Source organism: Campylobacter concisus (assembly GCF_002092855.1).
In the GTDB taxonomy this organism is placed as follows: domain Bacteria; phylum Campylobacterota; class Campylobacteria; order Campylobacterales; family Campylobacteraceae; genus Campylobacter_A; species Campylobacter_A concisus_AI.
Map to the genome: position 1 here is coordinate 1 of NZ_LVLC01000012.1, position 57671 is coordinate 57671.

57 protein-coding genes (1 of these 57 running past the window's edge) are annotated in these 57671 nt (G+C 38.7%); 17 read left to right on the plus strand and 40 right to left on the minus strand.

What is annotated here, in order from left to right; all coding sequences use genetic code 11:
* Positions 1-29: 29 nt before the first annotated feature.
* The 5 genes from A3223_RS04310 to mqnE are packed head-to-tail and all read right to left on the minus strand — an operon-like array spanning position 30 to position 4780.
* Positions 30-731, minus strand: coding sequence for a pilus assembly FimT family protein (locus tag A3223_RS04310; protein ID WP_084109290.1), 702 nt, complete (start codon positions 729-731; stop codon positions 30-32).
* Positions 732-1949, minus strand: coding sequence for a glycosyltransferase family 39 protein (locus A3223_RS04315; RefSeq protein WP_084109291.1), 1218 nt, complete (start codon positions 1947-1949; stop codon positions 732-734).
* A gap of 9 nt (positions 1950-1958) precedes the next feature.
* Positions 1959-2399, minus strand: a complete 441-nt coding sequence (locus A3223_RS04320; protein WP_084109292.1) for a phosphoribosyltransferase — start codon at positions 2397-2399, stop codon at positions 1959-1961.
* Between the two features lie 12 nt (positions 2400-2411).
* Positions 2412-3704: an NCS2 family permease gene (locus A3223_RS04325; protein ID WP_072594681.1), complete on the minus strand. Its 1293-nt coding sequence runs from the start codon at positions 3702-3704 to the stop codon at positions 2412-2414.
* A gap of 11 nt (positions 3705-3715) precedes the next feature.
* Positions 3716-4780 (minus strand): aminofutalosine synthase MqnE, encoded by a 1065-nt coding sequence (mqnE, locus tag A3223_RS04330; RefSeq protein ID WP_141081795.1) that lies wholly within the window; start codon positions 4778-4780, stop codon positions 3716-3718.
* A 110-nt stretch (positions 4781-4890) separates the two neighbouring features.
* On the opposite strand from mqnE, the gene A3223_RS04335 reads away from it, so the two are divergent.
* On the plus strand, positions 4891-7386 hold the full coding sequence (locus A3223_RS04335) for an HD domain-containing protein (protein WP_084109294.1): 2496 nt from the start codon (positions 4891-4893) through the stop codon (positions 7384-7386).
* Positions 7387-7389: 3 nt separating this feature from the next.
* Positions 7390-9201: a glutamine--fructose-6-phosphate transaminase (isomerizing) gene (gene glmS / locus A3223_RS04340; RefSeq protein WP_084109295.1), complete on the plus strand. Its 1812-nt coding sequence runs from the start codon at positions 7390-7392 to the stop codon at positions 9199-9201.
* A gap of 373 nt (positions 9202-9574) precedes the next feature.
* Here the strand turns inward: glmS and A3223_RS04345 are convergent, their stop codons facing one another.
* Positions 9575-10069 carry a hypothetical protein gene (locus tag A3223_RS04345; RefSeq protein WP_084109296.1) on the minus strand — a complete coding sequence of 165 codons (495 nt, stop codon included), beginning with the start codon at positions 10067-10069 and terminating at the stop codon, positions 9575-9577.
* An 11-nt stretch (positions 10070-10080) separates the two neighbouring features.
* Complete coding sequence (locus A3223_RS04350; protein ID WP_084109297.1) at positions 10081-11280, minus strand: 2,3,4,5-tetrahydropyridine-2,6-carboxylate N-succinyltransferase; 1200 nt, start codon at positions 11278-11280, stop codon at positions 10081-10083.
* A gap of 164 nt (positions 11281-11444) precedes the next feature.
* Between A3223_RS04350 and A3223_RS04355 the strand changes: the two genes are divergently transcribed.
* On the plus strand, positions 11445-12047 hold the full coding sequence (locus A3223_RS04355) for a YagU family protein (RefSeq protein WP_084109298.1): 603 nt from the start codon (positions 11445-11447) through the stop codon (positions 12045-12047).
* An 84-nt stretch (positions 12048-12131) separates the two neighbouring features.
* On the opposite strand, the gene A3223_RS04360 is transcribed toward A3223_RS04355, so the two are convergent.
* The 6 genes from A3223_RS04360 to thiC form a co-directional block, all read right to left on the minus strand.
* Positions 12132-12584 (minus strand): hypothetical protein, encoded by a 453-nt coding sequence (locus A3223_RS04360; protein WP_084109299.1) that lies wholly within the window; start codon positions 12582-12584, stop codon positions 12132-12134.
* A gap of 158 nt (positions 12585-12742) precedes the next feature.
* Entirely contained in the window at positions 12743-13432 is a 690-nt protein-coding gene (locus A3223_RS04365; protein WP_084109300.1) for a cytochrome-c oxidase, read from the minus strand.
* A 104-nt stretch (positions 13433-13536) separates the two neighbouring features.
* Positions 13537-14874: a PFL family protein gene (locus tag A3223_RS04370; protein ID WP_084109301.1), complete on the minus strand. Its 1338-nt coding sequence runs from the start codon at positions 14872-14874 to the stop codon at positions 13537-13539.
* Between the two features lie 9 nt (positions 14875-14883).
* Positions 14884-15150 (minus strand): ACT domain-containing protein, encoded by a 267-nt coding sequence (locus A3223_RS04375; protein WP_021091480.1) that lies wholly within the window; start codon positions 15148-15150, stop codon positions 14884-14886.
* A 137-nt stretch (positions 15151-15287) separates the two neighbouring features.
* Positions 15288-16388 carry an Mrp/NBP35 family ATP-binding protein gene (locus A3223_RS04380; RefSeq protein ID WP_084109302.1) on the minus strand — a complete coding sequence of 367 codons (1101 nt, stop codon included), beginning with the start codon at positions 16386-16388 and terminating at the stop codon, positions 15288-15290.
* Positions 16382-17680, minus strand: coding sequence for a phosphomethylpyrimidine synthase ThiC (gene thiC, locus A3223_RS04385; RefSeq protein WP_084109303.1), 1299 nt, complete (start codon positions 17678-17680; stop codon positions 16382-16384). The genes A3223_RS04380 and thiC overlap by 7 nt, the downstream gene beginning before the upstream one ends.
* Positions 17681-17828: 148 nt before the next feature.
* Between thiC and A3223_RS04390 the strand changes: the two genes are divergently transcribed.
* Genes A3223_RS04390 through A3223_RS04405 form a run of 4 tightly spaced genes read left to right on the plus strand, consistent with a single transcriptional unit; the run spans position 17829 to position 21469 of the window.
* Complete coding sequence (locus A3223_RS04390; protein ID WP_084109304.1) at positions 17829-18947, plus strand: bifunctional 2-C-methyl-D-erythritol 4-phosphate cytidylyltransferase/2-C-methyl-D-erythritol 2,4-cyclodiphosphate synthase; 1119 nt, start codon at positions 17829-17831, stop codon at positions 18945-18947.
* On the plus strand, positions 18944-19834 hold the full coding sequence (locus A3223_RS04395; RefSeq protein ID WP_084109305.1) for a response regulator: 891 nt from the start codon (positions 18944-18946) through the stop codon (positions 19832-19834). The genes A3223_RS04390 and A3223_RS04395 overlap by 4 nt, the downstream gene beginning before the upstream one ends.
* A complete protein-coding gene (locus tag A3223_RS04400) occupies positions 19812-20993 on the plus strand; it encodes a sulfate adenylyltransferase (protein ID WP_084109306.1) in 1182 nt (393 codons plus the stop codon). The genes A3223_RS04395 and A3223_RS04400 overlap by 23 nt, the downstream gene beginning before the upstream one ends.
* A gap of 8 nt (positions 20994-21001) precedes the next feature.
* Positions 21002-21469, plus strand: coding sequence for a phosphatidylglycerophosphatase A family protein (locus A3223_RS04405; RefSeq protein WP_084109307.1), 468 nt, complete (start codon positions 21002-21004; stop codon positions 21467-21469).
* Positions 21470-21522: 53 nt separating this feature from the next.
* Here A3223_RS04405 and A3223_RS04410 read toward each other — a convergent pair whose 3' ends face one another.
* From A3223_RS04410 to A3223_RS04420, 3 genes are read right to left on the minus strand one after another with little or no spacing between them, the layout of a single operon-like run.
* Positions 21523-21984, minus strand: a complete 462-nt coding sequence (locus A3223_RS04410; protein ID WP_084109308.1) for a response regulator — start codon at positions 21982-21984, stop codon at positions 21523-21525.
* A gap of 51 nt (positions 21985-22035) precedes the next feature.
* Positions 22036-22989, minus strand: a complete 954-nt coding sequence (gene hemH, locus A3223_RS04415) for a ferrochelatase (RefSeq protein WP_084109309.1) — start codon at positions 22987-22989, stop codon at positions 22036-22038.
* Positions 22989-23858 carry a Gfo/Idh/MocA family protein gene (locus A3223_RS04420; RefSeq protein ID WP_084109310.1) on the minus strand — a complete coding sequence of 290 codons (870 nt, stop codon included), beginning with the start codon at positions 23856-23858 and terminating at the stop codon, positions 22989-22991. The genes hemH and A3223_RS04420 overlap by 1 nt, the downstream gene beginning before the upstream one ends.
* Before the next feature lie 167 nt (positions 23859-24025).
* Here A3223_RS04420 and alaS point away from each other — a divergent pair, with 167 nt between their 5' ends.
* The 6 genes from alaS to A3223_RS04450 all read left to right on the plus strand — a co-directional run bounded on the left by alaS (position 24026) and on the right by A3223_RS04450 (position 30992).
* Positions 24026-26584, plus strand: coding sequence for an alanine--tRNA ligase (alaS, locus tag A3223_RS04425; protein ID WP_084109311.1), 2559 nt, complete (start codon positions 24026-24028; stop codon positions 26582-26584).
* Positions 26581-27081: a hypothetical protein gene (locus A3223_RS04430; protein ID WP_054196863.1), complete on the plus strand. Its 501-nt coding sequence runs from the start codon at positions 26581-26583 to the stop codon at positions 27079-27081. The genes alaS and A3223_RS04430 overlap by 4 nt, the downstream gene beginning before the upstream one ends.
* The gene (maf, locus tag A3223_RS04435; protein WP_084109312.1) at positions 27078-27620 is read left to right on the plus strand and encodes a septum formation inhibitor Maf; all 543 of its coding nucleotides are present in this window, start codon (positions 27078-27080) and stop codon (positions 27618-27620) included. The genes A3223_RS04430 and maf overlap by 4 nt, the downstream gene beginning before the upstream one ends.
* Positions 27617-29545: a transglycosylase domain-containing protein gene (locus A3223_RS04440; RefSeq protein ID WP_084109313.1), complete on the plus strand. Its 1929-nt coding sequence runs from the start codon at positions 27617-27619 to the stop codon at positions 29543-29545. Before maf ends, A3223_RS04440 begins: the two co-directional genes overlap by 4 nt.
* Before the next feature lie 9 nt (positions 29546-29554).
* Positions 29555-29842 carry a ComEA family DNA-binding protein gene (locus tag A3223_RS04445; protein ID WP_084109314.1) on the plus strand — a complete coding sequence of 96 codons (288 nt, stop codon included), beginning with the start codon at positions 29555-29557 and terminating at the stop codon, positions 29840-29842.
* 154 nt (positions 29843-29996) lie between these two features.
* Positions 29997-30992, plus strand: a complete 996-nt coding sequence (locus tag A3223_RS04450; protein WP_257639252.1) for a phosphoethanolamine transferase — start codon at positions 29997-29999, stop codon at positions 30990-30992.
* Positions 30993-31036: 44 nt separating this feature from the next.
* Here the strand turns inward: A3223_RS04450 and glyS are convergent, their stop codons facing one another.
* The 12 genes from glyS to A3223_RS04510 all read right to left on the minus strand — a co-directional run bounded on the left by glyS (position 31037) and on the right by A3223_RS04510 (position 41064).
* Positions 31037-33055 (minus strand): glycine--tRNA ligase subunit beta, encoded by a 2019-nt coding sequence (glyS, locus tag A3223_RS04455; RefSeq protein WP_084109315.1) that lies wholly within the window; start codon positions 33053-33055, stop codon positions 31037-31039.
* 152 nt (positions 33056-33207) lie between these two features.
* Positions 33208-34611, minus strand: coding sequence for an endonuclease/exonuclease/phosphatase family protein (locus A3223_RS04460; protein ID WP_084109316.1), 1404 nt, complete (start codon positions 34609-34611; stop codon positions 33208-33210).
* Positions 34608-35087: a tRNA (cytidine(34)-2'-O)-methyltransferase gene (locus A3223_RS04465; RefSeq protein WP_072594657.1), complete on the minus strand. Its 480-nt coding sequence runs from the start codon at positions 35085-35087 to the stop codon at positions 34608-34610. Before A3223_RS04465 ends, A3223_RS04460 begins: the two co-directional genes overlap by 4 nt.
* Positions 35088-35161: 74 nt before the next feature.
* A complete protein-coding gene (locus tag A3223_RS04470) occupies positions 35162-36349 on the minus strand; it encodes a CCA tRNA nucleotidyltransferase (protein WP_084109317.1) in 1188 nt (395 codons plus the stop codon).
* Entirely contained in the window at positions 36309-36725 is a 417-nt protein-coding gene (locus tag A3223_RS04475) for a CiaD-like domain-containing protein (protein ID WP_084109318.1), read from the minus strand. Before A3223_RS04475 ends, A3223_RS04470 begins: the two co-directional genes overlap by 41 nt.
* Positions 36722-36967 carry a hypothetical protein gene (locus A3223_RS04480; protein ID WP_021091490.1) on the minus strand — a complete coding sequence of 82 codons (246 nt, stop codon included), beginning with the start codon at positions 36965-36967 and terminating at the stop codon, positions 36722-36724. Before A3223_RS04480 ends, A3223_RS04475 begins: the two co-directional genes overlap by 4 nt.
* The gene (gene leuB, locus A3223_RS04485) at positions 36964-38031 is read right to left on the minus strand and encodes a 3-isopropylmalate dehydrogenase (RefSeq protein ID WP_084109319.1); all 1068 of its coding nucleotides are present in this window, start codon (positions 38029-38031) and stop codon (positions 36964-36966) included. The genes A3223_RS04480 and leuB overlap by 4 nt, the downstream gene beginning before the upstream one ends.
* Before the next feature lie 3 nt (positions 38032-38034).
* On the minus strand, positions 38035-38514 hold the full coding sequence (locus A3223_RS04490; protein ID WP_084109320.1) for a 3-isopropylmalate dehydratase small subunit: 480 nt from the start codon (positions 38512-38514) through the stop codon (positions 38035-38037).
* 124 nt (positions 38515-38638) lie between these two features.
* Positions 38639-38821: a YgaP family membrane protein gene (locus A3223_RS04495; protein WP_084109321.1), complete on the minus strand. Its 183-nt coding sequence runs from the start codon at positions 38819-38821 to the stop codon at positions 38639-38641.
* Between the two features lie 4 nt (positions 38822-38825).
* Positions 38826-38987 carry a YgaP family membrane protein gene (locus A3223_RS04500; RefSeq protein WP_021091464.1) on the minus strand — a complete coding sequence of 54 codons (162 nt, stop codon included), beginning with the start codon at positions 38985-38987 and terminating at the stop codon, positions 38826-38828.
* 10 nt (positions 38988-38997) lie between these two features.
* Entirely contained in the window at positions 38998-40335 is a 1338-nt protein-coding gene (locus A3223_RS04505) for an NAD(P)/FAD-dependent oxidoreductase (protein WP_084109322.1), read from the minus strand.
* Between the two features lie 84 nt (positions 40336-40419).
* Positions 40420-41064: a Crp/Fnr family transcriptional regulator gene (locus A3223_RS04510; RefSeq protein ID WP_084109323.1), complete on the minus strand. Its 645-nt coding sequence runs from the start codon at positions 41062-41064 to the stop codon at positions 40420-40422.
* Positions 41065-41147: 83 nt separating this feature from the next.
* On the opposite strand from A3223_RS04510, the gene A3223_RS04515 reads away from it, so the two are divergent.
* Positions 41148-42107, plus strand: a complete 960-nt coding sequence (locus A3223_RS04515) for an SLAC1 anion channel family protein (RefSeq protein WP_084109324.1) — start codon at positions 41148-41150, stop codon at positions 42105-42107.
* A gap of 20 nt (positions 42108-42127) precedes the next feature.
* On the opposite strand, the gene A3223_RS04520 is transcribed toward A3223_RS04515, so the two are convergent.
* From A3223_RS04520 to A3223_RS04545, 6 genes are all read right to left on the minus strand, one after another.
* Positions 42128-42979, minus strand: a complete 852-nt coding sequence (locus A3223_RS04520) for a hypothetical protein (protein ID WP_084109325.1) — start codon at positions 42977-42979, stop codon at positions 42128-42130.
* A 165-nt stretch (positions 42980-43144) separates the two neighbouring features.
* Positions 43145-44041, minus strand: coding sequence for a DUF4299 family protein (locus tag A3223_RS04525; protein WP_084109326.1), 897 nt, complete (start codon positions 44039-44041; stop codon positions 43145-43147).
* A gap of 10 nt (positions 44042-44051) precedes the next feature.
* The gene (locus tag A3223_RS04530; protein WP_084109327.1) at positions 44052-44651 is read right to left on the minus strand and encodes a LysE family translocator; all 600 of its coding nucleotides are present in this window, start codon (positions 44649-44651) and stop codon (positions 44052-44054) included.
* A gap of 107 nt (positions 44652-44758) precedes the next feature.
* On the minus strand, positions 44759-45805 hold the full coding sequence (locus A3223_RS04535) for a type II asparaginase (protein ID WP_084109328.1): 1047 nt from the start codon (positions 45803-45805) through the stop codon (positions 44759-44761).
* Positions 45806-45890: 85 nt separating this feature from the next.
* Entirely contained in the window at positions 45891-46226 is a 336-nt protein-coding gene (locus A3223_RS04540) for a branched-chain amino acid transporter permease (protein WP_084109329.1), read from the minus strand.
* The gene (locus A3223_RS04545) at positions 46223-46885 is read right to left on the minus strand and encodes an AzlC family ABC transporter permease (protein WP_084109653.1); all 663 of its coding nucleotides are present in this window, start codon (positions 46883-46885) and stop codon (positions 46223-46225) included. Before A3223_RS04545 ends, A3223_RS04540 begins: the two co-directional genes overlap by 4 nt.
* Before the next feature lie 103 nt (positions 46886-46988).
* Between A3223_RS04545 and A3223_RS04550 the strand changes: the two genes are divergently transcribed.
* On the plus strand, positions 46989-47432 hold the full coding sequence (locus tag A3223_RS04550) for a tetratricopeptide repeat protein (RefSeq protein WP_084109330.1): 444 nt from the start codon (positions 46989-46991) through the stop codon (positions 47430-47432).
* A 199-nt stretch (positions 47433-47631) separates the two neighbouring features.
* On the opposite strand, the gene flgG is transcribed toward A3223_RS04550, so the two are convergent.
* On the minus strand, positions 47632-48420 hold the full coding sequence (gene flgG, locus A3223_RS04560; protein ID WP_021091447.1) for a flagellar basal-body rod protein FlgG: 789 nt from the start codon (positions 48418-48420) through the stop codon (positions 47632-47634).
* Between the two features lie 15 nt (positions 48421-48435).
* Positions 48436-49245 (minus strand): flagellar hook-basal body protein, encoded by an 810-nt coding sequence (locus A3223_RS04565; RefSeq protein WP_084109331.1) that lies wholly within the window; start codon positions 49243-49245, stop codon positions 48436-48438.
* 189 nt (positions 49246-49434) lie between these two features.
* On the opposite strand from A3223_RS04565, the gene A3223_RS04570 reads away from it, so the two are divergent.
* On the plus strand, positions 49435-52374 hold the full coding sequence (locus tag A3223_RS04570; RefSeq protein ID WP_084109332.1) for a TonB-dependent receptor domain-containing protein: 2940 nt from the start codon (positions 49435-49437) through the stop codon (positions 52372-52374).
* Positions 52375-52526: 152 nt separating this feature from the next.
* Entirely contained in the window at positions 52527-54383 is a 1857-nt protein-coding gene (rpoD, locus tag A3223_RS04575; RefSeq protein ID WP_021091519.1) for an RNA polymerase sigma factor RpoD, read from the plus strand.
* Positions 54384-54658: 275 nt separating this feature from the next.
* Here rpoD and A3223_RS04580 read toward each other — a convergent pair whose 3' ends face one another.
* The 4 genes in view from A3223_RS04580 to A3223_RS04595 are tightly spaced (at most 19 nt apart) and all read right to left on the minus strand, a layout consistent with a single transcriptional unit that may run on beyond the window.
* Positions 54659-55177, minus strand: coding sequence for a flavodoxin family protein (locus tag A3223_RS04580; RefSeq protein WP_084109333.1), 519 nt, complete (start codon positions 55175-55177; stop codon positions 54659-54661).
* The gene (locus A3223_RS04585) at positions 55174-56391 is read right to left on the minus strand and encodes a radical SAM protein (protein WP_084109334.1); all 1218 of its coding nucleotides are present in this window, start codon (positions 56389-56391) and stop codon (positions 55174-55176) included. Before A3223_RS04585 ends, A3223_RS04580 begins: the two co-directional genes overlap by 4 nt.
* An 8-nt stretch (positions 56392-56399) precedes the next feature.
* A complete protein-coding gene (locus A3223_RS04590) occupies positions 56400-57209 on the minus strand; it encodes an ABC transporter substrate-binding protein (RefSeq protein WP_084109335.1) in 810 nt (269 codons plus the stop codon).
* A gap of 19 nt (positions 57210-57228) precedes the next feature.
* Positions 57229-57671 carry the 3' portion of an ABC transporter ATP-binding protein gene (locus A3223_RS04595; protein WP_084109336.1) on the minus strand. It continues 325 nt past the right edge of the window, so the window shows 443 of its 768 coding nt (coding positions 326-768); its start codon lies off the right edge, out of view; the stop codon is at positions 57229-57231.

The following is a 57671-nucleotide window of genomic DNA, read 5'->3' on the forward strand; positions in this document are numbered from 1 at the left end:
TATGTATTTTTATTATGGATTTATAGGGCTTAGTTTATATATGCGTATCCACTTCTTTTTTCTATATTTATAGAGGCTACATTATTATTTTTATCTGTTAAAACTATCTTACAATCACCTTTTAATAGTCTTGAATAAGGTCTTTTTGCTCCTTTATTGTTAGTAACACTTACCACTTTCATGGGCCTACCTAATTCGTCAAAATCAATGGTTTGCGTCTTACCTTTTCCACAACTACCAATAAATTTAACTGATTTTATGCCATATTTTTTCTCGATATTTAAATCTATATTAATTTTATTACAATAGGATTGAGGAATACCTCTCCAGCCCGCACTTAAGAATTTGTTTGATTTTTGTGTATCGATGGCAACCTCTTCTTTGGAATTTAAATTACCACTAAATTTATTACCACTACCTCTTTTATCATAAAAAATACTATATTTCCAAGATTTAACCCCAGGCTCATCTACAGAGCACTCTTGCAAACTAGTATCATTAATAGCTATCCCCCATCTCATTTTAAACCAAAATTTTTCATTTTCAGAATGTACAAATTTATCATCTTGCATGGCAAGGTGTTGGGCGTACCTTATATGCGTTAGCATCTGTGTAGCTGCCTCTCTGGCTCCGTTTATTTCTAGCCTTGGTATGATCATTGCTGCAAGTATGCCAACGGCAATGATTACAAAGATAAGCTCTATAACAGTAAAACCCTTGTTTTTATGCATCTACCTACCTCTTACATCAAAATTTGCGATTACTTTTCCCATTTTTTCTATGCAAAATTTTGATTTTCCATCTAGATCGGCGCTTACTAATAAATTTTTAGACTCATCTCTTACATCTATACCATAAAATTTAAGTCTTAATGCAAGCTTTTTATTGTCAGTGTATAAATCCTTAATTTCCGCTTCTTTTAATTTAGCTGCAAGCTCTTTTACAACATCAAATTTATATACAAAATGCTTTGTTGGGTTATCTAAAAATAGGTAAAAAATTTGATTAAATACGATCATCGACCAGTTTAAGGCTAAAAAAAGCATCACTAAGGTCGTGCAAATTTTATAGCCTTTTCTAAATTTTGGCAATCTTACGCGATACGAATTAAAAAAAATTCTTACCATAAGTGGCGTTGCGATCACGCAAAATGGTAAAAACTGCTCAAGTTCCAGCCTTTGGCGCACTGAGACTATCATACAAAAGCAAAATGAGCAAATGGCGATAAACCACAAAAGATCCTTCTTTTCCTTAACCCAAATTCTATAAATCGTATAGACAAAAAAGATGAAAATAAACGGCGAAAAAACAGCGGCAAAGATACCAAAAGTATCGATAAAGTGCCCACTTGGCCTACCATTTGTATCAAAACCAAAAAAGTAAAGCGTGAGTAAAAATAAAATAGCACTTAGCCAAGCAAGCGTAGGCCTTCTTTTGTAAAGTGCAAATATAAAAAATCCTACGTAAAATATCAAAAAATCGCCATCTATAAAAAAAGAAAGACAAAAAAATGCTACAAATAAAATTTTATTTTTAACATGAAAAAAGTATATACATAGGAGCGCCAGCATAACGCAAAGCCCAGCATTATTGACAATAAGAGCTGAAGCTAGCGTGCCAGGAAGCAAGATAAAAAGCAATACCGCAATAAGTCTGTCAAACTCTAATTTAATGTAAAATTTGCTTATCTTATACATTAAAACGACACTTATTACATGAAAAGCGATCATCAGAGATCTTAGAGCAATATCTGTTTGACCAAAAATTTGAACGCTTAAGTTTAAAACATGGCTAAGAAAATTTTGTTTGTTAAAAAAAATTTCAGCTTCACTATAACTTATACTAAGAGAATTTGCCGTATAAAGTAAAAATATACAATCAATCAAACATATCAAAAATACGCTAAAGGCGACGTGATGTCCAACAAATTCTCTAAATTTATCTAGCAAAAATTTTCCTTAAATATGTATATCCCAAAAAAACTCAATCCAATCGTGAGCCTCTTTTACCTTAAATTCTGGCAAAAGCAGAGCCTTCTCTTTATAAAAGACGGTCGCTATTTTTATATCTAAATTTGGATAACGCTTAAGCAGTTCCCTTTTTATCTCGACCATGCTCTCGCCACTATCGATGATGTCATCGACGAGCAAAATTTTAGTGTATTTGCTAAGATCTGGTATGTTAAAGATATTAATCGTATCAAGCTTGTTTGTATCTTCATAATGGATAGAATTTAAGGTAAATAAATTTCTATTATTAAGCGCAACAGCTAGCGAGTGGCCAAGCGTTAGACCACCTCTTGCCACAGCTAGTATCACCTCTGGATCAAACTCATCTTTTATCTGTTTTGCCATCTTTTTAGTATCAACAGCAAATTCATCGTAGCTATAAAATATCATCTTTCATCCTTATCAGTGCACTAAAAATACGATAAAACTAATGAGCGCTAGCACGACTACACCTAAATTTATATCGCTAAATTCTCTCTTTATGAGCTTAACTATGACGTATGACATAAAGCCAAATGCAAGGCCGTTTGTGATTGAGTAAGTAAGTGGTATGAGCACAACTATGAAAAATGTCGCAACCGCAATGGCTGGGTCTTTAAAATTTATACTAGCAAGCTCAGCAAACATAAGCACGCCAACCATCACAAGGATCGGATAAATGGCATTGCCAGGGATTGCTTTAAAAAGTGGCAACATAAAGAGCGTAAGTATAAACAAAAGTCCGCAAAATACAGCTGTTAGACCAGTCCTACCGCCCTCTTCTACGCCGCTAGCACTCTCTACAAACGATGTAGTCGTACTTACGCCTACAAGTGAGCCAGCTGCCGTAGCAATAGCGTCAGCTTCAAGAGTTTTTTCAAGTTTTACGACGCCATCTTTTTTGTTTTCATCAAAAATTCCAGCCCTCGTACCTACACCAGCTAGTGTGCCTATCGAGTCAAAAAGATCAGTCACAAAAAAGGTGATAACAACTGGCAGCAAGGCTAGACTAAGCGCGCCTTTTATATCAAGCTCTAAAAATATCGGAGAGATAGAGGCTGGAGTTGAGAAAATTTCTGTTGGATGAGGAGCGATGCCAAGCACCCAAGCTATCACTGAAGTAGCAAGCACAGCTAGGATAAACGCGCCCTTTATCTTCCACGCCCAAAAGCAAATAACTAAAAATAATCCCAAAACGCCAAGAAGTACGTTTGGATCTTTGAAATTTCCTATACCAACCAAAACTGCGTCGCTATTTACGATAAAGCCCATTTGCTGAAACGCGACAAAGCTGATAAAGGTACCTATGCCAGCGCTTATCGCTCTTCGTAGGTCAAGCGGGATGGATCTAATTATCCACATCCTAAAATTTGTAAAAGATAAGACGACAAATATCACGCCACTTAAGAAAACAACACCAAGAGCCGTTTGCCAAGGCACTTTCATACCTATGCAAAGGCCAAATGTAAAATAAGCATTAAGCCCCATACCAACGCTCATCGCAACTGGCGTGTTCGCCCAAAGACCATTTAATATCGTAGAAAATATGGTAATTAGCGCAGTTGCAGTGATTAGTGCCTCATAAGGCATGCCAGTTTTGCTCATAATGATCGCATTTACCGGCACGATATACATCATCGCCAAAAACGTCGTAAGTCCCGCTCCAAATTCCTGCTTCACACTCGTTTTGTTTTGTGCTAAGTCAAAAAATTTCACCCCAAGCTCCTTTAGTAAATTTTAAGTTCGTTATATAAGCTATCACGCTCAACCGGCGTAAAACCAGATGTTTTTATGAGATCGCAAAATGTCTTTAGCGTAACGCCGTTCGCGCTATTTGCGCCAGCTGCACTTTGGATGCTCTCTTTTTCTATCGTGCCATCAAGATCATCAGCGCCAAATTCCTGAGCGATCATCGCCAAATTTAGCGTCGAAGTAGCCCAGTAAGCTTTGATATGTGGGACATTATCAAGCACAAGACGTGAGATAGCCAGAGTCTTTAAAATTTCAGCTGATCCTAAAAATTTAACATCTTTTAGGTAGTTATTTTCTCTTTGATAAACTAGCGGTATAAATGCGTTAAAACCGCCAGTTTCGTCTTGCAAGTCCCTAATCCTTAACATGTGATCGATCCTGTTATCGCGGCTTTCTATGTGACCAAAAAGCATTGTTGCGTTGCTTTGTTTGCCGTGATCATGCCACATTTTATGGATTTTGAGCCAGTTTTCGCTACTTACTTTGCCTTTGCAAATTTTAGCCCTGACCTCTTCATCAAAAATTTCAGCCCCGCCGCCTGGCATGCTATCGACGCCGTATTCGAGCATCTTTTCTATCACCTCATCGTAGCTTAAGCCATAATGCCTTGATAAAAAGTCGATCTCAGCTGCCGTCATCGCCTTTACGTGAAGCTCTGGATGAGCTGCCTTTATCTTTTTAAAAATTTCTAAGTACCACTGCCAGCCACTTTTTGCGTTGTGAGCTGATACGATGTGTATCTCTTTTACGCCGTGACTTACGCTATCATCAACGATCTTTAAAATTTCTTCGTGGCTCATTAAGTATGGATTTGGATTTTTTCTGTGAGCCGAAAATGCACAAAATTTACAGATATCAGCACAGATATTTGTTGGGTTTATGTGGCGATTTACATTAAAAAAGACCTTGTTGCCGTGCAGTTTTCTGCGCTTTTTGTCGGCAAATTTAGCCAAGGTAAAAAGATCAAGCTCATAAAGTGAAAAAGCCTCTTGCTTGCTTAATCTCTCACCACTTTCTAGTTTTTGTAATAGATTCATTATCTTTATCGTCCTAAAGCTGAACTTAAGGCTTTATTATAGGCAAATAAAGCTTTGTTTTTGCAAAAATTATGTAACATTTGCCAAGATATTTTTAACAATGGAAACACTAAATGCTGGCCGATAAAAGTACCAAAAATAGCGATAATTATTCAAAGATCAAAGAGAAATTTCTTGATTTTAAGGCAAATTTACCAAAACATTTTCAAAAAAATCAGGGTAGAAATTTTGCAAATTTTTTAGCCAAAGAATATGATGATTTTATAAAATCTTATTTAAATGAAACTATGCGAGAATTTTTTGATGATTTTGTGCCGCAAAATGACAGCTTTGCCTTTAGTGTTTTAGCTACTGGAAAATACGCCCAAACCTTACTTAGCGCAAATAGTGAGCTTGAAATTTTACTAGTTTATAAAAATTTAAAAGGCTATAACATAAAGAATTTCTTAAAAGAATTTAGCGAAATTTTAAGTAGCTCTGGAATAAATTTTTATATAAAAAGCGTTGAGTTAGATGAAATTTTTACAAATTACAAAGACGATCTCAAATTTAAAAGCGAAACATCGCAAGTCCGATATATCTGTGGTTCAAAAAGTCTATACCGCCTAGTAAAAAGTGAGATCATAAAATTAAAAGAATTTGATAAAAAAGCCTTTTTAAACTACCATTTAAAGGCATTTTTGCCGTTTTCTAGCATCAGCTACCTAGCCCAAGAGCCAAATTTAAAAAGTGGCTTTGGCGGGATCGATGAAATTTACCGCTTAAACTGCATACTAAACTGCCTAGATAGCGATATTTCAGTTAGATCACAAGCCCTAAAAGTGATGAACGAAAAAGAGATCGCTAGCTTTAACCTAAATGTGGACTTTTTACTAAGCCTACTAACCACCTTAAATTTAACGCAAAATTCTGATACTTTTAGCGCTTCAAGCGTTGAGATCACGACAAATTTCATGCAGACAAAGTCTAAAAAGCTTCAAGATAACGAAAGCGTCATCAGCCAAAAGATGCTAAGTTCAATGAATAATATCGCCATTTATTCAAGGTTTATCGTCGCTTCTCTTTGCAGGCCATTTTTTAAAAGTGAGCTAAATTTTGATCAGAGAAAATTTGCAAGGCTAAAAAATGGCTTTTACGAGATAAATGGCGTTATTTACGTACCGCTTCATAAAAAGCCAGCTCTCATTGAAAATCTAATAACCAAGCTTTTGGAGCTAAAAGATGTGGATTATAAATTTGATATAAGCGCGATCTTTTACATCAAGCGAGCCATTATCACAAAAAGTGGCTTAGAGCGCGCTATCAGCGAGTTTAAGAAGATATTTTTAAGAAAAAATTCCTACGCAATTTTAAAGTCATTGCTTGATGCGCAAATGATACAAATTTTAATAAAACCAATGGAGCACATCAGTCAGCTAGCTCAGTACGATGGCTATCACGAATTTACGGTCGATGAGCATAGTATTTTAAGTGTAAAATTTCTTGAAAATATAAAAGATAAATTTATAAAAAATCTCTATACCGAGCTTTGCTTGGAGGGCAAGACGATGCTAAAGATCGTGACTTTAATGCACGACGTTGGCAAGGGGCTTGGCAAAGATCACGCAAATATCGGCGCTAATATCTTTAGAGCCTACGCAAACAAGCTAAATTTAAGCCAAAAGGCCGTAAATATCGGCGTCATCTTGATAAAATACCACACGCTAATGAGTAATGTCTCAAACAGAGAGGACATTTATTCCCAACGCGTTATATTTGCCTTCATCTCAAAGCTTGGCGACAAGCAGGTTTTAAAACTGCTTTACATCCTTAGCTACTGCGTGATAAATGCGACAAACGAGAGGCTCTATAACGCCTATACTGCAAAGCTTTTAAGAGAACTTTATGAAATTTCTCTTAGTGCATTTAACGATGAAAATTTACTAGATGAAGCGACAAGACGCGTAAAAAAAGAGCAGTCTGTAAAACGAAATAGCGAGTTTTTGGCGCTTGAACTAAGCTTGCAAGAGAAAATTTTTAAAATCACATCAAATCTTGTCTTTATAAAATATAGTGCGAGTGAGATCATAAATTTAAGCAAGGTCGCAGATAGCTTAGATGCGACAGAAATTTTTATAAATAACTCTAAAAATTTAAGCATTCAGATCTATACAAAAAAGAGTCTAAATTTAAGTGCCCTGCTCTATGAATTTGCTAAATTTGACCTTGCATACATGGAAATTTTTGAGCTATTTGAGAAAAAATTTTATATCAGGCTTGATTTTAACCAAAATGTTAAAAAAGAGGAGCTTGAAAATACTAAAAATTTAGCTCTAAAATCCCTAAATAGTGAGGTTTTAAAAGAGCCTTTGAAACCAAACATTAACAAAGATGAGATAAACTTCGAGCTAAATCACTCAAAAGATTACGCCAAACTTAGCATCAACGCAAAAGATCAGCGCGGACTAATGGCTTATGTGATGAGTGTTTTTGATAGGCTTCATTTTCAAGTCACGAGTGCTAGAATCCAAACGGTCAAAAATAGAACAAGAAATCTCTTTTTGATCGAGAAAAACGAGCGACTTGAGAGTAAAGGCGAAGAGATATTAAATTTATTAATAAGTGAGTAAAAAATGTGTGGAATCGTAGGATACATCGGAGATAAAGAGAAAAAAGAGGTCATTTTAAGCGGCCTAAAAGAGCTTGAGTATCGTGGATATGACAGCGCTGGCATGGCTGTGATGAGTGATGGCAAGATTGATTTTTTTAAGGCGGTCGGCAAGCTTGAAAATTTAGCCCTAAAGACAAAGGACTTCACATCAACTGGCTTTGGTGTGGCGATAGGCCACACACGCTGGGCGACGCACGGCAAACCAACCGAGATAAACGCTCACCCACACCTTGGCGAGCACTCATTTGTCGTTCACAATGGCATAATCGAAAACTACAAAGAGCTTAAAGATGAGCTTGAAGCAAAGGGCGTAAAATTTGTCAGCCAAACCGATACTGAGGTGATCGTGCACCTTTTTGAAGAAATTTTAAAAGAGAAAAAAGACCCATTTAAAGCTTATGAGGCAACTATCGCAAAGCTAAGAGGTGCATACGCGACGCTACTTATCACCAAAACTGCACCTGATAAGATATTTTTTGCAAAAGATGCCGCTCCTATGGCGATAGGAAAGAGCAATGAAAAAGAGCTATATTTTGCCTCATCAGATGCCCCACTTATCGGTAACGCAACTGAAGTTGCATATCTTGATGACAATAATTACGGCTACGTGAGCTTGGACGAGATCGCAGTCTTTAAACACGGCAAAAAGGCGAGCATAACATTTAACGCCTTGCCAAAAGATAAAAGTTATGCCCAAAAAGAGGGATATACATTTTTCATGGAGAAAGAAATTTACGAGCAAGGTGCGGTCGTATCTGAAACCATCATGGGCAGAGTCAAAAACCACAAAGTCACCCTTGAAAATTTAGACGATGAATATCTAAAAAGTATCGATGATGTCGTACTTTGTGCGTGCGGTACGAGCTACCATGCAGCGCTTGTTGCAAGCTACCTTTTTGAAAGGCTTGCTAAAGTTAGAACAAAGGTCGAAGTAGCAAGCGAATTTAGATATAGAAAGCCTTATCTAAACAAAAACTCACTCTTCATCGTCATCTCACAAAGTGGCGAGACAGCCGACACTCTTGAAGCACTTAGGATAGCTAAAGAGGCTGGGCTTAGAACGCTTGCGATTTGCAACGTCGATAACTCATCTATCGTTAGACTAGCTGACAATACGCTTCTAACTCGTGCTGGCATCGAAAAAGGTGTGGCAAGCACAAAGGCCTTTGCAACGCAGATCATCGTACTTTGGATGCTTGTGCTTCAAATGGCGGCAGCTAAAAATTCTATCAGCAAAAAAGAGCTTGATCACGAGATCAAAACGCTTCTTCACATCCCACAAATTTTAAATATCAATAACTCTCTTCAAGAGAAGCTTCACCGCCTAAGCAAGCATTATTTGCACGGTCATGGCTTCTTCTTTATCGGTAGAGATATCTTCTATCCGCTAGCATTAGAAGGCGCGTTAAAGCTTAAAGAAATCTCTTATCTTCATGCCGAGGGCTATCCATCAGGCGAGATGAAGCACGGACCTATCGCACTTGCGGACGAGAAGCTATTTACGATCGCTTTAATGCCTCAAAATTTGTTATACGAAAAGACAAAGAGCAATGTCGAAGAGCTTGCCGCAAGAGATGCTTACATACTAGCGATAAGCCCACTTGAGTTTGAACTAAGCGATGACTACGTAAAAACAAGCGTTCAAGATCACTATATGAGCGAATTTTTCGAGATGATGCTAGTGCTTCAGCTACTTGCACTTGAAATTTCCGTTAGACTTGGCAACAACGTCGATATGCCAAGGAATCTTGCAAAAAGCGTAACTGTCGAATAATTTAACTGGCCAGCAAACACTGGCTAGTTAAATTTTATTTGATATTTTGCATTAGATTTTATAAAATTCTGTTCTTGCAAGATCGCAGCCCGTCTAAAATTTATCTAGCCTTAGTTTAAAAATTTTATACTTTACTATGACAATAAAAAATGGTGGCATAGATATCATTTTTGATGTGACTAAAAAACTTAATGAGTTAAGTAAAAAGAATAAGGATATCGCACTGGAGTATTTTTAGATGATGTGCGATATTAAAAATCAAAAAGTAGATGTTGTCGATCTTGTTGGTATCTTCTCTTCTAAGGATAAAGGAGATATTTAACAAAAAGCCTTTATCTAGCCAACTGAACAAAAAATTTAAAGCTCAAAACTCTTAAAATTTATCTTTACCTAGTATCGTTGCCAGCTGTTCTTTTATTCTATCATCGAATTCACTAACACTTATGACACCTCTACTTTCACACATCTTGGCATCATTAACATCGCAGTAGTCACTAAGTGCGTTTTTGTATCCGCCTCTTATACAAGCCTCTCTGTCTTCTAAAAATCCAGCCCCACCAAGGATAAGCACGCCAAGATCAAAACCTATCTTAAATTTCGCACTCGCTGAGCTTTTAACCCAGCTTAAAAATATCTCATCGTATCTTAATCCAAGTGCTCCAACGCCATCTGGCACGACTAAGATATCCACACCATAAAGGCTTTCAGCATAAATTTCTGGATGAAGCCTGACGCCAAATTCATCGATTATCTCAGGCTTTAGTGCGTAAGTCTTGATATTAAAATTCTCAAATTTATGTAAAAAATCATAAATTTTGGCAAAGCTTAGTAGATTTAGCTTGTCAAACATCAAAATGCCAACTTTCATGCTAGCTCCTTTTAATGAAGTGCCTCATTTAGCTTGATCGCCCTTTTGCTCGCACTTGCAGTGATCTGGCCTGTTTGGCTATTTTGTCTAAAATGAAGTCCATTTAGCCCGCCAAGCTCAAGTGCCTTATAAATTTCAGCTTCAAATTTAAACTCTGGATTTAGCTTAGCTAACTTTTCGCGCTCGCTGGCAGAGATATAGACCTTTGTGCCCTCAAGCACTGCTATACCAGCATCTACGATGCAGTTATCACCAAGAGGCACGCCTGTGACTGAGTTTGCACCAAGCAAGCAGTGTTTGCCAATGCTTACAGGGTTCCCGTTTGTGCCACTTAGCACGCCAAGTATGCTAGCTCCGCCACCTACGTCGCTACCCTCGCCAACTACGACAGAGCTGCTGACTCTGCCTTCAACCATTACGCCACCAGTTGTACCTGCGTTAAAGTTGATGTAAGCAGCACCAGGCATAACGACTGTGCCAGGATACACGGCAGCGCCCATGCGAACCTTAGCTGAGTCTAAAATTCTCGTGTTATCAGCTGGGATGATATGGCTTAAAAATCTTGGGAATTTATCGACGCTAACGATCGCTGGATATTCGCCAAATATCTTTAGAGAAATTTCATTTTCTCTTAGCCATTCAAGCTCGATTGGTGTATTTTGGCTAGTCCATGCAACATTTGGTAACACACCAAAAGCTCCATCAAGCACGATCGTCCTAGGTGCGACCTTGCCAAGTGAGATCAAGTAAAGCTTGAGATAAACAGCCTCCACGCTAAGTGGTTTTGCATCATCAAACAAAAACACAAGCTTAAATTTATTCTCATTTAGTTCAAGATCGTCATCAAATGCCATTTTTACAGCATGCAAATTTTGTACATTTTTATGAGAGCTTATCTCTTTTTCAAAGACGCTAAAGAGCTTGCTAGCTTTTTTTACCACTTTTGGCGTAAGATCGGCTACAAATTCAGAGCCGTTAAAATCAACCTTAACATCACATTTTTGCAAGGCATAGATATAAGCAGCTGCGCTTAAAAAGCTCTCTTTGTAATTTACAACAGCGAATGTCGCTTGCAAAATTTTGTCTGTATTTTTTTGTCCGCGATCGATCCTAGCGATACCAAAAGCAAGCGGATCTTTGTAACCATCTTTTTTTCTAAATTCTTCAAAAAATTCCTTAAATTCATTTGCATCTTTAAACTCTTTAGACATCTATTCTCCTTTAAATTTTTTTCTTAGTCTAGCCAAAAATGGCTAAAAATTTTATGATTTTAAGTCCATTAAAATTTTTAAATATTTTTATATTTTTAATAATGATTAATCTTATCATAAAGTAAATTGCAATAAGATTTTGCAAATTTAAAGAAGGAGTTTAAATGTCAAATTTAGTAACAAAACCTAGATTTGCTCTGGCTGCGCTAATCGGCCTTATCGCTGGCGTTGTCTCAGCTTTTGTCAAATGGGGAGCGGAATTTCCACTTCCTCCAAGAAGTCCGATGGATATGTTTAACGCTGCTTGCGGACCAGAGAGTGCCATTAGAGCAGCCGATGCGATCGATTGCTCTAGAAATTTCTTAAATCCGCCTTATGTATTTTTAAGGGATTATTTGGGCGTAGCCGATCCAAATGCCGCTATTTACGAGTTTGCAGGGCATGCATTTAACTACGTAATGATGACACATATATTGTTTTCGATCGTTTTTGCGGTGGCTTATTGTGTTTTGGCTGAGAAATTTCCAAAGATTACAATATGGCAAGGCTTACTAGTTGGCGTTATCGTAAATATCGCTGTTCACGTGATCACACTACCTATTTTGGGGCTTACTCCACCACTTTGGACACTTCCTTGGTACGAGCATGTATCTGAATTTGTCGGCCACATGATATGGTTTTGGTCGATAGAGATCATCCGTCACGACCTAAGAGCTAGGATCACAAAAGAAAAAGATCCAAGTGATTATTGCTGCTGCAACGCATAAATGCAAATTTTTGCTGTTTTGGGCTAAAAACCTAAAACAGCAACTAAATTTATCTCACCGTTTAAAAGCAAAATTTATCCGCGTTTAGCACTCACTACTAAGCTCTAAATTTTCTAAACAAAGTGGCTTTTCACCTTCAAAAATCACCCCAATACCATAAGGCTCGCAGATATCAAGCGCACCCTCAGCAAATCTCATCAGCCACTGCTTATCGTGCGCATAAAAGGTGCATTGTGGCGAGCTAAAGGGCAGGTCGCAAACTGGTACATCTAGCGCTCTAAGCTCGTCCTTGCTCAAAAAGCACCCTCGCCTAAGCTCATCTCGTAAAAAAATAAGCGCCTCTTTTACGTACCAATCGATATCGCTGGCGATGCGCTCTGCTAGCAAAGTAGTCTCATCATCCACGTCTGCCCCATCTGTGCTAACAAGGCAAAATGGCACCTGATCAAAGATTTCACTTTTTAGCCACGTCTCCGCGTACCAAATAAAGCCATCATCTGTTGCAACTTTTTCAAGCTCGCCAAATTTCAAAGTCATTTTTTATTCTCATTTTTTGTGATTTTGCTACTCTTACGAAAAAAAGCGAAATTTAAGTAAATTTTTCGTGATTTAAAATAGAAATAGCTTGTAAATTTGCCCTTTTAGTATAAAGCAAAAGCTAAATTTACAAGCAAATTTTCAGTTTTTCTCGCTATTTAGAAGCAAAATTTCTCATCAGTGCCATTTTGCTTGCGCATAGCTTTAAAGTTAGCAAGATTATCTTTATCTAAAAAGTAATCTTTCTCTTTTTTATTGCGGGCTTCTAGCTTTTCTATGCCTTTTGCAAGGGCTGCTTTTCTATCTTCGTGAGGTGAGCTAAATTCTGGCGAGAACATCGCTTCATAAGCATTTTTCTTAGTCCATTCAAGCGCTTTATCAGCGATCTCTTGTTGCTTTTTGATATCGCAAAATGTATAAGGATTGACCACGTCGCCAACAAGCTTCATAAACGCCCCTATCGCGGCCACCACGTCAGTAAATTTCTCGCCCTCCATGTCTATAACACCTCTTAGCAAAATCGCGCGATTTTTTGCCGCATAAAACCAAAATACCGCATCATCGCGAAGTCCAAGATCGTATGCGCGAGCTGAAAGGACAAAAAGAGTTATCGGAGAGACCATTTGTGGGGCGTCTTGCACGATCTTTTCAGCCTTTTTAAAGTCCTCTTCTTTACCACTTTTTAAAAGCTCATCTATCTTGTCATAGACCTTGACGTACTCCACCTTGCCAGCATTTGCTGAGTAGTAAGGCGTGACGTAGATGTCGATACTTCTTACTTTACCATCATTTGCAAAGCCACATACCGCTCCAAAAAGTAGCGCCGTAAGCAGTGATAAAATTTTCATTTTAGTTCCTTGGTTTAAAATTTTTATTATTTTAACTAAAAGCAGTTGAAAAGATTAGGATAAATTTAAGAAAAAGTCCGCAAATTTAAAGCGGACTTCGAAGATTAGTTTTTAAAACTATGAATTGGAGCTGGAATTTGTCCGCCACGAGCGATGAAGTCGGCGCTTGAGGCTTTGTTTATCTTCATCACAGGTGCTCTTCCTAAAAGGCCGCCAAACTCGATCATATCGCCCTCACGGCCTAATGGTATGATACGAACGGCTGTTGTTTTTTGATTTATAACGCCGATAGCCGCCTCATCAGCGATCATCGCAGCTATGCTCTCGCTTGGTGTGTCAGCAGGTATAGCAATCATATCAAGACCAACCGAGCATATCGCGGTCATCGCTTCAAGCTTTTCTAAATTTAGCGATCCCGCGCGCACCGCAGCTATCATGCCTTCATCTTCTGAGACCGGGATAAATGCACCGCTTAAGCCGCCCACTTGATTGCACGCCATGACACCACCTTTTTTTACTGCGTCATTTAACAAAGCAAGTGCCGCAGTCGTTCCGTGCGTACCAACAGCCTCAAGCCCCATCTCTTCAAGCACACGAGCTACCGAGTCGCCCACAGCAGGCGTCGGAGCAAGAGAGAGATCGACGATACCAAATTTAACCCCAAGGCGCTCACTCGCCATCTGGCCAACTAGCTGGCCGATACGCGTGATCTTAAATGCCGTCTTTTTCACAGTCTCAGCTACCACGTCAAAGCTCTCGCCACGCACCTTTTCAAGGGCTCTTTTTACCACACCTGGGCCAGAAACGCCGACATTTATCACCACATCAGCCTCGCCCACGCCGTGAAATGCACCAGCCATGAAAGGATTATCTTCGACTGCGTTTGCAAAAACGACAAGCTTCGCGCACCCCATCTCCGAAGCTGCCGCTGTCTCTTTTATGATGCGTCCCATATCACGTACCGCGCTCATATTTATGCCAGTTTTCGTTGAGCCGACATTGACACTTGCACATACTTTTGAAGTCTGGGAAAGTGCTTGCGGGATAGAATGTATCAAAATTTCATCGCCCTTTTGATATCCCTTTTGAACTAAAGCTGAAAAACCACCTATAAAATCAATACCAACCTCAATAGCCGCTCTATCAAGCGTCTTTGCGATCATCACGTAGTCTTTTGCGTCCGTTGCGGCGCCGATTATCGAGATAGGCGTCACGCTTACTCTTTTATTGACGATTGGTATGCCTAGCTCAGCAGAAATTTCATTGCCCACTTTGACTAGGTCTTTGGCTTTAGTAGTGATTTTTGCGTAAATTTTGTCGTAAGCTTTGTTTATATCAGGATCGATGCAGTCAAGCAAACTAATGCCCATCGTGATCGTTCTGATATCAAAATTTTGCTCTTCGATCATCGAGATCGTTTCGGTTACGTTTTTGATGTCCATTGTTTTTCCTTAGATTGTATGCATCGCATCAAAGATAGCAGAACTTTGGATATTTATCTTTACTTTTAGGCTCTCTCCAAGCTCGTTAAGTTCTGCTCTTAAGGCCGTAAAGTCTTTATTTTCATCACTTGAAACCACCGCCATCATCGTAAAAAACTCATCTAAAATAGTCTGCGAGATATCATCTATGTTTAGCCCTAGCTCGCTAAGCTTTGCTGAGACGCCAGCAACGATGCCGACTCTATCTTTTCCGACTACAGTTACGATCGCTTTCATGTTTTCTCCTATTAAATTTAAATGATTGCATTTTGGCTCCAAAATTTAAGCCAAGCATTAAGCAAAGCTAGATTTTGGTAGCCAACTTTAAACGAACAAATTTTAAAATTTGCTCTAAATTTTATCTTTTGTAAATTTTACTTCGAGCAAGCACTCTTGCCGTCATTTACGGGCTGGATTGCTGAGTTATCAGCTCCGCCATCACTATTTATATTTTCTATCACTTCCCAAAGTCTAGCAGCCGCACTCTCGTAGCGTTTTGCAGTGACTGAGTTTGGCTCGTAAAAGCTAACTGGCTTACCATTATCGCCGCCCACACGAACAGCTGGCTCGATAGGGATTTCAGCTAAAATTTGTGTGTTGTAAGCTTTTGCTACCTCTTCAGTTGTACCTTTTCCAAAGATATCGTACTCTTTGCCATTATCTGGGCAGATGAAACCACTCATATTTTCGATTACACCAGCGATTGGGATGTGGAGCTTCTCAAACATATCAAGTGCACGCTTGCTATCGTCAAGCGCTACCACTTGTGGCGTTGTGACGCAGACACCTGCCGTTACCGGCACGCTTTGAGCTAGAGTTAGCTGCGCGTCGCCCGTTCCTGGAGGCATGTCGAGAAACAAGACATCAAGTTCGCTCCAAAGCACGTCTTTTAGCAGCTGCTCGATCGCTTTCATTATCATCGAGCCACGCCAGATGAGGCTCATGCCCTCTTCCATCAAAACGCCCATACTCATCATCTCAACTCCGTGGCTAAGTATCGGTTTTAGCTTGTTACCAACGACTTGTGGCTGGGTATTTACTTCGCCAAGCATTCTTGGGATATTTGGTCCGTAGATGTCAGCATCCAAAATTCCAACCTTTTTGCCTAGTTTTGCCATTGAGATGGCTAAATTTAGAGTTGTAGTTGATTTACCAACACCACCTTTACCTGAGCTTACCATTACGAAATTTTTAACTTGTGGTGCAATATTTTTACCACTTTGAGTGTTACTTTTCTCCTCAGGTATCTTTGGCTGGATCAAATTTAGCACATATTCATTTGAGCCCATGACACGTTTGATATCCGTTTTTAGCTCGTTTGCCACATCGGGATTTGAGCTAACGATCTCGACCTCGATTAAAATTTTATCGCCGATTTCTACATTTTTTACAAAGCCAAAGCTAACTATATCTTTTTCAAAACCAGGATATATAACACCTTTTAGCCTATTTAAGACCTCTTCTTTATTTAACATTTTTCTCCTTTTTCTAGATCTTTTGAAATTTTATATGCACAAAATTTTGGTCCGCACATCGAACAAAAATGAGCGCTCTTAAACGTGTCTTCTGGCAAGCTCTCATCGTGAAGCTCTCTAGCCTTTTTTGGATCAAAGCTAAGCTCAAACTGCTTGTTCCAATCAAATGCGTATCTTGCATCACTCATCGCATGATCTTTTTCGATAGCTCCAGCTTTGCCAAGCGCGACGTCTGCGGCATGAGCTGCTATCTTGTGAGCTACGATGCCCTCTCTTACGTCATTTTCATTTGGCAAGCCAAGGTGCTCTTTTTGCGTCACGTAGCAAAGCATGCTAGCACCGTGATATGCCGCCATCGTGCCACCAATCGCCGAGGTGATGTGATCGTATCCTGCACCTATGTCTGAGACAAGCGGTCCAAGCACGTAAAATGGGGCATCATGGCAGAGCTCTTGTTCGATTTTCATATTATACTCAATTTGATTTAATGGCACATGACCAGGGCCTTCTATCATCACTTGCACATCTTTTTCCCACGCACGAAGCGTAAGCTCTCCAAGCACCTTTAGCTCGCTAAGCTGTGCCTCGTCTGTTGCGTCATAAAGACATCCTGGACGAAGGCCGTCGCCAAGCGAGAGTGAGACATCGTGTTTAGCGCAAATTTCTAAAATTTCATCAAAAATTTCATAAAATGGATTTTGTCTATTTAGCTTTGACATGTAGCTTGCGCTTAAACTGCCACCGCGGCTTACTATGCCCATTTTACGCTTTTTAACAAGTGGCAAAAACTCACGCAAAAATCCAGCGTGTATCGTAAAGTAACTAACTCCTTGCTTCGCTTGCTTTTCAAGTATCTCTAAAATGAGTTCATTTGTGATATTGGTAACCTCTTTTGCCTCTTTTAAAATTTCATACATAGGTACTGTGCCAATTGGCACGCTTGAATACTCAATGATCGCACTTCTAATAGCGTCTAAATCGCCGTCCGTACTTAGATCCATAACCGTATCAGCGCCAAATTCTAGGCAGGTTTCAAGCTTTCTAAGTTCAGCACAAATGTCGCTGCTTAAGCTTGAGTTGCCGATATTTGCATTGACCTTTGTCTTTAGCTTTCTGCCTATGCCCATTGGTTTTAAATTTTTATGATTTATATTTGATGGGATGATGATGCTACCTTTTGCAACCTCATCCATCACCAAATTTTCACTAAGCCCTTCGATCCTTGCCACATAGCTCATCTCTTGCGTTATCTCGCCGCGCCTAGCATAATACATCTGCGTCTTATCTCTCATATAAGGCCTTTTTTGATTTTTAAAAACCTCATTTTAGTCCTTTTTTGATTTAAACTAACTAAATAAGCTTTTAAAAATTTACTTTTTTAAAAAGAAATTTTGAAGTTTTGAGATGTATAATTCTGTAACAATTTTCAAAGGAGTTATCTTGCTTGATATATCACTTATAATGCTTGGAGCAGGAAATTCTAGCCGTTTTGAGCTACCAGTAAAGAAGCAATGGCTTCGAATAGGAAGTGATCCACTTTGGCTATTTGCTACTAAAAATTTGAGTAACTTTTACACATTCAAAGAGATAATTGTCGTTAGCAAAGAGTGCAAATATATGTCAAAATTTGCTCCAAATTATAAATTTGTTGATGGCGGCGAAACCAGGCAAGATAGCCTAAAAAACGCACTTGAGCTAGTAAATAGCGAATTTGTCTTAGTTAGCGACATCGCTCGCCCTTGTATCTCAAGCGAACTTTTTCACAAGATTATAGAGGCAGCGAGTCAGGCTGATTGTGTAGTTCCAGCGCTAAAGATCGCAGACACTGCTTATCTTGGCGAAAATGTGGTTGATAGAGATAAGATAAAGCTTATCCAAACACCGCAACTCTCTCGCACAGCACTTCTTAAAAAAGCTCTTAGCAGCAGTGAAATTTACACAGATGATAGCTCAGCTATGAGAGCCATTGGCGCAAGCGTTTGGCAAATTTTAGGCGATGAGATGGCAAGAAAGATCACTTACAAAGAGGATCTTGCTAAAATTTCTGCTTTAAAAGAGCCAGAAATTGAAGTCTTTGTGGGAAACGGCTTTGACGTGCATGAGTTTGAAAAGGGTCGTCCTTTGGTTCTTTGTGGTGAGAAGATCGACTATGAGTTTGGGCTAAAAGCTCACAGCGATGGCGACGTGGCGCTTCATGCACTAACTGACGCTATCTTGGGAGCTGCTGGACTTGGCGATATAGGTGAGCTTTTTCCTGATACGGATGCTAAATTTAAAGATATTAGCTCCATTTACTTGCTTGAGGAAGCTTACAAAAGGGTGCAAAGCGTGGGCTTTGTGCTAACAAACGCTGATATTACGATAATGGCGCAAAAACCAAAAATTTCAAAGCTAAAGTCAAAAATGGAGGCAAATATCGCAAAAGCTCTAAAATTAAGCCAGAGCCGCATAAATGTAAAAGCGACTACTACTGAAGGGCTTGGCTTTGTTGGCAGATGCGAAGGGATCGCCGTAATGGCAAGTGCAAGCCTTAAATTTTACAACTGGAAGCAAATATGAAAATTTTAATAGTAGAAAATGAAATTTACCTAGCTGGCTCGATGGCTAGTAAACTAGCTGATTTTGGCTACGACTGCGAGATCGCTAAAAGCGTAAAAGAGGCATTGAAGTTTGAAAATTTTGATGTAGTGTTACTTTCTACCACACTTCCAGGACAGGATTTTTACCCTGTTATCGAAAAATTTAAAAGCTCTATCATCATTTTATTAATCGCTTATATCAATAGCGACACTGTGCTAAAACCGATCCAAGCAGGTGCGGTTGATTACATCCAAAAGCCATTTATGATAGAAGAGCTAGTTAGAAAGATAAAGCATTTTGAGGAATTTAGAAATTTCAAAAACGAGATCAAAAACTATGAAAGCTACGTAAATTACACTTTAAAAGAGTATGAAATTTCTAGCTTTGAGGCAAAAAAGATAAAATTTCCACTTCTTTTAAAATCAAGCAAAAGCGGATACAGCGATAAATTTATATTTAGCTACGTAAAAGCTTGCAAATTACCATTTTTATTTTTAGGCAAAGCCTGTTTCTCTGAGCTTGAAAAGGCACTAGCCAAAAATGGTGATGAGCTAATCTATATGACAAATTTAGAGGAGCTAAAACAAGAAGAAAAAGAGAAAATTTTAGAAATTTGCAAAAAGAAAAAGGTTGCGATCTCAACTAACGATTTTGCACAAAAAGCACCATTTGACGAGCTTGAGCTTTCAGGACGCGATAAAAATTTCAATATCGATGAGATCGTTACGATCGATGAATACATAAAATACATAATCGTTAATTATCAAGATAAATTCCCTGATACAGAACTTAGCAAGAAGCTTGGAATTTCTAGAAAATCACTTTGGGAAAAGAGAAAGAAATATGACGTCAGCAAGAAAAAATAGCGAAATTTCAATCAATACCGAAGTTTTTGGTGCTTTGGAGCTAATAAAAAATAAAATTCTCTCAGATTATGACTCGCTGATGGACGATGAACAGATAAAAGAGGTGAGCAAAAAAGGCTATTTTAATGGCGAGCCGATGCCGTATTCTTTTGGATTTGCTCCATTTGGCGAGCTAAATCAAAATATTGCTAGCAAGCTTGTTCCTGGACAAAAGGTAAATCTAAATCTTGATGGTAAGATCGTTGGACACATCAATGTTGCTAAGGTTTTTAAATTTGACGAGAGCATGAGAGCTAAAAATATATTTTTAGCAAACGAAGCCAGCAATGATAAAGAGCTAAATTTAGGCAAATACGGTATTAGTGGCGAATTTGAGCTTTATGATGAAAGTATGCAAATAAGCAAAAACGCACTAAATGATCTAATAAAAGAAGATGGCGCCAAAAAGATAACGGCTGTCTTTTTAACGGCCGATCCATTTAATAGAGCTCACGAGCGCCTTGTTAGAATGACTATTGACAAAGCTGATTTAGTAATCATTTTTTTAATACGAACACGCGAAGAAAAGCACGTTGATTACGAGATTAGAAAGCAAGTGCTAGATTATTTTATACAAAATTATTTACCGATAAAAAAGGTCTTTGTCTTTGCTCTAAAAAATACGACTCTTTTTAGCTCACATGCAAACCCAACACTTGAGTGCATCGCTGCTTCAAGATTTGGAGCAAATAAGCTAGTCATCGGACAAAACCACTCAGGAATTGGAATGTTTTTTGATCACAATGAAGCTCATACGATTCTTGATATTTATAAAAACGACCTAAATTTAGAGGTAATCGTACTGCCAGAGCTAGTTTATTGCAACAAATGCAAGACGCTAGTTAGCACTAAAAGTTGTCCGCACGGACAACATCATCAGATCAAATATCATCCAGATGTTATCAAAGAGCTGCTATTTAACGGCATTATGCCACCAGCCATTCTTGTGAGGCCAGAAATTTCTGCACTGGTTTTAAGCAAACTCTTTACAAATCGATTCAAAGACGTGCAAAAGCTTTGCGATGACCTTTTTGTAAATTCAGGGCTACTTGAAAACAAAACTGACCGCGATTTTTACGAAGAGCTTATGAAGCTTTATCAAACATCATCGATGACTTAAGGAAATTTATGCAAAAACTATTTTTAACATTTTTTGGATTTGGGCTTTTGCCAAAAGCACCTGGTACTTGGGGTTCTATCGCTGGTGCTGTGGTAGCTTATTTTGTGCTTTATTTTTTATCATCAACCACGCTTTTTCTAGCTAGTATTTTGCTATTTTTGGTAAGCATTAGCGTTATTGATGATTTTGAAAAAAAGGTAAATTCTCATGACGAAAGTTTTATCGTTATAGACGAAGTTGCTGGAGTTTGGCTTGCTATTGCCATTAGCGGAGCTACAATCTCTCAACTCATACTCTCGCTTGTGCTTTTTAGAGTGCTTGATATCAAAAAGCCTTCGATAATAGGCAGGATCGACCGCAATGTAAAAGGTGGCCTTGGCGTAATGGGCGATGATATGGTAGCTGGCTTTTTTGCTGGAATAATTAGCGCAATAATATACGGGGCTGCTATAAAATTTGGCATAACTTTGCCGTAAAAATATAGATTTTTGGCAAAGTTATATAGGTCTAAATATCTTTTATATAAATTTTAAGCAAGTCCTAGTTCGTTTAAAACAGAACTTAAATTAACCGAGCTACTATTCTTACTATTAAGATTTTTTTGCTTCTCTAGCAGAGCTTGATTAGCAAGTGCTACATTTAGCTCTTTGCGGTAATCACTTAAAATTTTATCCATTATTTTAAGCAGCTCATTTTTTTGATCCTGTGTTTTTGCGGGATCATCTATGCCTAGAAGTTCAGTTAGCTCCTTTTTCTTTTGGGCTATTTTCTCTTCTATCTTGTTAGAATTTAGCTCACTTATAAAACCAACTGCGCCAATTTCAGTAAGTCTTTTTTTAAACTGTTCAATCTTATCTGAAATTTTTGCATCGCTTGCGATCTTATCCATAGCAAGGCTTAAAATTTCATCAAAACTATTTTTTTTATCCTTAGTTTTGCTTGAGCCTGATTGCAATAAATAATCGATTATGTCGTTATTTTGTACCTTCATATATCTCCTTTTTTACTATATTGAGATATATTTTATAAGCAAGATTTATTCCTAAAAGTTAATCTCTTTGGCTGTTTTTGCTTTTTGTAAGATAAAACTAGCAAACTCATCACTAAAATTTGGGCACCAAACAACCTTATAAAAGCTAAAATTCAGCTCTTTTGCGATCTTTGCATATTCAATAACTAGCTCAAAAATGGTCTCAGAGTTATCAATACAAAAAGAGAGCGGATAGATAAGAGCCTTTTTACTCTTACACTTTGCTAAAATTTCATTTAATGAGGGCTCTAGCCATTTTACAGGCCCAAGACGCGACTGGTAGGCTAAATTTATCTCTTTGAAGTTTAATCCACTATCTTTTATCATTTTGCTTAAAATTTGCACATGCTTATTTATATGCTTTTCGTAGACATCACCTTTATCGATAATTTTTTGAGGCAACGAATGAGCCGAAAAGATAAGCTCCACATCGCTTACATCTATATTATTTATGGCTTCTTTTATATGTGAGATTATGATTTTGTTGTAAATTTCATCATCGTAAAATGGCCCACAAAGCAAAATTTTAGCCTTTATCTCTAGCTCATCTTTTGCTTTTTTAAAATCATCTAAACTCGAAGTTATCGTAGTTTGTGAATGATGAGGATAAAGTGGCAAAAGCACTATCTCATCAAAATTTTCGTATTTTTTAAGCACATCTTTTGCAAATGGTGAAGTATAGTTCATCGCAAAATCAACTGCATCAAACTCATTTTGTAAGCTTGAAATTTTATCGCAAAGCTTAGCCGTAAGCTCGCAAATAGGCGATTTGCCACCTATTTGTTCGTAGTTATGCTTAGCCGTTTTTAGCCTACCTTTTGTGATCATAAAAGCTACAAATTTTCTTAAAAATTTATTCTTTATACCCAAAATATACGGGTCGTTAAACATATTTTTTAGAAAAATTTCTACATCAGCAAGGCTATTTGCCCCACCCATATTCAAAAGCAAAAGTGCCTTTTTCATCAAAACAACTCCTTAATTTTTATCGCATCATCAATGCTTGAAAGCTCGCTACTTTCGCCGCTTTGACAAAGATCATAAAAGGCATCATATTGGGCTTTTATTTCATTGTTTAAAGGATCGGTTTTTAAATTCATCTGACCATTTTCATTTACTCTGTGAAGTTTGTAATCAATAAGATCACCAAAATAAACACCTTCTTTGGCATTTACTTCTATTTTAAAACGTTCTAATGAACCACAAAACGAATCGGTAATGCTCACCAAAATTTGATTTTTCATTTTAATGTTTATTCCAACATTGTCGCATATTTTGGTATTTGTTTTATTTGCCTGAGTATAAAAAAAGCTACAAATTTCACTATCTACTAAATTTTTCGCAAGGTCTATATCGCAAAGTGAAAGCTCATTTATAATATTTCCTTCGCAAAGTGGTCTAAAATGCGCAATTGAAATGCTATAAATTTCTTCTTCTTTTAAAAGTGCTTTTTTTAATGAAACGATGGTTGGATTAAAGCGCTCATCAATGCCAGTGCAAACTCTTACTTTATTTACCACTGAGGCATATTTTATCTCTTTTAGCTCGCTCACACTTTTAAATATCGGCCTTGAAATCAAGATATTTTGGCAATACTTTGCACACTGACAAAAGGCCTCTACGATCTCATGTTGAGGCAAACAAAGTACGACAGCTTGCGGTTGGGCAACTTCTATAAATTTTTTAAACTCATCAAAAAACGGAGCTCTGCAAGCATCATCTCTATTTTCTTTATCAAAAACTCCACAAACTTCAAATTTGTCAGAACGCCTCAGCTCCATATAGTGCCGCTTGCCAACTAGATTGTATCCAACAATGCCAATTCTGAGTTTCACTAAAGACCTTTTAGTTATAAATTTTTAGGCTATTTTAATTGCAAATCGCTTTTAAACAAATAAATTTATAAAATATATTAAGCAAAAATTAATTTTGTATTTTTTTATAAATTTACAAACGATTTTTAGCTAAAATCGAGCAAAATTTAAAACTAACGAGGATAAAAATGCAAAATTTAGATATAAGAAAGGCATATCTTGATTTTTTTAAATCAAAAGGTCACGAAGTAGTAGCTTCAGCACCACTCGTGCCAAACGATGCAACACTACTTTTCACAAACGCTGGAATGGTGCCATTTAAGAGCATTTTCACAGGCGAGGTGCCACGCCCAACACCACCTATTCGCACTAGCTGTCAGACCTGCATAAGAGCTGGCGGTAAGCACAACGATCTTGATAACGTCGGCTACACAGCGCGCCACCACACATTTTTTGAAATGCTAGGAAATTTTAGCTTTGGCGAATACTTCAAAAAAGAGGCGATCGCTTACGCTTGGGAATTTGTAACAGAAGTACTAAAACTACCAAAAGACAAACTTTATGTAACCGTTCATGAAAGCGACGATGAAGCATTTGAAATTTGGAGCACTCACATCGCAAAAGAGAGAATTTACCGCTTTGGCGATCACGATAACTTCTGGCAAATGGGAGATACTGGACCATGTGGTCCTTGTAGTGAAATTTTTTACGATCAAGGTGCTGAGCACTTTAACACACCTGAAGACTACATGGGTGGCGATGGAGATAGGTTTTTAGAGATCTGGAACCTTGTTTTCATGCAGTATGAAAGAAGCGCGGATGGCAAACTAAGCCCACTACCAAAACCAAGCATCGATACTGGCATGGGGCTTGAGCGCGTTACTGCTATCTTACAAGGTAAATTTAGCAACTACGACAGCACACTTTTTATGCCACTCATCAACGAAGTGGCAAAGCTTTGCGGCAAGCCATACGTCTATGAAAGTGGCGCTAGCTACCGCGTCATAAGCGATCACATCCGCTCGGTCACATTTTTGCTAGCTCAAGGTACGACATTTGACAAAGAAGGCCGTGGCTACGTGCTTCGCCGTATCTTACGCCGTGCGATCCGCCATGGATACTTGCTAGGCATAAAAGAGCCATTTATGTATAAGCTTGTCGATAAAGTTTGCGAGCTTATGGGCGAGCACTACACCTATTTAAATGAGAAAAAAGCGGCTGTAAAAGAGCAGATCAAGCTTGAAGAAGAGAGATTTTTGGCGACAATCGCGAGTGGCTTAGAACTATTTGAGAGCGAGCTTAAAAATACAAAAGAAATTTTTAGCGGAGAGGCTGCGTTTAAGCTTTATGACACATTTGGCTTTCCACTTGATCTAACAGCTGATATGCTTAGAGAAAAGGGCTTAAAAGTCGATGAGGCAAGGTTTGATGAGCTTATGAGCGAGCAAAAAGCACGTGCAAAAGCTGCTTGGAAAGGCAGTGGCGATAAGAGTGCAAAGGGCGATTTTAAAGAGCTACTTGAGAAATTTGGCGAGAATAAATTTATAGGCTACGAAGAGCTTAAAAGCAAAAGTAAAATTCTAGCCCTGCTTGATGAAGAATTTAAAAATGTAGATAGTTTAGACGCTGGCAAAGAGGGCTGGGTGATGTTTGACATCACTCCCTTTTACGCTCAAGGTGGCGGTCAGTGCGGTGATAGCGGTAAGATAGTAGGCAAAGCAAATGTGCTTGATACGCAAAAATTTCATGGACTAAATTTATCTTTAGTAAAAACTAGCGCGGCGCTAAAAGTTGGCGATGAAGTAGAGCTTGAAGTTGGCAGTGATAGAGCCCAGATCGCGCGTCACCACAGCGCCACACACTTGCTTCATGCAGCCCTTATAAACGTGCTTGGCACGCATATCGCTCAAGCTGGCTCAAGTGTAGAAGCGGATAAGTTAAGGTTTGACTTCTCTCATCCAAAGGCGCTTACTAGCGAAGAAATTTCAAAGGTCGAAAACCTTGTAAATGAGTGGATCTTAAGCGGTGCAAATGCAAAAACGCAGGTTATGGAGCTTGAAGAGGCTAAAAAAAGCGGAGCTATCGCGCTATTTAACGAAAAATATGCCGACAAAGTAAGAGTTGTGAGCTTTGGCGACGTCAGCAAAGAGCTTTGTGGTGGCACACATGTAAAAAATATAGATGAGATAGGATCATTTTTCATCATAAAAGAGAGTGGCGTAAGTGCTGGCGTTAGGCGTATCGAGGCTGTTTGCTCAAGAGCTGCGCTAAATTTAGCAAAGTCATTTAGAGCTGAGCTTGACGAGCTAAAAGATGAGTTAAAAAGCACCGAGCCATTAAATGCGATCAAAAAGCTAAAAAATGAACTAAGAGTTTTAAAAGATAAACTAAAAAATGCTAAAAATTCTCATGAGCTAGTCTATTTAGATATAAATAAAACCAAACTTTGCGTTACAAGCGTAGATGGTGGAGATATAAAAACTTTGATAGATGAGTTTAAAAACGAGCATGAAAGTGCTGCCATTTTGCTAATCCAAGCTGATGAGAGTGGCAAAATTTCTCTTGCAGCTGGAGTTAAAAATGCTCCACTAAAAGCTGGTGCTTGGGTAAAATTTGCAGCGCAAATCCTAGGTGGCAATGGCGGTGGCAAAGATGACTTTGCAACAGCCGGTGGCAAAGATGCATCAATGATAGAAGATGCGATAAAAGACTCACTTGAGTACGCAAGGCAAGCCTTAGAAAAATGAGTCATTACGATATAGCTTTTATAAAATTTGACCAAGTAGTACTATTTTTGCATGTATGCTTTGTAGCTCTTTTTGTGGGGCTACAAGCCGGTCTTGTGCTTGTTGGAAGTTACTTTATAAAAAATAAATTTGAAGACAAGGAACGCTATCACATCTTACTTCACATTATAAGACGCTTTGGCATTGCAATTTTCATACTAATCCTTTGCGTGATAGCGACAAGCATAGTTATAATTTTTGGATTTTATGATGCAAATTTGACAAATCCTATGGCAAGTGCGATGGTGGCAACAAAATGCGCAATAGAACTATTTTTGCTATTAAATTTAAGTTATATATTTTATAGATACAAAAAGGCCTTAAAAGCACTAAGATCGCATGAAATGATCGAGCTAAATGAGAGTTTGATCGTTATAATTTATTACTTCACACCGCTAAATTTATTAGCTTCTCTAGCAGCTATTTATCTTGGTATAAGCTATAAGGTATTTTTATGATAACACTTGCTTCAAGCTCGCCAACAAGGGCAAATTTATTAAAAGAAGCTGGTATAAATTTCACTCAAATTTCTTTCCAGTTTGACGAGAGCAAGATAGAAAAAAATGTAAAGCCTGAAATTTATGTCCAAAACGTCGTAAAAGCTAAAAAAGAGCAATTTTTAAAAGAAAATATAGGTCTTAAAAATTTACTCTTTGCAGATAGCTGTGTGGCGTGTGGGGATAAAATTTTAGGTAAAGCAAAGGACGAAAAAGAAGCGATTGCCATGCTAAATTTACAAAGTGGCAACGAATGCAGCGTCTATACGGCGATGATATTTTTAGGCGAATTTGAGCTTATAAACGTGAGCAAGACCACATATAAATTTGCTAAATTTAGCGAGCAAGATTTAAAAAGCTACCTAGAAAGTGGCGAGTGGCGAGGTAAGGCTGGAGCCATGACGATAGAAAATTTTAATAAAAAATACATCATCTCCCAGCACGGCGAAACTAGCACGGCCATGGGACTAAATTTAAAAATATTAAAGGCATTTTTATGAAATATATCTTGGCATTTATCTTTATAGTTGCCATTTCACTTGGCGGAGCATTTTTATATTTTTACTCACAAGTTAGATTTGATGCTTACGCTATTATTGATTATAAACCAAAGCTTACAACGCAAATTTTTGATAGAAACAACGAACTCATCGCAAATATCTTTGAAGAAAATAGAATTTACGTAAAATATAACGACATCCCACCACGTGTCATCGAAGCACTCGTAGCTATCGAAGATACGAGCTACTTTGAGCATGGCGGCATAAACGTAGAAGCTATGGCAAGGGCTGCCATAAAAGATATTAAAGCTAGAAAGCTAGTAGAGGGAGCTTCAACACTAACACAACAACTCATTAAAAATTTGGCTCTAAGCCGTGAGAAGAAATTTACAAGAAAGATAAAAGAGATCGTGCTTGCCATGAAGCTTGAAAGCGAGCTTAGCAAAGAAGATATCATCGAAAGATACCTAAATCACGTCTATTTTGGACATGGCTACTACGGCATAAAAACAGCAGCTGAGGGATATTTTAGAAAAGAGCTAAATGAGCTAAGCATAAAAGAAGTTGCCATGCTAGTTGGCTTGCCAAAAGCTCCAAGTACCTATGATCCTACAAAGCACCTTGACTTGTCGCTTAGCCGTGCAAATAGAGTGCTTGAGAGAATGTATAGCATTGGCTGGATAAATGAGGACGAGTACCGCAAGGGTGTGCTTGAAGAGCCAGCAGTCTTTGACGATACACTCACAAGAAATAAAGCCCCTTACGTAGTCGATGAGATAATAAAAGAGGCCTCAAAGAAATTTGACGATATAAAAACTGGTGGTTATAAGATACAAAGCACAGTTGATCTAAATGTTCAAAAGATCGCTCAAGAAGCTCTAGTTTATGGCTACAATGAAATTTTAAAGCGCGATAAAAAAGCAAATGCAGAAATCCTAAATGGAGCTATAGTAGTCACTCATCCACAAAGTGGTCAAATTTTGGCACTAATTGGTGGTATTGACTATGCAAAAAGCAGCTATAACCGCGCCACTCAAAGCAAGCGCCAGCCAGGATCTAGCTTTAAGCCGTTTATCTATCAAATAGCACTTGATAGCGGTTACTCAGTCGTTTCTCAAGTGGCTGATATCGCTAGGACATTTGACATGGGAAATGGCAAAGAGTGGACGCCAAAGAATTATAGTGGTGGCTTTCAAGGATATATCACTATAAAATCAGCCATAACCCAGTCACGTAACCTCGCAACCATAAATTTGCTAAACGATCTTGGTCTTAGCTCGGTTCGTAAACAGCTTACGGATATGGGCTTTAACGATATCCCAGAAAATTTATCTATCGCACTTGGAAGTTTTGGGATTTCGCCACTTGACTTTGCGAAATTTTACTCGATGTTTCCAAACGATGGCGAAGTGGTCGAGCCTACGCTCATTAAACACATAGAAAACAGCTTTGGTGCGTCGATGGACTATGAGCCACAAAGAAAGCAAGTGCTAAAACCAGAACAAGCATTTTTGATGACGACACTTCTTCAAAATGTCGTAAATAACGGCACTGGACGCAATGCAAAAGTAAATGGCATCCAGATCGCTGGCAAAACCGGCACGACAAATAACAACATTGATGCTTGGTTTTGCGGCTACTCGCCTGATATCGAAGCGATAATATGGTACGGAAATGATGACAACAGCCCTATGAAAAAGATTGAGGGTGGTGGTAGAACAGCCGCACCTGTGTTTAAGAAATTTATGGAAGGCTACATTAAGCTTTATCCTACTTTAAGACGCGCATTTGAGCAGCCAGATGGTGTTTATAAAGGCTATTATGGAGGTAGCGACGAATACTACACAAACGACTCGCCACTACCTCAAAATACGCCTGCAAATGACATCATACAAGATCAAGAAAACGATGGATTATTATTTTAGGAAGATAAGATGAAGATTAAAATTTTACTTTGCTTGGTAGTTGCAAGCATTGCATATGGCGCTAATCTAAATACAGCCAGCAAAAACGAGTTAATGGAGCTTGGGCTAAGTAAAGGCCAAGCGTTAAACATTATAAAATACAGAAAAGCCCATAAATTTAAAAGCATCGATGAGCTTGAAAAAGTCCAAGGTATTGGTTTTAACGATATGCAAAAAGTTAAAGAAAAACTTAGCATAAAAGAGAATGCGAAAGTCAAAAAATCTGAAGCAAAAAACTCCAAAGGCAAGAAAAAATAATCTTATTTTTTATTTGAAATTTCTAGCCATTTACATTTGAGTCCTATTATTATGGCTTTTTATAAAATAATCCACTCTTTTTCTATACTCTTTTTCTTATATTTGCAATTATTTTTATCTTATTTTTAGAGAACATTCGAATTTAAGAACCGCATTGCTCCCATACTATCCCATCTACTCAGCTATAAAGCTAGTAAAATCGATTACACAAAAACCACTACCTTTTACTTATGTAGCAGATGATGCGGCACTAGCTGATGATAAAAAGAAAATTTTAGTTTTGATAGTTGGCGAGACGCAAAGAAGTAGAAACTACTCACTAAATGGCTACCCCAAAAATGATACGAATAAATTTACAAAGCAAAAAGATGTGGTAAGTTTTACAAATTTCTACTCATGTGGAACAGCCACAGAGACTAGTGTGCCTTGCTTATTTTCAGACTTAAAGCGAAAAAATTTTAGCAACCGTGAAGCAAAAGCTCGTGAAAATTTAGTTGATATCATCAATAAACTTGGTATAAAAACATACTTTTTTGGCAACAATAGCGGCGGTTGCAAGGGCGTTTGTGACAATCTTGATCAAAATCATACTTCAGATCATAGAGCAGAAGGCTTTGATGAAGTGATATTTGATGAGGCCAAAAAGGTCATCGAAGATGCAAATTCCACCACCTTTATCGTGCTACATCTGCAAGGCTCGCATGGCCCTATCTACTACAAAGGCTACCCAAGCAAATTTAAAGAATTTACCCCAACTTGCGATACTGCCGAGCTAAATAAATGCACGCCAGATGAGATAGCAAATACCTACGACAACACCATTTTATATGAGGACTATCTACAAAGCGAGCTAATAAACGCCCTTGAAGCAAGAAAAGATAAATTTGAGGTTACCATGTTCTTTTTCTCAGATCACGGAGAGAGCCTAGGTGAAAACGGTATATATTTACATGGTCTACCTTACTCCATCGCTCCAGATGAACAAAAACACATCCCAGCCATCATCTTTTCAAGCGATAGCGAACTTTTAAAAAGGCTAAAAACTAGAAAAGATGAGAGCCTTTCGCATGATTTTATCTTTAGCTCTGTTCTTGGATATTTTGGGGTAAAAACTAAGGCTTACGAGCCAGAATTCGATATTTTTAGGTAGTAAATTTAAAGCCAGCCTAGGCAAAGCCTAAAGCTGGCGTAAATTTAAAAGCTGATCTCTTTTATATCAGCTACTTTTAGTATCTCGCTATAAATTTGACCGATTATTGCGACGCGGTTATTTCGCACTTTCTCGTTTTCAACGTTTATCATAACCTTGTCAAAAAACTCATCTATCTGCGGTTTTAGAGCAAATAGCGCCTTTAGCCTTGGCTCATACGCTAGGCTCTTATCAACTGCTCTAAATGCGTCATTTAGGGATTTTTCAGCATCTACCTCAAAGAGGTTCTCATCGACCTTGCTAAATTTATCATCTTTTATAATGTTTGCAAGGCGCTTAAATGTTGAGAAATTCTCTCTAAAATTTGGCTCGCTAGAAATTTTAGCAAGTGCCTCTATCATCTTTGTTAGCTCCAAGATGTCCTTTTCGCCGCTTTTTATGCACGCTTTTACGATAGAAGCATTTGCATTAAAAAAGGTGTAGAGCCTATCAAGGATGAAATTTATAAGCACTTCAACGTCAAATTTCTTATAATCTTTTGCGATATCTTCTAAAATTTCTTTTACGTTAAATTTCAAATTATGTGCCAAAACGATCTTTATCACGCCATTTGCCGCACGTCTTAGAGCGTATGGATCTTTGGTGCCGCTTGGGATTTTACCGATACTAAAGAGCCCCATTAACGTATCAAGCTTATTTGAAAGCGCCACAACCGAGCTAAAGACCTTGCTTGGGCACTCCGCCTCCTCGCCGTCTGGCAGATACTGCTCTTTTATAGCTAAAACGACGTCTTCATCCTCGTTTTTAGCCTTTGCATAGTAAGCACCCATGATACCTTGAAGCTCGGTAAACTCATAAACCATCTGAGTTGTAAGATCAGCCTTGCTTAACATCACAGCTCGCTCCAGCTTAGTCGCGTACTCGCCAGCTTCTTTTTTGAGTAGCTCGTCATAGTTGCTAGCAAGCTTTTTAGCCACTTGTAGCTCTCTAAGCTCTTTTTCGTAGATACTTCCAAGCTCTTTTAGATAAGTTATATTTTTTAGTTTTTCTGGGCCAAATTCGTGCGCTAGGTCGCTTTGCCAAAAGAACATCGCATCACTTAGCCTTGCTCTTAGCACTTTTTCGTTGCCCTTGATGATGAGCGAGTAATCTTTTGTGATGGCGTTACTTACGACTACAAAGCCATTTGCGAGCTTACCATCTTTAAAGACTGGGAAGTAGCGCTGATTTTCTTTCATGGAAGTGATGATGACCTCGCTTGGCACCTCCAAAAATTCCTCTTCAAACGAGCCAAGAAGTGCTGTCGGATACTCAGTGATCGCCACGACTTCAGCTAACAAGTCTTTATCGATTTCGATCTTTAGCCCGCTTTTTTGGCTAATTTTTTCAAACTCAACAAGAATTATTTTTTCTCTCTCGCCTGCTTCAAGCACGACACCACGGCTCTTTGAGCCTTCAAAATACTCTTTTATGTTTGAAATTTTTATCTTGTCATAGCTAATGCTTCTATGTGGATAGGTTGAATCACCGCTCTCTACGCCAAATTTATTAAATTTTATGACTTCATCGCCAAGTAAACACAAAAACGATCTTATCGGGCGGATAAACTCGAACTCTCCGTTGCCCCAGCGCATAGACTTGCCAAAGTTAAGACTCTTTAAAAACTCCTCAACCATCTCGCCCATTATCCTAGCAATCGGCTCACCTTTTACCTCTTTTTCGTAGTAAAGCACATCTTTGCCGTCTATCTCTTTAAATTTAAGCTCACTTTCATCTATACCGCATTTATTTGCAAAGCTAAGCGCAGCCTTTGTGAACGCTCCGTCTTTTAGTGCTACTTGCTTTGGCGCACCAATAAAGCTAGCCACGCTGTCAGGCTGAGATTGTGGAAATTTCTCATGAAAAAAGACTAAGCGACGCGGCGTATAATAAAATTTAAAAGGGCTTACAAGATTATATTTTTCAAGTACAGCCTGCCATTTAGCATTGATATTTGGCAGCTCCCTTAAAAACGGTATCGCTGGAAGCTCCTCAACTCCAATTTCTAATAATAACTCTTTCATATTTCACTCTTTTTATTAAAATTTTCTCTTTTTTCTCTTACCATTTTTCTTGCTCTCTCCTTCTCCTGTGACTGCAAAATGACGCCTCTTATCATAAAAATAAGAAATAAAACAAACGCCGTAATCATAAAAATATCTAAAATTTGCACTCTCTACTCCACAGCGATTTGGTTTTCTCTCTTGTAAATTTTAACTCTCGCGTTTTCAAAACTATACTCGCCATCTTTTAGCTTTTTCTTACTATAAACCCTGATCTTACCGTATGGTGTATGCAGGTAGCCTCTCTCTAGTCTGCCCGAAATTTTAGCAAAGACATCGCCACTTCTAGCTTCACTTAGTTGCGATGCATCTAGTAAATTTTCACTAATATCTTTTGTGCCATGCTCATTTATGATCTCATAAGAGCTGACTTCAAGCGCATCTTTATAAATTTTCATTCGCCTTACTAAAATATCTAGCTCTTCGCCTACAGTAACGCTATTTTTAGGATCATAAACATAAATTCCGCGGTGATTTTTCGAGATAATAAAGCCATACTTATCTTTTAAGATAACAACCACTTTTTCAATCACGACTGGCACTGCCTCTGGGTGATCAAAAAGCGTATCTATATCGGCCGTCTTATAGTTTTGCTCGCTTGTTTTTTTGTTGGCATTGTTTTCATCTTTTTTAAAAATTTTACTTACAAATCCTTTTTTCACTGGACTTGGATCAGTTGAAATTTTAAACTTTAATGCAAAGTGATCCGAGTAAAGGTCACTCTTTGCAAAGCCTTTTTCATCGACTGCAAAGCTTGGTTTAAAAACTTCAAAACTACCACCAACATAGCTTAGATCGCCATTTTCCATAAAGCTAGGTGAAAGCAAAACATGATCGATCGCTCTTTTTTTGCCATGCACTGCGTGAGAATATCTATCTTTTGGCTCAAGCTCTTTATAAAGATCATAAAAATTTCTCGTTGCAATGATGTCATTTAGGATGGATTTTTGACCAAAGGGCGAGTTAAAATCACCCAAAATAATCGCATTTTTCTCTTTGCCTAGAGCCGTTCTTAACGTTTTTTCAGCCTTTTTTTGCATATTTATGCCATTTTTATAAGTTGGAAAGTGATTTACAAATATGCTAAATTTCTTGCCTTCCTTCTCAAAAACAACCTTTAAAATATTTCTTGTCTTTACGTTTGGAACTTTAAAAATTTCACTACCACTTGGCTGCAACTTTGAAATAAGCCCAAGCCCAACAGGCGAGTTTTTCTCCTTTGTAAAGCTTACAAATTTATACTTGCTATCACTCACCAGAGCTTTTAAAACTTGCTCATTTTCAATCTCTTGAAGTGCGATAATGTCAGTATTTAGTGCATTTATGACTTGTCTTGTTCTTTGTAGTTTTGAATCAGCCGCCTCACAGTCCCACTTTGATACGCCTACTTTAAAATCAAGATACTCACTACCATCATCTTTGCAATCAAATAAATTTTGCACATTATAAGTTGCGATGCTAATTTCACTCGCAAATGCCACTAAAATGGTAAAAACCAAAGCAAAAACTACTCTCAAATCTCACTCCTAAAGTCAAATTCAGTGATATTTTGCCTGATCGCCTCATAAGCGATAATACCAGCACTCATAGCTAAATTTAAGCTCCTGCCCTCTTTTCCCATTGGTATGGTTATGGCATTTTTAAAATTTATATCCATAAATTCTCTTGGCAGCCCAGTACTCTCGCCACCAAAAAATATAAAATCTCCCGGTTTAAACCTAGCCTCGTAGTAAAGCCTATTTGTCTTTGTGGTAGCGAAGAAAAATCTATCCTTGTGGCTTAAGTTTGCTTCTAAAAATTCTTCCAAACTATCCCAAATTTTTGGATTTAAAATTTTCCAGTAGTCAAGCCCTGCTCGTCTAACAGCCTTTTCACTCAGATCAAAGACCGTTGGCTTAACGATATGTAGCTTTAAATTTGCATTAACGCACATTCTACCGATAGCTCCAGTATTTTGCGGTATCTGAGGATGGACTAGGACTATGTTAAACATAAGCTTTCTTTGCCTTAAAAAGTGTTATAAACTAGCCTATTTTAGCCAAAATGGGCTTTTAAGAGTTTTAAAGACTAATCTTTTCTAGGCTTACGCTCGCTTAGATATTTTGAAATTTTAAGCTCTTGCCTACGTTTTATCTCTTTTGCAATCTCTTCGTTTTTAAAACCAGCTGATAAAATCTCTGCCACATCGACTTTCGTGTCAAATTTCATCTCATAAATTCCAAGCTTCTTGGCACGCTCTATTCGCTCTTTATTATAAGCTCCAAGCCATGATTTTATGGGCATATTTAGGGCAATTTGCATTAGCTCTTTATCGCTTGGCATGTCCTTAAAATAAGGCTGCTTTAAGATAGAAAAGTAGCTCTTTGACAGACGCATTTTCTCTAAAATTTCATTTGCGTCAAGCTCAAATTTGCCAAACAAAAGATACAAAAATAGCCTCTCATCATCCACAAATTCTCTAGCACTCTTAAGATCGCTTAAAAATCCATCGTCCATAGAAATTTGCATACCAAAAATTTCTTTAAAAAGTCCAAGCTCAAAAAGATAGTAAGCTCCTTTTTCTAGATACTTTGCGCGAAAGAATTTAATAAGCTCAGTATTTATCCTATCTCTGCTTAGATGCTCTAAACTAAGGCTTTTCATAAGAGCTAGCGTCTCATCAGCTATGCTAAAATCAATCCTCGCGCTAAACTGCACACCACGAAGTATCCTTAGTGGATCTTCTTTAAATTTTTCACTATCAATGTGCCTTAATATCTTGTTTGCTAAATCTTGCTTTCCACCGTAAAAGTCTAAAATTTCTCCATTAAAGATATTCATCATCATGGCATTTATCGTAAAATCTCGCCTAAGGCTCGCTATTTTGGGATCGTTAATATAGCTTACTGCAAAGTCTTTGTGCAAATTTCCAGTTTTGCTCTCGCTTCTTGGAAGCCCAATGTCGTAGTTTTTGTATTTGTAGATGAAGTAGCTTTTACCAACACCGCTAGCGCCTATGCTAGCCATTAGCTCATTAAATTTTAAAGGCTCGATGTCATAAACTTCGATGTCATAATCATAAATTTCTCGCCCCAAGAACGCATCTCTCACGCAGCCACCAACTAGATAGACACGTGAAGTAAATGGAGCAAATAGCGATCTAAAAAAATCTAGCTCGCTATTTTTATAAATTTCATTTTTGATTTTTATCTCATTTTTTGAGCCGTCTAATGGCTTATTTTGAGAGATTTTGGAGTCTATTTTCGATATTTGCAAGGGTAAATTCTAAAAATTTTGTAGTTAGCTCAAGCCTTGAAGCAAGATTTTGTTCACTAGTTTGTTTAAGCCCTTCAAAAAGCACTTCTATGCGCTCAGCAAGGTTTGCTAAGAAAATTTTCTCTTCGCTCACCTCTCTACTTTTTGTTATACTTGCTGGCTCGTCTTTTACCTCAAACACTTGCTCATTTTGTAAATTTGCCTCAACTTTTAGCTCGTTATTTAGTGCATTTTCATTAGACTCTATAGCCAAAAGCTCTTTTTTTAAATTCTCTCGCTCGAGCTCTTCTTGCTTTTTGTTTTGCAGTGCTTCTATTTTCTCAAGCTCGGCACTAACCTCACTGATTGCCATTCTAGCGATATCATCAAGCTTCATAATCTTATCAACCACCTTTTAAATTCATTTATCTCTTCATCACTTTTCATCGCTATAAAAAACTCTTTCATCTGCTCGTTTTTTATCGCTCGCTCTTTGCGAAGTCCGCTCAGGCGGTTTATCGCGCTAAGGGCATCTTTGTTTGATGGATCTTGTTTTAAAATATTTTTATAAATTTCAAGTGCATCATCTTTTAGCCCCTGAGCTTCGTAGATCAGTGCTTCAGTGATTGTGTTTTTCATTTTTTGATAAATCCTGCGATAACATCGCCTATCTCGCTAGTTGAGCAAATTTCAACTGCGTTAAAAGCAGCGATATCTTTTGTTCTATAACCTTTTGCAAGTGCCTCTTTCACAGCATTTTCTATCGCATCTGCGGCGTCATTTTCACTAAATGCGTATCTTAGCATCATTGCTGCACTTAAAATTGTTGCGATTGGGTTTGCTATGCATTGCCCTGCGATGTCTGGAGCTGAGCCGTGTATTGGCTCATAAATTCCCACTTTGCCACCCATACTAGCGCTTGGCAAAAGTCCTATCGAGCCACAAACCATACTCGCTTCATCACTTAAAATGTCGCCGAATAAATTTTCAGTAAGTATAACGTCAAAATTTGCTGGGGCTCTTACTAGCTGCATCGCTGCATTATCCACATACATAAAGCTAAGCTCTACTTCAGGGTAATTTTTAGCCACTTCGCTAGTCACCTCACGCCAAAGCTGACTTGTCTCAAGCACATTTGCCTTATCGACCATGCAGACCTTTTTCTTGCGAAGCATTGCTGTTTCAAAGGCGATCTTTGCGATGCGCTCTATCTCCATTTTAGAATAAACCATCGTATTAAACGCTCTATCTTCGCCTTTTTCACGTGGCTGCCCAAAATAAAGTCCGCCCGTTAGCTCACGAACCACGACAAAATCAACGCCTCTTAAAACCTCTGGCTTTAGTGTGCTAGCATCCACTAGCTCATCAAAAACGATGGCTGGGCGTAAATTTGCATAAGCTTCAAGCTCTTTTCTAATCTTTAAAAGTCCGCTCTCTGGCCTTAGATGTCTTGGCAAACTATCCCACTTCTCGCCGCCGATCGCTCCAAAAAGCACAGCATCAGAGCTTAGAGCAGAACTAAGCGTCTCATCTGGCAAAGGCACACCAAATACATCATAAGCTGCACCGCCCATAAGCTTATAGTCGTACTCGAATTTCATACCAAACTCAGCACTTACTACATCTAGAATTTTTATCGCTTCGTCGATTATTTCAGGACCGATACCATCGCCCTTTATAACACAAATTTTATATTCTCTCATTATTTAATCCAACTTTACTTTTGCGTATTCTATAAGTCCGCCAGCGTTTAAAAGCTCTTGCATAAACGGCGGTATAGGGCTAAATTTATACTCTTTGCCGCTGGTTAAATTTACGATCGCGCCGTTATCTACGTCTATTTTTAGTTCGTCGCCCTCGTTTATCTCGTCCGTTTCTTTGATTTCCAGTATCAAAAGTCCCGTATTAAAGCTATTTCTATAAAAAATTCTCGCATAGCTTTTAGCTATCACCGCGCCTATACCGGCAGCTTTAAGCGCGATAGGAGCATGCTCGCGAGAGCTACCGCAGCCGAAATTTTCGCCCGCTACGATAATGTCGCCCTTATCTATCTTGACGCTAAAATTAGGATCGGCATCCTCCATTATATGTTTTGCTAAGATATTTTCGTCGGAAGTATTTAAGTATCTGGCGGCGATAATTATATCGGTATCGATATTGTCGCCGAATTTCCAAACTTTATTCATCGTTTCGCCTTTTTTAAATTTTCGAGATTTTAGCCAAAAGTAGCTAAATAATTCATCAAACGGCGAATAAAATTTACGGTCTAAGCGGCTAAAGGGCAAGGCAAAGGGCGTTTAACACCCCCTTTTATTTTTTTAAATTTAAAGAACACCTGCCTAAGAATTTACACGCAGGGCAAAAACCCGTAACGCCGACGATAATCGGGATTAACCCGATTAACGCCCAGTAGCTCTCGTAAAAATACCAAACCGCTACCGTAAAAATCAGCCCCAGTACGACCCTAATAATTCTACTTTTCGCGCTTACCATATTTTTACCTTTTCTTAAAAATTTTATAAAGCGGGCAGTAACCGTAATATCCCGTTAAAAGCGGAATTAGCCCGACCGTCCACAACCAGCAGTCGCAAATAAATCCGAAAATAAAAAACCAAATCGCCGCTATAATCAAACGTATAGTTTTATCTAAAACGCTCATTTTATCTCCTTTAAGCTAAAGCTTTTAGCATTCCGTTCATAACCATAGGTTTAAATCCATAAATTTTAACCAGCCAACTCATATAGCTCTCTCTGGTAGCGCCGAAGCACTCTAACGTCGGAGCCGTTCCCTCCCAGTCGAACTCTACCATTATAGCCTTGCCGTATTTGGTGATAAAAGGGCAAGCCGTATATCCGGTAAATTTCTCGCTAGGTTCTCGTCCTTTTATCGTATCGGCTAAATTTTTAGCTAAGATCGGATACATTTTCCTAACGCTAGCCCCCGTTTTGCCGGACGCAAATCCGCAAATATCGCCGATACCGAATATATTTTTAAATTTTGTACTTTGCAGGCTGTATTTATCGACGGCTAGGAAATTTAGCTTGTCGCCCTCTTTAGTTAGGCCGGCGCGAGCTAAAATTTCGCTTCCTTTTTGCTTAGGCGGTAAGTGAAGCCAGTCGTATTTTACGTCGATTAGCTCGGACGCGATTTTATCTTCGCCGTTTTGCCTATACGCCGTCCAAAACTCGAAAGTAGCGGTATTTGAGCTTTTATCGACGGCTACGATTTGGTGGCGAAGATTAAATTTTATCTTTCTTTTTATCATTATTTGAGTCATCGCCGCGGCATAAGTCGGATCGCCGAAAAGCTTGCCGCCGCCGACGTAAAGATTAACGCTGCCTTTATCGCGGTTGCCGGCCAACCTCAGCCTATCTTCGCTCATGCAAGTTACTTTTTTATTTGCGCCGCTGCATTTCATCGGGGTTTTTTGATCGCAAAATACAGCCGCGCCGCCGTTTTGAGAGAATTTTTTCATCAGCTCGTTGCTTTTTACGGCGCCTTGTAGAGTATAGACGGAGGATATGTTACCGCTCGTATCGTTAATATCCTCTAAGCTCAGCCCCTTAACGGCTTCAAAGTCGTATTCCACGCCGCTTGCTACGATTAGATAATCATACCCCAGCTCGCTCCCGTCGTCTAGGACGAGTAGATTGGCTTCGGGCTTTATCTCCGATACGTTTTTGCGTATCCACTCGGCTCCTTGCGGGATATAATCCGCTTTTTCGTAAACGACGTCGCTAGCTTCGTAAATTCCGACGGCGATTAGCGTAAAGCCCGGCTGGTAGTGAAATTTCTCGTCTTTATCCACGAGAATTACCTTGGCGCTAGGCATATCTCTTCTAAGTTTAGCCGCCAACGCGATACCGCTAAGTCCCGCACCCATTATGACGATTTTAGAATTTATATCGTCGTTTTCGCCGCCCGTTGCCGAACAACCGCTCATACTCGCGGCTAGTCCAGCGGCCCCCATTAGCTTTAAAGCGTCTCTTCTTTGCAGTCCTTTCATAAATTCTCCTTTAAAACGAGTTTATGAAATGCTACATAAAAAAGGCCGCCCTATCCGTAACAATGTTACCTTAAAACGAGAATTTTAAGAAACTAGCCTTATTTCGCCGCGGCTTTGCGTTATTTGCCCGCTTCTCTCAAGCTCTTTTAGCACCCTAGATACCGCTTCTCTAGCGCTTCCTAGATGATTCGCCAGCTCTTCGTGAGTTATTTTTATAAAATTTTCGTTTAGATTTTCGATGCTTTGGGATAAAAAATTCATAATCCGCGCCGAAAGCGGCGAAAACAAAGCCTGCTCCATAACGTTTATGGTTCTGGCAAACCGATCGGCTACGATTTTTAGAGTAAAATTTAAAATGCTCGGATATTTTTCTTTAAGAGGTTTGTAAATTCGCGCCGGAATAACGATGATCTCGCTATCTTGCTCGATTTCTACGCTTACTTTATTTTCTAGCGAATTTATAGAACACGTATCGCACAGCACGCAACTCTCGTCTTTAGTTAGTCTAAATATCGTTATTTCCTTTGCGCTAGACGACACGAACGCTCTTAAAACGCCTTTTAGTATAAGGATAAATCCGAAGCAATCGTTTCCGGAGTAAAATATATCGCTCTTCTTTACGGTTTTTAAATACGCGTTGGCAAAGATCGCATTTAGATCCTCGCTTGCTAGATCGAAATTATTCGTAAACCTCTCGCGCAAAATTTCTTTTAACTCTTCGCTTAGCATTTTGCCCTTTCGTGACTTCGTTACAAAAATTTAACCTTATTATAGGTAATATTGCATAAAAATTTAATACGAAAAGAAAAACAATGCACGACGTTAAGAAAAACGACTCGCAAAGCAAAATAAAATCGCTGCCGATTATGCTTTTTGCCGGTACTATGGGGCTTGGAGGGCTTTGCGCGGCTTATAAGAAATTAAGCGAGATATTTGATTTACCGGGCGAGATATTCTCGGCGCTTAGAGCGCTAGACTGCACGGTATTTTGCCTACTTTCGGCGTTTTACCTCTTTAAGCTTTTAAAATTTAAAGAAGAGGTAAAGGCCGAATTTTCGCACCCTATAAGGATAAATTTTTTCGGCGGATTCATCATCTCGCTTTTTCTTTTAGCTCTAGCCTACAAAGACGCGCCGCGACTATACTACTCGCTTTTTTACGCGGCTTTAGGCTTGCAAACGATTTTTACGCTTTACGTAATTTCTTTTTGGATCGACGAAAAATTCGATATCGCGACGCTAAATCCGGCATGGTTTATCCCCGTAGTGGGCAACTTGCTAATCCCGATCATAGCCGAAAAATCTCAAGCGATCTGGTATTATTTTAGTTTGGGGCTATTTTTCTGGATTATTTTATTCGCCGTTATATTTTATAGGTTAGTTTTTTGCGATAAGCTAGCCGACAAATTCGTCCCGACGCTAGTCATTACGCTAGCGCCGCCGGCTATGGCGTTTTTGGGATACGTAAAATTAACTGAGCAATTCGACGCTTTTGCGGCAATACTGCTTAATATAAACGTATTTTTCGCGGCACTTATACTTTTTTCGTATAAAAGATTTATTAAACTCAAATTCGCCCTATCGTGGTGGGCTTTTACTTTCCCGACGGCCGCTAGCTCCATAGCGTTTTTAAAAGCTTACGAAATTACGCAAAGCGATTTTTACTTAGTTTTAGGAGTCGGCGCTTTTGCGGCTCTAGTCGCTTCGATTTTGATAGTCGGATTTTTAACGGTTAAATCTATAATAAACGGCGAAATTTTTTCGGAAAAATAACCTTAGCTCAAAAATTCACTTTAGTAGTATTCGTAGCTGATTTCTAGCTTTTTATATAGGCCGATTTCCGTTATGTCGCCGTTTTCGTAGTATTTGTCCGCGGGCTTAAATTTGACCGAGTTTTTACGCGTCAAATTTCCACGCTCGTCCCTCGTTATGTCTTTAAACTGCAAGATTTGCCAGATTTTTGCCTCAGAGCCGAAGTAATTCACCGACGTATACTCCATCTCGTCGCCGTTTGCGGCGTAGTAATAAACCCATTTTGAGTTTGGGGCTTGCGTGATTTTTTCGTATTCGCCGTTTGGCTTGCGCTCGAAGCTTATCACTATGGCGTGCCGCGGCTCCATATTATTTTCTATCCGCGTTAAAACGCCCTTTTCGTCGTAGACGTAGCTATCGTCCGTCACTAGCGTCCCGCCCGAATACGCCGCCCTAGCGATCATTTTGCCGTCCTTGCCGTAAGTGGTTTTCTCCGTGCGGGGGTAAAATTTATCCTCCACATGCTGCTCTTTGGCCGTTGCGACTAAATTTTCGCCGTCAAATTCGTATTCGTAGAGATAAACGGCGCTGTCTTGATATTTTTTGCGGATTAGCCCGTCTTTGCCGTATTCAAACAAAACCGAGCTGTTTGGTACGCCGTTTATGTGCTCGGTTTCTTGCAGTATATAGCCGTTTTCGTTAAACTCCGTCCGCTTCACGCGCGTATTTTCTAGCGCGCCCGAGCCGTCCATAGAGTATTCGTACTCCGTAGCCGTCATGCTTTTGACCTCGCCTTTTAGATCCTTTTTGCTCCAGTCGCTTTGCGGTAAAACGGCCGAGTTTAGATAGCAGACCGCCGATGCCGCCGCTAAAATAGTTTTTAAAATTTTCATTTTTATCCTTTTTTAAATCACGCAAAGCCTAGATTAGTTTAGGCTAAATTTCGCCTAATTTAGCCTAAAAAGCGACAATACCGATAAAATCCCAGCTTTTATAAGTTTAAATTTATAAGCAAGCCTGAGGCAATTTTCATTTCCTTGCGGTTTATTAACTTAAACCTAAGCTTCATTTGCCTTTTTAAAAATTTCTCTCATCTCTTCTTCGCTAAGCGGCTCAACCAGTATATTTGCGGCGTCTATGAAGCGATATTTTTCTTTTGGCAGATTTGCCATAAAAGCGCCATATTCGCATTCACCAAGCACGTGCGCGTCCCTATCGTCTACGCCGACGACTAGCGTAAGTATCCAGCGCGAGATCTTGCGCTCTCCTAGAACCTCTTGCGCCTGCCACGAAGGAGAGGGAGCGTAAGGCAAGATAGTCGGTAAATTTTCACTAAGCGTATACGCGCCAAAAATTTCATTCCCGTTTTTATCTTCGTATAAATTCTCTCTTGCACTATAAGCGTCAAGATACTGCACCTGCCTCATCATCTCATCAAATTTAGCCACAGGGCTGGCACTTGCAAAAATTTCATCTATCATAACCGCGTCAAACGCCACGTCGCGCTCCACGCCATAGATATAAAGCGTTTGATTTTCCTCTTTTGCGTCCTTTAGAGCTTCAAGTCCACACATTATGTCAGCTTCATAATCAAATTTTAAAATTTGCTTTTCATCGTAAATTTCCTCGCTGTCGCACTCTATTGGTGAGCCGGTTTGGGCTGAGAGCTTTGAGAGTAGCTCAAGCGCGATCCGCCAGTCGCCAACGCCGCTTGGAGTGCAGACTCGAACGATATATTTTCCATCTTTATAGTTTAGCTCAAAGCCGCGAGCGCTCTTTTGCCATACGCCAGCAATCATCACGTTTTCGTTTAGCGAAAGCTCGCTCGGCTCGTCGTTTTGACCATTAAAAAAGCAAAATCCCTCTATAACCTCTGAAATTTCACGCTCGCTTAGCGCCTTTTCATATCCGCCGAAAAGTTTCTTTTTGTTTTTTACCTTAAATGTTACGCTCATAAATTCTCCTTTATCTAAATAATAAAAGTACGCCGATCGTGCAAACGATAATGGCGGTGCAAATTTCAAGTAGCCTTAGGTGCGTTTGTAAAAATTCCTTTAGCATAGCTCCGCCAAGCGCGTAGATATTTAGCGAGCAAAACTCTATGAAAATGAGCGTTGCCGCGATCGCGCACATACGAGTTAGGCTAAAGGGATCGTCTTTGTCCAAAAATGTAGGCAGTAAAGCCGAGAAAAATATCCACGCCTTTGGGTTTGAGACGCTGACAACCAGGCCATTTATAAACATCTGCTTTTTGCTTGGGAAATTTGAGACGCTTGTTATGCTAAGCTCGCCCTTGCCAAAAAGAAGCATCGCACCAAGATAGAGCATATAAAGCCCTGCGATGATATTTAGCACCTTAAATGCGTACTCAAAATGATGCAGCACTGCGCCCACGCCAAGCATACAGCTAAACGAGATAAACGTGATCGCTAAAAGCTGTCCAGCCATTACAAAAAACGAGTGCTTATAGCCAAAGCTCATGCCAACGCTCATAGCGTAGGTCATGTTGATGCCTGGCATTAGCGAGATAGGAGCAAGCGTGACGAAAAAGAGTAAGAAGTCCATAAAAAGCCTTGAAATTTAGCTAACAAATATAAAAATTTAATCCATAAATCAGATCCAGCGATCAAATTTATAGCTTAAATTTAAAAGGCGGACCAAGCCGCCTCTTTTTAGTGAGTTAAGAAATACTCTTGAATTTTAGCTTTGTCGCTTGTTTTTGTAAGAGCAAGCATCAAAAGCACCCTAGCTTTTTGAGCGTTTAGGTTGTCGCTTGTTAAAAAGCCGTATTTTGCGTCATCAACTTCGCCATTCATAGTTGTCTCGCCGCTTCCCACACGTGAGTCACGAACTACCACTACGCCAGCTTTTGAAGCCTCGCCAAGTGCGTCAAGTACGCTAAAGTAAGGGTTGCCGTTGCCAAGACCAGCGCTAACGATACCTTTTGCGCCGTTTTTAACAGCCACATTTACAAAGTCAGGGTTGTCATTTGCGTGAGAGTAGATGATATCAACCTTTGGAAGCTCTTTTACGCCAGTTAGATCAAAAGCTGAGCTTGCTGTGTGTTTTCTGATCGGATTCATATAGTATTTTACGTTGCCGTAAAAGACTGTGCCTATTTTGCCGCTGTTTGGTGATTTAAATGTATCAACGCCTGTAGTGTTAGTTTTTGTCACCTCACGAGCCGCGTGAATTTCATCATTCATAGTAACCACAACGCCCTTACCTACGCTATCTTTGCTAATAGCTACGTTTACAGCGTTAAATAAATTTAGTGGGCCATCTGCACTTAGTGAGCCACTATTTCTCATCGCACCTACAAGTACAACTGGCTTGTCGCTTTTAACAACTAAATTTAGAAAGTAAGCTGTCTCCTCCATAGTGTCTGTGCCGTGAGTAACGACGATACCATCAGCTTTGCCGCTGTTTAGAAGCTCATTTATTCTATTTGCAAGCTTTAGCCAAACTTCATTGTTCATATCCTGTGAGCCGATATTTGAAATTTGCTCACCTTTTATGGTAGCGATCTTGTTGATATCTGGCACGGCTGCGATTAGTTTATCGACCGTAACAGTTCCAGAAGTATAGCTAGAGTCAAGCGAACCTGAGCCGCTTCCTGCTATCGTTCCACCAGTGGCTAGAATGTAGATGGTTGGCTTAGCAACTGCTAAAGTAGCACCTAAAATCATGAGTAACACCGCCTTAAAGATTAAACGCATTTTAGCTCCTTTGCATTAAAATTTGCAAAGTCATTATAATGCCATTTATTTAAAAAAATTATTAACTTCTAAATTTTATATTTATTTAAAAAATTCTTATCAAAAGCATGTAAATTCCAGTCGAAACGACTATGCTAAGAAGGGTATTTTTAAATTTTAAATGCATCAAAATAGCTATAAAAACTGCTGCTATCTCGCTTAAGCCATAAGGAAACTCGCTAAACTTAGTATCTTTTAGCCCGTAGCATACCAAAACGACCATTATCATCATACCCATGTGTTTCTCAATGGCGTCTAAATAAGGGTTTGGCTTATAGTTTCTTAACGCATAAAACGGCGTCGCACGTGTGATAAAAGTTGCGATTGCACTTACAACAACCGCCAAAAATAACACCATCTCGCTTGAGCTTACACTTATCAAATTTTATCCTTAAACAAAATCAAAAATATAAAACAAAGCGCCATCGAGCCAACAAGCACAAATTTAGCTGGAAATAGGCTCACTCCAAGCACACCAAAAAAGATCGCCACAAAGAGCACGCGGTAATTTTTATCATTTTTAAACATCTCGATGACGACCACTATAAAAAGCGAGGTCAAACTAAACTCAAGCCCCTTTGTATCGGCCTTGATAAAGTCGCCAAGTATCGCTCCAAGCAGCGTTCCAGCCGCCCAGTAAGACCAAGAAAGTACATTTAGCCATGTAAAGACAAAACTTCGCTCACTTGCGTCCTTTAGCCCTAAATTTTTAAATATCGCAAAAGTCTCATCTGTTAGCAACGAAATATTCAAAAGCCTAAATTTGATCCCACTATACTCTTTTAAAAGTGAAATTCCATAAAAAGTATGGCGCAAATTTACAAGGTAGCTCACGATAAAGACCTCAATATAGCTCGTGCCAACGCTAAAAAGCGAGAGCATCATAAACTGTGCTGCTCCGCCATATGCTAATGTACTAAGTGCCACGGCGATAAATGTGCTAACACCCATGCTTTTAGCCAAAATGCCAAATGCAACACCAAGCGGGAAATAGCCCATAAAGATAGGGATGGATAGTTTAAAAACATATTTAAATGTCAAATTTTTACCTTCATAAAAAGCCGAAATGTTAGCAAAATTTGAAAAATTTAGAGTAAAAATGGAGCTAATTTTATAAAATAATAAAAATTTATGGAGCCAAAAGATGAAAAAGATAATTTTAATTTTACTTTGTGTTCTTTTTTCTTGGGGTAAAAATTTTGATATCACTAAGCTTGAAAGTGAGTGCGCTTTAAATAACGTAGAAAGCTGCACCGATCTTATATATATCTACCTTGACAACAATGAGCGCGATAAAATGGCAGCTATTGCGAACAAGGCCTGCGAACTAGGCAATCCACATAGTTGTCTCTTTTTAGGAAATATATATCTACGAAAAGACACTCTAGCACAAGAGAAAGAAGAAGGGCTTAGCCTTTATAATAAGGCTTGCGAACTAAAAAATGCATTTGCTTGCTATACTCTTGCGCTCATTTATGAAACTGGAGATGCTGGTGTGTTGCAAGATAAAAATAGAGCAAAAAACTACTGCAAAAAAGCCTGTGAGCTTGATTTGGAAGAAGCATGCAGTATGCTTAAAAATTTTTAATTAAGCAAAAGATGCTTTTATTCTTGCTCTTAAAAGCAGAAATTTTAGATAAACTGTGCCAAATTTTAATTTCGCCCAAATTAATGCGTCTGTTTTATCGAGTCCTTACCTTTTGGCGTTTTGTTTAAAAAGTAAAATACCTCAAGCGTAAAAGAAAGTAGTATAAGCCCAACAATAGCTAGAGTCGCGTTCATACTACCTACCTTTTAAGCCCATTTACTATTTCAAGCATCGAATCACTCGTAGTTATAGCCTTTGAGTTTGCCTCGTATGCGCGCTGACCAGTTATAAGATCAGTCATCTCTTCGACCAGTTGGACGTTACTCATCTCGACAAATCCTTGTCTGATCGTACCAAGTCCGTCAAGTCCTGCTACACCTACCACCACGTTACCACTAGCGCTTGTTTCTAGATAGTTATTATCACCCATTGAGTGAAGGCCAGCTGGGTTTATGAAATTTGCTAGCTCGATCTGACCTATCTGAGCCATCTCTCTCTCACCTGCTTGGAGCACTGATACGGTGCCATCTGTGCCGATAGAAATTTGCGTCGCATTTGCAGGGACTGTGATCTGAGGGATGAGCTGATAGCCATCGCTATTTACAATAGTGCCGTTTGCATCAAGCTTAAATGCACCATTTCTAGTATAGGCTGTTGTGCCATCAGGCAGCTGAATCTGAAAAAATCCATTGCCCGCTATTACCATATCTAGGTTGTTGCTGGTCTCTTTGAAATAGCCCTGGGAGAAAATTTTATTTATCGCCGTTGGACGCACGCCAAGACCCACTTCAATGCCTGTTGGGCTTGTGGTAGTCTGGCTTGTAGCCGTACCTGCGTACTCCATAACTTGATACATAAGATCAGCAAATTCAGCCCTATTTTTCTTGTATCCATAGGTATTTACGTTTGCGATGTTGTGTGAGGTTACGTCTATCTGCGTCTGCTGAGCTATCATGCCAGTGGCCGCAGTGTAAAGTGATCTCATCATAGTTTTATCCTTTTATTAAGCTTTTAGAGCTAGTTTTTGAACAGCATCTTGGTTAAGATCGTTCATGTGGCTTGTCATAACCTTTTGATACATATCAACTAAGCGCTGGGTTTCTATAAGACCAACCATTTCTAAAACTGGGTTTACGTTTGACATCTGAGCATATCCTTGCATTACGCTATCAGCCTCATCAAGCTCTGTGATGTCGTTAAAATTTCTAGTTTCAAAGAGGTTGTCGCCGACCTTTTTAAGATCTCTTATCTCTCTTGGCTGAGCGATAAAAAATTTAGAAAATTGATTATTATTTGAGTATAAATTTCCATTTTTATCAGCAGTTAGCACCTCACCTTGTGGTACTTGAATGCCTCTTTGACCGGGGCTTTGTGCCTCATAGCCACTTGGTAAAACCTTATAGCCCTCCTTTGTGACGATATAGCCGTCGCCATCAAGGCTAAAAGAGCCGTTTTTGCTAAGCTTTACACCATTTGGGGTATCAACTAAGAAAAATGCGTCATCTCTTTTTATCGCAAAATCAAGCGTGTTTGAGCTGTATTTAAAGCCACCAGCACTAAAGTCGGTGTATTCTTCGCTCACTTGTGGCACGCGATTAAGCGTTCTATTTAAAAATTTTGCTCCATCTTTTGTGTGATTTTTAAGTGGAAGCTCATCTTGTGTCTCTTTAAAAATTCTCGCAAAATCTCCGATAACTACGTCATTTCGCTTGTAGCCGATCGTATTTACATTTGCAAGATTGTTTGAGATCACATTTAGTCTGTTAAACTGCGTTACCATGCCAGCAGTGGCTTGATAATAACCATTTTGCATGCATTTTCCTAAAATTAATTATTGTCACGGTTTTAAAGCAATAGCTGTTCCAAAATTTTAATTTTTTAATTATTAAATATTTCATAAAGTTTAATAAATAATTTATTTATTTAATGTTAAGATTTGCGACTTCAATATAGATAATGACTATTAAAAACAATAAAAATACAAAAAAGGATACATACTATTATGAAAAAGACTTCACTAGTTGTTTTGTTTTGTGCTGGCTTAAATTTGTTGGCCCAAGAAAGTGAGAATATAAAAGAAGTTGAACTTGGCGGAGTAGAGGTAACTGCGGAAGAAGAAAACGTAAAGAATAAAAAGATTAGTGAAGTAAAAAAGACAGCAAGTGAGCTTACCAAACAACAAGTAAGCGATACTAGAGATATGGTGCGCTATGACACTGGTGTAAGCGTAGTTGAGACTGGTCGCTTTGGCTCTAGCGGATATGCTATAAGAGGCGTTGACGAAAACCGTGTGGCTATCAGTATCGATGGACTTAATCAAGCTGAAACACTTTCATCACAGGGATTTAAGGATCTCTTTGAAGGATATGGAAATTTTAACAATACAAGAAATGGCGTAGAGATAGAAAACATCCAGCAAGTAAATATTACAAAAGGAGCAGATAGTATAAAAACCGGCTCAGGTGCACTTGGTGGCTCTGTAATGTTTGAAACAAAAGACGCCAGAGACTATCTTACAGAAAAAGACTGGTTTTACGGCTTTAAAGCACAAAAATCATCAGCCAACGATGAAAAACTATTTTCTCATACGATGGCCGCACGAGCAAAATGGTTTGATATTCTCTTTATCACTACAAAAAGAGATGGTCATGAGATGAAAAACTGGGGTTACAAGACATACGATGATAGCGTGCTTGGCAAAGAGAGAGAAAAACCAGATCCTTATACCATAAATACAGATAGTAGGCTATTTAAATTTGGTGTAAATTTTAATGAAACGAACCGCTTTAGCGTAGGAATCGATAGAAGTACAAAAGAGACAGTAGGTACTGACTGGTCGTATAAATTTGCTCTTTTTCAAAGTGGTAATACAAATGACATAGTCTATAGTACCGACACAAGGCACGTAAATGACAAAAATAAGCGCGAAAATATCTTTTACACATACGAAAACTACGATGAAAATCCACTTTGGGATAGCATGAAGCTAACCTACTCAAAACAAAAGATCCAGCTAAAAGCAAGGACTGATGAGTACTGCGATAAAAATGACTGTCAGGGCCTGCTAAATCCATCAGGATTAAAGTTAAATAACGAAGGTAAACTGGTAGATAAATATGGTGGTGACTTAGAAATGAGACAAGTAGAAAAAGAGCCTTGGCCTGGAGCTGGCTTCACTTTTCCTCAAGATATCGTGTTTGATAGTCATGGAAACGAAGTAGACGAAACATTCTATGGAAGAACACATCGTGGAGTAGATAAACTTCTTGTTGATTGCAACCAGTATGATTGTTCCAAACCTTTAACACTTTTTAATAAAACAACTAAAAAATATGAAACCTACGATCTAACTCCACAAAATATGCCAGATGGCAATGGAAAATATGCAGAACTTACTCCAAAAAATAGATTTGAGGAACTACTTTTGCCAAGAGCTCCAGGATACATTGAAAATAACTGGAAAGACAGGGATCTAAATACCGATACAAAACAGCTAAATTTAGATGCAACAAAGGAATTTAGTCTATTTAAAATGGATCACGCCTTAAAATACGGTGGGCTTTATAATCAAACAGATAAAAGCATGGTAAATAGGCAAGGCTATGAGGCGTATAATAAGGCATGGTGGGCGAAATATTTCTTTGGCATGGCAAACAAAGGCACAGGCTTATCTCAAAACTGGCAACCAGACAAATGTATGCCTCACGGCGGAAATGAGTACAGTACGCTTTGTAGACATGAGGATGATAAATTTAGCTTTTTGATACCTGTTGAGACGAAGACAAAGGCATTTTATCTAGGTGATGATATATCTTTGACTGAAATTTTAAGCGTTGATTTAAACTATAGATTTGACAAAATAACACACAATCCAAGCTACATACCAGGCAAAACACCAAAGTTACCAACTGATCTTTTTGCTGGTGTTTTTATACCTTTTACCATACCACCTGGCACTAGCCCAGAAGAAGCAAAAAGGATAAAAACCAAAAACGCTGAAGAAAATGCACTATATCTAGCAAGTCAAAAGAGAGATTTTACACATCATTCGTATTCACTTGCGACAAATTTTGACCCATTTGAACACATAAGACTTCAGGCAAAATACGCAAATGGCTTTAGAGCTCCAACATCTGATGAAATTTATTTTACTTTTCAGCATCCTGATTTTACGATATTTCCAAATTTAGCCCTTCAGCCTGAGATCGCAAAAACAAAAGAATTTGCTGTAACTCTTCATAACTCGCCTAGCTTTTTTACGATAAATCTCTTTCAAACTGACTATAAAAATTTCATCGATCTAAAGTACATCGGTCGTGGTACGCTAACATACGGTAACGCCGGTAGTAGAATGCCAGTAGAAAAATATCAAAACGTAAATAGAGCAAAGGCTCGCGTAAGAGGTGTTGAGCTAAGTGCAAATCTAGACCTAGAGCAAGTTTATAGTGGACTAAGTGGCTTTAATGTCGGCTATAAATACCTATACCAAAAAGGACGAATGTCAGTAGATGAAAGTGGCAAGCTAGACGCTCCAATGAATGCCATCCAGCCAGCAAAATTTGTCTATAACGTTGGATATCACACCAAAAATAATAAATTTGGAGCAAATCTATATATGACGCACGTAAAAGCAAAACGTCCAGAAGATACTTACAATATCTATGCCAAAGACGATCCAGATGCAAAAAATACTTATGTTAGATATGTCAGTAATACATACAGTCTATTTGATTTTGTAGCATTTTACAGACCGATGAAAAATTTCACATTTACAGCAGGTGTGTATAACATCACAGATAGAAAATACACAAGCTGGGATAGTGCAAGAAGTATAAGAACTTTTGGCACAAATAATATGGTAAATAAAGAAACTGGCAGGGGCCTTGCTAGATTTTACTCACCTGGTAGAAATTTCAAGCTAACATTTGAAATGACGTTTTAATAATTTTATAGCTACCGCAATTTTAGACTTTTGCGGTAGCTTTGTATAGATAAAATTTCACTGTTTTGATGCACTTTTTAAAAAATTTGGGTATAATCCACTTTCTTTTAAACAACACTTAAATCACAATTAGACGATTCGAAAGGAAATTTATGAGCGCCGCAAAAGACTCTTTTTCTCAGATAGAAGAGCTTTTCGCTGAAAATGCAAAAGGCTTTTTAACATACGAAAAATTAGTAAAATTATTAGACAAAGCTCCGACTGCTACGATAGTAAAAAAGATAGAACAACTAGCAAAAACAAATAAAGTCCAGCTCATCACATCTGCTGAGGCCGCAAAGCTTAGAAATTTAGCCGATGCTAAAAAGCGTCAAGAAAACGCTCAAAAAAGTGATCAAGATATCGACGAGGATCTCGATCTTTCAGGCGAAAGTGACCTTTTAGAGTGGTCAAGATCTGATAGTCCTGTCAGGATGTATCTAAGAGAGATGGGGCAGATCGCGCTTCTTACAAAAGATGAAGAGGTAGAGATCAGCAAAAGGATCGAGCTTGGCGAAGATATCATTATCGATGCATTTTGTTCTGTGCCATTTTTGATCGATTTTATACTTGACTATAAAGAGCCGCTCATCAATAGAGAACGCCGTGTAAAAGAGCTTTTTAAGAGCTTTGAAGACGAGAGTGAAAACGAAGAAAATGAAGATAGTGAAGACGATATAGACGAGGAAGATGAAGAGAACGAAGAAAACGAAGCTCCTAAAAAATCAGCCAAAAACGATAAGCGCGCTGAAAAAGTTATAGAGAGCTTTAAGGCCCTCGAAAAGGCAAAAAAAGAGTGGCTAAAGACTGCAAACAAACAAGATAAAGTTGAGAGCGATGACACAGCTTCAAAGATGACTCTTGCATTTAAAAAGAAAATTTTAAAAGAGAAGCTAATGGATCTTGGCCCAACAAGCAAGCTAATTAGCGAGATCGTAAAATCAATGGAGACAGCACTAAAAAGCGACGACGAATTTGACAGAGAGCTAAAACGTTTGGAGTATCGCCTACCGATGTTTAGCGACGAGCTTAAGAAAAATCACAAAAGTATCTTAAAAGATATCATAAAGCTTAGCAAAGAAGAGATCGCAGCTCGTGTGCCAGAAGCTACAATGGTCTCAACTTATGTCGAGATCAAAAAGCTATTTACTACAAAAGAGGCGAGCAAGCAAGGCTTTGATCTTGAGCCAACAAGGCTAAAAGAAATTTTAGAGCAGATCAAACGTGGAAAGAAAATTTCTGACGAGGCAAAAGCTAGAATGGCTAAGTCAAACCTCCGTCTAGTTGTAAGTATCGCGAAACGCTATACAAACAGGGGTTTGCCATTTTTGGATCTCATCCAAGAGGGTAACATTGGCCTTATGAAAGCGGTTGATAAATTTGAATATAGAAAAGGCTATAAATTTTCAACCTACGCCACATGGTGGATCCGCCAAGCTATTTCGCGTGCGATCGCCGATCAGGCAAGGACGATTAGGATACCTATCCATATGATAGAGACGATAAATCGTATCAACAAAATAAACCGCAAATACCTCCAAGAAGAGGGAAAAGAGCCTGATGTAAGCGTTATCGCAAAAGAGGTTGGGCTAAGCGTTGATAAGGTAAAACAAGTCATCAAAATAACAAAAGAGCCTATCAGTCTTGAAGCTCCTATCGCAAACGAAGAAGACGGTAAATTTGGAGATTTTGTAGAGGATAAAAGCTCTCTTTCTCCGATAGAGCAAATTTTAAAAAGTGACCTTAGAGAGCAAATTGACGATGTGCTTTCGCAACTAAATGAGCGTGAAAAAGCGGTTATTTCGATGAGATTTGGCTTGCTTGAGGATGAGAGTGACCGCACACTTGAGGAGATCGGCAAGGCCCTAAATGTCACTCGTGAGCGCGTCCGCCAAATAGAAAGCTCAGCTATCAAAAAACTAAAACACCCAAAAGTTGGTAGAAAACTCAAAAACTACATCGAAGGCTAAAAGCCTTAATCTAGCTCGAATTTCACACAAATTTGAGCTAGAAGCTAAAATCAAAATTTTATACTCACATTAAAGCAAATATCTCCCACATAAATTTTAGTTATAAGAGCAACAAAGCTAGTTAACTTTTAGAGCATATTGTTGCAGTAAATTTTAGCTTTCTATTTACTAGCAAGGATTGATTATAATCTTATAATCACAGCACACTCACTAATGAAAATAAGATTTTACAGGCTCATTAAAAATTTTAGAGCAAAAATAGGCACAAAATGAGTTTAAATTTTAACCCCTCTAAATGCTTCCTTTGCGGCTTTTACATCAGCCTCATCTGGGTGCGTTTTGGCTCGCTCCCATCGCTCTAGTCGCTCAGGCGTTAGAGCAAATCTCGGATCATCAGGCATAGCTTTACCAAGTTTTTTTAGTTGCTCTATTACTTCAGGGGCAATCGCACCTTGACAGATAAACGTGCGCAAAATTTCATTGCCATTTTGCATAAATAGCTCTTTGCCTTGATCTATGGCCTGTGTTGCATGCGCACTTGGTACATCAGCACCAAGGGTTATAAAAAAACCCACTTTTTTATTTTTTACACTTTGAGAGATAAATTTTTTAAATTCCTTCTCCGGTGAGCCCTGATCTATATAGTATCCAAGCGCGATAAAGTCAAACTCGCTCAAATTTATCTCACTTGCATTGGCAAAATTTATCGCCTCACAGCTAAGCTCACCAGCAATAGCCTCTGCTATCTTTTTTGTATTTCCACTTTTTGATGTATATATCACAATACTTTTCATAAAAACTCCTTCTTAGAAATTTCCATCACTGCATTTGCGATAGAATTTCCCCAAAATACGCCATCTTTTGTAAAATTTAAAGAGTCGTTTTCGATTTTTAGATATCCACTTTCCTCACATTTTTTAAAAAGATCCATAAGCTCATTAGCACACGTCTGGCTCACAAAATTAAAAACACGCTCAAGGCTTATTTGTGGATACTGAAAAAGATTTACAAATCTATCAAACTCCATCTGCCTAGCAGTCATGCGACCCATAACTTTCATCTTTTGGCTCATGTTATAGATACCAAACTCACCTAGCCTGCCGCCAGCTCCTTTTCCAAGAGGCAAGACATCAGCACCCACGTGAGATAGTCTTATATATTTATATTGGTCCCTACCCTTTTTGGCCACCTTTGTATACTCTAAAATTTCATAGTCATCTTGACTTAAAATTTCGTCTAGAAATGCGTGGTGTAAGCTCTTATCGACTTCTACGTCATAGTAATCCTCGCTTATGGTCTTGCTAAGCACCGAGCCATCTAAAAACTGAAGCGAATAAAAACTCGCACTGTCAATGCCGAGCTCACGCACTAGCTTAGCATCTCTTACCACCTCATCGATGCTTTCATTAGGATAGTTATATATGATATCTACACAAAGCATTCCACTAAATTTCTCACGCAGATCACGTAGATGTTTTATCGCTGCCTCCGAGCTATGCGTGCGATTTAGCAGCTTTCTACCAGCTTCACTAAATGTCTGCACGCCGATACTGTATCGATTTACGCCAAGCTCGTTTAAAAGGCGAAGCTTGCTTATATTTAGGTTATGAAGCGTACTTTCTAAGCTAAATTCGCACTCAGGCAGGATATTAAAGCTGTCCTTAAGTGCGTTTATCACCTGCTCCAAGTGTCTCTCTTTTAATATCGTTGGGGTGCCGCCACCAAAATAGACACTACCTATTTTTTTGCTTTTTAAGTAGTTCGTGGCGGAGTATTTTTCTATCTCGCTTAGTAAAAATTTTGTATATTCATCAAGCTCGTCTTCAAGCTTTGTCCTATTCATCGAGCAAAACGAGCATATATTGTCACAAAATGGCACATGGATATAGATGACTCCTTCATTTTCATCTGGTGCACTCTCTAAAAATTCCCACAGCTCATCTTCACTCACCATATCAGGTCTTTTTGAAGGAGCTACGCTATGACCTTTTATACGTTTGTTAAACATTTGTATACTCACTTGTTAAGCGTGTTAAATAGCTCATTTGCGGCCTCATTTATGCGAGGTGTACCGCGCAAGACAAGACTTGATGGGACGTTTAAAATTTTAGAGTTCTTGGCCGCACTAGTTGCTTTTAGCACTGGATTTTGCGATAAAAAATCACTACCATCTTTCATGCCTACAACTATTATGAAGTCTGGATTTTGCGCTAGGATAAATTCATTTTGAACGATCGGCATCGCTCCAGCCAACCCACCTGCTACGTTTTTCATACCAAATTTAGTAAACATATCCCCAGGCAAGCTAGCATCGTTAAAAGCAACTAGTGGGGTAGCTGCATAAACGCCTAAAATTTTCTTACCGCTTAGCTTTGAGTTTTGAAATTTTAAAAAGTCCTGCTTTATCTTAGCCACAAGCTCGCTGGCACGCTCTTTTTTACCTGTGATATCGCCCATTTTTTCTATATTTTTGCAAATATCGTCTACACTATTTGCCTGCATCGTAAGTGTCTTTATACCAAATTTAGCAAGGTCGGCGTTTACACCATCAGAGTGAAAGCTAGTAACTACAAGGTCAGGCTTTAGCTCGACTATACGCTCTAAATTTGGCTTTGTATAAGTGCCAACGCTCTTTAGCTTTTCTGTCTTATCCTCAGGCCAAATCCTACCAAACTCAAGAGTAGAAATAGCTGCGATCTGATCTTCAGCCTCCAGCATATACATCATCTCAACCACCGCAGGATCAAGCACAACGATATTTTTAGCACTTAGACTAACACCGCTAAAACCAAGCAAAAATGCAAAAATCAAAAACAATTTTTTCATAAAATCTCCTTTAAATTTATCATTTCGGTAAAACAAATGGCATATCATTTTTATATATGATATCTGCCTTAAGGCCGTAAATTTCATCTAAAATTTCTGGATTATAAAGCTCTCTGACACTCCCTTTATGAGCTATCACACCACCTTTTAGCATTAAAATTTCATCGCATATCAGTGAGGCTAAATTTAGATCATGAAGTACTGCTATGGTGACTAAATTTAGCTCACGAGTAAGATGCGAGCAAAGCTTTAAAACCTCTATAGCGTGGCTTAGATCAAGGGCTGATGTAGGCTCATCAAGAAGCAAAACTTTAGGCTCGCTAACTATTGCACGAGCAAGCAAAGCTCTAGCAAATTCGCCACCACTTAGTGAGTTTGCTACTCGGTCTTTAAATTTAGCCAGCCCAAAAGTCTGCAAAGCCTCATCAACTAGGGCAATATCGTGAGAGCTATAACCACTAA

Coding starts and splice junctions, on each gene's coding strand:
- A3223_RS04570 (WP_084109332.1), top strand. CDS start 49,435: ATGAAAAAGACTTCACTAGTTGTTTTGTTTTGTGCTGGCTTAAATTTG.
- A3223_RS04565 (WP_084109331.1), bottom strand. CDS start 49,245: ATGCAAAATGGTTATTATCAAGCCACTGCTGGCATGGTAACGCAGTTT.
- A3223_RS04405 (WP_084109307.1), top strand. CDS start 21,002: ATGCAAAAACTATTTTTAACATTTTTTGGATTTGGGCTTTTGCCAAAA.
- A3223_RS04445 (WP_084109314.1), top strand. CDS start 29,555: ATGAAGATTAAAATTTTACTTTGCTTGGTAGTTGCAAGCATTGCATAT.
- thiC (WP_084109303.1), bottom strand. CDS start 17,680: ATGAGAGATAAGACGCAGATGTATTATGCTAGGCGCGGCGAGATAACG.
- A3223_RS04355 (WP_084109298.1), top strand. CDS start 11,445: ATGTCAAATTTAGTAACAAAACCTAGATTTGCTCTGGCTGCGCTAATC.
- A3223_RS04480 (WP_021091490.1), bottom strand. CDS start 36,967: ATGAAAAACACAATCACTGAAGCACTGATCTACGAAGCTCAGGGGCTA.
- A3223_RS04360 (WP_084109299.1), bottom strand. CDS start 12,584: ATGACTTTGAAATTTGGCGAGCTTGAAAAAGTTGCAACAGATGATGGC.
- A3223_RS04400 (WP_084109306.1), top strand. CDS start 19,812: ATGACGTCAGCAAGAAAAAATAGCGAAATTTCAATCAATACCGAAGTT.
- A3223_RS04410 (WP_084109308.1), bottom strand. CDS start 21,984: ATGAAGGTACAAAATAACGACATAATCGATTATTTATTGCAATCAGGC.
- A3223_RS04510 (WP_084109323.1), bottom strand. CDS start 41,064: ATGCTAAGCGAAGAGTTAAAAGAAATTTTGCGCGAGAGGTTTACGAAT.
- A3223_RS04550 (WP_084109330.1), top strand. CDS start 46,989: ATGAAAAAGATAATTTTAATTTTACTTTGTGTTCTTTTTTCTTGGGGT.
- A3223_RS04375 (WP_021091480.1), bottom strand. CDS start 15,150: ATGAAAGCGATCGTAACTGTAGTCGGAAAAGATAGAGTCGGCATCGTT.
- A3223_RS04490 (WP_084109320.1), bottom strand. CDS start 38,514: ATGAATAAAGTTTGGAAATTCGGCGACAATATCGATACCGATATAATT.
- maf (WP_084109312.1), top strand. CDS start 27,078: ATGATAACACTTGCTTCAAGCTCGCCAACAAGGGCAAATTTATTAAAA.
- A3223_RS04380 (WP_084109302.1), bottom strand. CDS start 16,388: ATGTTAAATAAAGAAGAGGTCTTAAATAGGCTAAAAGGTGTTATATAT.
- A3223_RS04505 (WP_084109322.1), bottom strand. CDS start 40,335: ATGAAAGGACTGCAAAGAAGAGACGCTTTAAAGCTAATGGGGGCCGCT.
- A3223_RS04530 (WP_084109327.1), bottom strand. CDS start 44,651: ATGGACTTCTTACTCTTTTTCGTCACGCTTGCTCCTATCTCGCTAATG.
- A3223_RS04320 (WP_084109292.1), bottom strand. CDS start 2,399: ATGATATTTTATAGCTACGATGAATTTGCTGTTGATACTAAAAAGATG.
- A3223_RS04345 (WP_084109296.1), bottom strand. CDS start 10,069: ATGAAAGTTGGCATTTTGATGTTTGACAAGCTAAATCTACTAAGCTTT.
- A3223_RS04580 (WP_084109333.1), bottom strand. CDS start 55,177: ATGAAAAGTATTGTGATATATACATCAAAAAGTGGAAATACAAAAAAG.
- A3223_RS04525 (WP_084109326.1), bottom strand. CDS start 44,041: ATGAGCGTAACATTTAAGGTAAAAAACAAAAAGAAACTTTTCGGCGGA.
- A3223_RS04500 (WP_021091464.1), bottom strand. CDS start 38,987: ATGAGCGTTTTAGATAAAACTATACGTTTGATTATAGCGGCGATTTGG.
- glyS (WP_084109315.1), bottom strand. CDS start 33,055: ATGAAAGAGTTATTATTAGAAATTGGAGTTGAGGAGCTTCCAGCGATA.
- flgG (WP_021091447.1), bottom strand. CDS start 48,420: ATGATGAGATCACTTTACACTGCGGCCACTGGCATGATAGCTCAGCAG.
- A3223_RS04535 (WP_084109328.1), bottom strand. CDS start 45,805: ATGCGTTTAATCTTTAAGGCGGTGTTACTCATGATTTTAGGTGCTACT.
- A3223_RS04310 (WP_084109290.1), bottom strand. CDS start 731: ATGCATAAAAACAAGGGTTTTACTGTTATAGAGCTTATCTTTGTAATC.
- A3223_RS04440 (WP_084109313.1), top strand. CDS start 27,617: ATGAAATATATCTTGGCATTTATCTTTATAGTTGCCATTTCACTTGGC.
- A3223_RS04520 (WP_084109325.1), bottom strand. CDS start 42,979: ATGAAAATTTTAAAAACTATTTTAGCGGCGGCATCGGCGGTCTGCTAT.
- A3223_RS04370 (WP_084109301.1), bottom strand. CDS start 14,874: ATGGACATCAAAAACGTAACCGAAACGATCTCGATGATCGAAGAGCAA.
- A3223_RS04585 (WP_084109334.1), bottom strand. CDS start 56,391: ATGTTTAACAAACGTATAAAAGGTCATAGCGTAGCTCCTTCAAAAAGA.
- A3223_RS04395 (WP_084109305.1), top strand. CDS start 18,944: ATGAAAATTTTAATAGTAGAAAATGAAATTTACCTAGCTGGCTCGATG.
- rpoD (WP_021091519.1), top strand. CDS start 52,527: ATGAGCGCCGCAAAAGACTCTTTTTCTCAGATAGAAGAGCTTTTCGCT.
- alaS (WP_084109311.1), top strand. CDS start 24,026: ATGCAAAATTTAGATATAAGAAAGGCATATCTTGATTTTTTTAAATCA.
- A3223_RS04465 (WP_072594657.1), bottom strand. CDS start 35,087: ATGTTTAACATAGTCCTAGTCCATCCTCAGATACCGCAAAATACTGGA.
- leuB (WP_084109319.1), bottom strand. CDS start 38,031: ATGAGAGAATATAAAATTTGTGTTATAAAGGGCGATGGTATCGGTCCT.
- A3223_RS04495 (WP_084109321.1), bottom strand. CDS start 38,821: ATGGTAAGCGCGAAAAGTAGAATTATTAGGGTCGTACTGGGGCTGATT.
- A3223_RS04590 (WP_084109335.1), bottom strand. CDS start 57,209: ATGAAAAAATTGTTTTTGATTTTTGCATTTTTGCTTGGTTTTAGCGGT.
- A3223_RS04335 (WP_084109294.1), top strand. CDS start 4,891: ATGCTGGCCGATAAAAGTACCAAAAATAGCGATAATTATTCAAAGATC.
- hemH (WP_084109309.1), bottom strand. CDS start 22,989: ATGAAAAAGGCACTTTTGCTTTTGAATATGGGTGGGGCAAATAGCCTT.
- A3223_RS04430 (WP_054196863.1), top strand. CDS start 26,581: ATGAGTCATTACGATATAGCTTTTATAAAATTTGACCAAGTAGTACTA.
- A3223_RS04515 (WP_084109324.1), top strand. CDS start 41,148: ATGCACGACGTTAAGAAAAACGACTCGCAAAGCAAAATAAAATCGCTG.
- A3223_RS04475 (WP_084109318.1), bottom strand. CDS start 36,725: ATGAAGCTTGATGATATCGCTAGAATGGCAATCAGTGAGGTTAGTGCC.
- glmS (WP_084109295.1), top strand. CDS start 7,390: ATGTGTGGAATCGTAGGATACATCGGAGATAAAGAGAAAAAAGAGGTC.
- A3223_RS04350 (WP_084109297.1), bottom strand. CDS start 11,280: ATGTCTAAAGAGTTTAAAGATGCAAATGAATTTAAGGAATTTTTTGAA.
- A3223_RS04365 (WP_084109300.1), bottom strand. CDS start 13,432: ATGAAAATTTTATCACTGCTTACGGCGCTACTTTTTGGAGCGGTATGT.